The sequence below is a fragment of the Pseudomonas sp. zbq_18 genome (genome assembly GCF_043102245.1).
Classification (GTDB): domain Bacteria; phylum Pseudomonadota; class Gammaproteobacteria; order Pseudomonadales; family Pseudomonadaceae; genus Aquipseudomonas.
Map to the genome: position 1 here is coordinate 1 of NZ_JBICIT010000009.1, position 57671 is coordinate 57671.

The following is a 57671-nucleotide window of genomic DNA, read 5'->3' on the forward strand; positions in this document are numbered from 1 at the left end:
CATCGGATTTTCGGGGAGCCCGGCTTTGGACGAAATGCTTAAGTGAACAGCATTACGGCAATTGCCGGGCTTTCTCGTTAGGCAGGCCGATCAGCTCGACAGGTAGGACGAGCGCGTCAGCCCCAGGCGCAGCGCATCGAGGTACTGGGTACGCTCGGCGGCACTGAGCTTGGCGCCGGCCACCTTGTCACGGTAGTAGGTCATCAGCTCCTCGGGCGACAGGTGCACGTAGCGCAGCATGTCCTCGATGGTGTCGTGGGTCTCGATACCGGTGTGGTAGGCGGTGCCATCCGGACGCTGGTGGATGTTCACCGAGTCGGTGTCGCCGAACAGGTTGTGCATGTCGCCGAGGATTTCCTGGTAGGCGCCCACCAGGAAGACGCCCAGCACATAGTCCTCGCCCTCGCGCACTTCATGCACCGGCAGGCTGGTCTCGATCGACTGCTCGTCGACGTACTGGCGGATCTTGCCATCGGAGTCACAGGTCAGGTCCTGCAGCACGGCGCGACGCAGTGGCTCCTCTTGCAGACGGGTCAGCGGCAGGATCGGCAGGATCTGGCCGATGGCCCAGGTGTCCGGCAGGCTCTGGAACACCGAGAAGTTGCAGATGTACTTGTCCGCCATCTTGTCGTTGAGTTCGTCGAGCAGCGCGCGGTGCGAACGCTGACGCGCCTTGAGCTGGTTGTGCAGGCGGCGGCAGATGGCGAAGTAGCACTGCTCGGCCAGCGCCTTCTCGGCCAGCGACAGCTTGCCCGCCGAATACTGCGCCGCCACTTCCTCGATGTAGTGCGTCGCGCGCCAGTAACTCTCGGCGACCATTTCCGGGTCGGTGTCACCGAGCAGTTCGATCAACGCCTGCAGCACTTCAGGCTGCTCGACGGCCGGATCGATCTGCGGCACCTCATCGTTGTGCTTCTCCACATCGGTCACCTGCACCACCAGCACCGCATGGTGCGCGGTCATCGCCCGGCCGCTCTCGGAGAAGATGTGCGGGTGCGGAATGTCCTGGCGATCGCAGAACTCCTTGAGCATATCGACCACCGCGTCGGCGTAGTCCGACATGTCGTAGTTGATCGAACTGGCGCTGCGCGAGTGGGTGCCGTCGTAGTCCACGCCCAGGCCGCCGCCGACGTCGATATGGTCGACCGGCAGGCCCAGCGCACGCAGCTCGCCGTAGTAGCGGATGGCCTCGCGGAAGCCCTTGCGGTAGTCGGCGATGTTGGCGATCTGCGAGCCCATGTGGAAGTGCAGCAGACGGATGCCCTGGTCCAGGCCAGCCTTCTTGAAGCGCTCGACCACGGCGAGGATCTGCGCGGCGGAGAGGCCGAACTTGGACTTCTCGCCGCCGGTGTCGGCCCACTTGGAGGACGCCAGCGACGACAGGCGCACGCGCAGACCGATCTGCGGAGCGACCTTGAGTTCGGCCGCCACGTCGATGACGAACTGCACTTCGGATTCCTTCTCGATCACGATGAACACGTTGTGACCGAGCTTCTGCCCCATCAGCGCCAGGCGGATGAACTCACGATCCTTGTAGCCGTTGCAGACGATGGTGCCGCCCTTCGGCGCCAGCGCCAGCACCGCCATCAGCTCCGGCTTGGAGCCGGCTTCCAGGCCGATGGAGACGTCCTGGGTGGCGATGATGTTTTCCACCACCGCTTCCTGCTGGTTGACCTTGATCGGGTACAGCGCGGTGTAGCGATTGCCGTACTCCAGACGCGCGATGCTGGCATCGAAGGCGCTGGTCAGCTGGCGCACGCGGTATTGCAGGATGTCCGGGAAACGCACCAGCAGCGGCAGCGACAGGCCGCTCTCGCGCAGGCCGTCGAGCTGGCCGTAGAGGTCGATCGGCGCGCTGTCCGGGCCGTTGGGACGCACCTCGACACGACCCTCGTCATTGATCGAGAAGAAGCCGGCGCCCCAGTGGCGAATGCCGTATACGCTGCGGCTGTCCGCAACTGTCCATTGGCTGCCGTCGTCTTTGCGTGTGCGTCTTGCGGCCATCGAGGTCTCCCTGTAGCGAGGTAAAGGCTGCCGCCCATGGGGCCGCAGATGTAAGCCATGGATATGACGATTACAGGTGCATGGACTGCACCCGCTTGCGAGAAGTTTAGAAAAGCCCGGCTCAGCCGCCGGATTTCTTGGTCTTGAAGCCGCGTTTGCCGAGTTCTTCGAGGAGCAGTTCGACCATGTCGCCCTGAATCTCGATGACGCCGTCCTTCAATCCACCGCCGCAGCCACAGCGCTTCTTCAGCGCACTGGCCAGCTCTTTCAGCTCGGCTTCGGCCAGGGGCACACCGCTGATGGTGGTGACGGTCTTGCCGCCACGGCCCTTGGTTTCGCGGCGCACACGGGCGATGCCGTCGCCTTCGGGAATGAGGGTTTTCTTGCAGATGCAGGCATCCACCGGCTGGCTGCACTCGGGACAGTGCCGACCGCTGTCGGTGGAATAGACGAGACCGCCGAGGGCGGATAACGACGAAGCTTTCTTGACCACCGGCAGGTCCTCGTAGGGGTCAGGATAGCGACTGGCCGGCATGGGCCGACCGCGAAGCCCCACTCAGGCAGGGGCAGCGCTACCGGGCAGGCGCCCGGGTTCAGAGGGGGCGCAGTGTAAGGGCAAAAACCCTTCGTGCTAAGTCCAAAATTGCGCCATTGGCCGACGGATTGGCGACCCCGTGCGGCATCGCAAACAAGGCGCATGGAAATACTGCACAAAACCAGAGCCTGCGCGGGTTTGAGCCTACGTCCGATTGGCCAGATACAAACGCAAGGCCTGCAGCGAATCCGGGCAATACGGCTTTTCCAGCGCATCGACCAGCGCCTGCTGCGGCGGGATGAAACGCGCCTCCAGCACCTCCTCTGGCTGCAGCACCAGCGGCGCGTCGGAGACCGCCGAAAACACCGCGCACCACAGGCGGTTATCCGGCTGATCAAAGAAGAAGCGCCCCTGCTCGTGCAATACCACCCCGGCGACGCCCAGCTCCTCGTGCAATTCGCGAGCGGCGGAGACGGCGTAGCTCTCGCCCTCACCGACCATGCCGCCGGCCGCCACATCCCAGTAGCCGGGATAAATGGCCTTGCTCAGGGTGCGTCGATGCACGCACAGCTCGCCAGCGGAGTTGAACAAGAGAATGAAGGTGCCGCGGCCGATCAGTCCGCGCTGTCGCAGCTCGGCACGGGGCAGGCTGCCGAGCAAGCCATCCTGTTCATCGACCCAGGCAATACGCTCGGCATCGGAGGCGGCGCGGTGGGCCGCCTCGCGGGCGCTGATGGCCATCAGCCCTGGCTCAGCAGGGTGCGCAGGTCGATGATCGCGGCATTGGCGCGGGAAATGTAGTTGGCCATCACCAGCGAGTGGTTGGCCAGCACGCCATAGCCGCTGCCATTGAGCACCATCGGGCTCCACAGCGGCTCCTGGGCCGCCTCCAGCTCACGGATGATCTGCCGCACGCTGATGGTGGCGTTCTTCTTGGCCAGCACGTCGGCGAAGTCCACCTCGATGGCACGCAGCATGTGCGACAGCGCCCAGGCCTGACCACGCGCCTCGTAGAACACATTGTCGATCTGCATCCAGGGGGTCTTCACTTCCTCTTCGCGCACCGGCACGGTTTCGCCTTCCGGCACCGCGCGGTCGCCCTGCAGGTCGGTGTTCAGGCGCACCCGCCCAACACTGGCCGACAGGCGCTGCGACAGCGAGCCCAGACGCGTGGCGACATCACCCAGCCAGTTGTTGAGGTTGTCGGCGCGGGTATAGAACTGCGCATTGGGCTGGCCCGGATCGGCCAGGCGCCCCAGGTAGCGATCCAGCGACTTGATGCCCTCCTTGTATTCAGCCTCGGAGGCCGGCAGGGCCCAGCTCTTGTTGTCGAAGTTGAAGCGCGGCTCGGCCTTGGCCAGGTCCGGGTCCTCGGTGGACTGCGACTGCGAGCGGGCGAAATCCTTGCGCATGGCACGCGACAGGTCACGTACCTGCACCAGCACGCCGTATTCCCAGGCGGGCATGTTGTCCAGCCACAGACCCGGCGGGGCGACATCGTTGGACAGGTAGCCACCGGGCTTGTCCAACAGGGTCTGCGCCACCTGCTTCAGGGTTTCCACCGTGGTGTAACCGTTGACCAGCTGCCGCTGGGCCTGCTCGGCAGCCGCCTGAGAGCGTTGCTGCACGGGAAACAGATCGGGCTCCTGGCTCCACCACCAGCCCACCAGCAACGCGACCAGCAGGTAGATGCCGAGCAGGCTGCCCAGCACGCGGCCGAACCAGCGGCCACCGAAGTAGCTGCGGGCATCGTCGACTCGGTCATCGACATTGCCACGCAGCTCATCTGCACTCTTCTTCCAATCCAACATGGTCTTGTCCTTGATCAACTCGTTGATTCATCCGACCCATACAGGGCCGATAGGTGCCCAGCACTATAAGTGAAGCGCAGGAACGTCGCAGTGGCGGATTGGTACGACAGAGGGCAAAACAGCCAAATGGTGGAAATCTGGCGTCAAATGAACGAAGGTTGTAGTACAAAACATAACCAGTGGTAGCATGAGGCCATCATCGGCCCCGCAGGCCAATCCATGATCGACCACATAACTGCCATGTCCGAGCCAGAAGATCCCAGTCGCGACCGCCTCAAGCAGCACTTCGCCAAGCGCGTCATCCATCAGGCGCGCCAGGTGCTGGAAGTCTGGCAGCGTCTGCAACAGGGCGAGTGGGACACCACCGTGATGGCCGAACTGCTGGAGGCCAACGTCGGTCTGCTGCGTTATGCCGAGCGCTTCGAACAGGCGCTGCACATTCAACTGGCCCGTTCCATCGGTCACTGTCTGGAAGCCGTGGAGGCCAATCGCGGCCGCCTGACCAGCCCGCTGATCACCGAACTCAACCAGTTGATGCAGCGCCTGTCGCGTACTGGCCTGCGCCATGGCGACCACTACGAGCAGACCTTCCTGCCACCCCTGCGCAAGCCGGTATACCTGGCCCTGCAGGATCAGGAGCGCGCCCAGCGCCTGGCCCAGCAACTCGAGTTCTTTGGCCTCAGCGCACAGGCACTGGACAGCGCCAGCGCCTTCCGCGCCGCCATGGCCGAGCGCCACCCCTCAGCCATCCTGATGGAGGTCGACTTCGCCGGCCCCGGCCAGGGCATGGCGCTGGCCACTGAGGCCCAGCAGGGCCTGGAGCAGAAACTGCCGCTGTTGTTCTTCAGCCATGAGGATGTCGATACCCCGACCCGCCTGGCCGCCGTGCGCGCCGGCGGTCAGGAGTTCTTCACCGGCGCCCTGGATGCCTCGGGCCTGATCGAGCGCATCGAAGTGCTGACCAACGTGGTGCAGTACGAACCCTACAAGGTGCTGATCGTCGACGACTCGCGGGCACAGGCCACGCATACCGAGCGCGTGCTGAACAGTGCCGGCATCGTCACCCGCACCCTGATCGAGCCGATCCAGGCCATGACCGAGCTGGCCGATTTCCAGCCGGACCTGATCATCCTCGACATGTACATGCCGGACTGCAGCGGCACCGAACTGGCCAAGGTCATCCGCCACAACGACCGTTATGTCAGCGTGCCGATCATCTACCTGTCCGCCGAAGATGACCTGGACAAGCAACTGGACGCCATGAGCGAAGGCGGCGACGACTTCCTCACCAAACCGATCAAGCCGCGCCACCTGATCGCCACCGTGCGCAACCGCGCGGCGCGGGCGCGCAACCTCAAGGCACGCATGGTGCGCGACAGCCTGACCGGACTGTTCAACCACACCCACACCCTGCAGCTGCTGGAAGATGCACGCTTTCGCGCCCGTCGCGATGGCCAACCGCTGAGCTTCGCGATGATCGACATCGACCACTTCAAGAAGGTCAACGACACCTACGGCCACCCCATGGGCGACCGGGTCATCAAGAGCCTGGCGCTGTTCCTCAAGCAGCGCCTGCGCAAGACCGACCATATCGGCCGCTACGGTGGCGAGGAATTCGCCGTGGTCCTGCCGGACACCGACGCCGCCACCGCGGCCAAGGTGCTCGACGAGATCCGCCGGCGCTTCGCCGAGATCCACTACCCGGCACAACCCCAGGACCTGTCCTGCACCTTCAGCTGCGGCATTGCCGAACTGCGCGAGGGTCTGGACGGCAACGGCCTGTCGAAGAACGCCGACGAGGCGCTCTACGTCGCCAAACGCGGCGGACGCAACCGGGTGGAAATTCATCTTGGTCAAGCGTGAACCGCGTCACGCTGTCACAAAGACTTAACCAAATCGCAATAACCTGCGGGCACCGTTTTCAGCAGTTCCGGTGTCCGCAATGCGCCTCAAGCAACTCACCAACCTGTCCACCACGCTACTGGTCTGCGCCTGCCTGATGCTTGGAGGCACGCTCTGGTGGTCGGAAAAGGCGCTGGAGCAGCCCTACCTGCTGATGCAGCGCTACCTGAGCCTGTCGCAACAATTCCAGCAGCAGGTCGCCAGCAACATCCAGGCCTACCTGAGCACAGGCGATGCCCTGCGTCATCGCCAGGCCCTGGAGTCCATTGGCGCGCTCGAAAGCCAGCTCGACGAGATCCCCAGCCAACTGGCCGAGCAGCTGCGCCCGAGCCTGAACCAGCTGAGCCAGTTCGTCGCCAGTGATCTACTGGCCGCCGGCAAGCTGGCCGGCGACCCTCAGGGCCTGCTGCTGCAAGCCGAGCGGGAAATCGGCGGGGCCCTCGAGCAACTCGACAGCTACGCCGCCGACAGCGGCAACGCGCAGGCAGCCGAGTACCGTCAACCGCTGTTCCAGGCTGCACAGCACCTGACCCGCCTGGGACACGCCCGTGGCAAGCTGGTCGCCAGCGGCCGCGAGGAGCTGGCCGAGGATGTCCAACGCGAGCAACAGACACTGACTCAGCTGGCTGCACGGATCGACGCCCTGCCGCTGCTCGGCGTGGCAGAAGAAGCCTCGACCGGTGACAGCTTTGCCGCCCTGCTCGGCCTGGCCAACGACAGCGAGCGACAGCAGGCCGAAGACAAAGGCATCGCCCTCAAACGCGAGCTGGCCAGCCTGATCAAGCGCTACCCCAGCGAGCTGGAGCGCACCCGCACGCTGATCCGCCAGCGCGCCGAACTGGCAGCCAACAGCAGCGCCCGAATCGCCGACCTGCAGCAGGCTCTGGCCGCCCTGGAGCCCGCCGTGCGTGCAGAACATGGCCGCATCCAGGGCGAAGTACGCCTGCTGCAGGGTCTGGTGATCGGCCTGATCCTGCTGATCGCCCTCGGCCTGGACCGGATCCAGCGCCGGCTGAGCACGGTGCTCAGCCACCTGGCGCCATCCCTGTCGACCTGGGCTGCCGGCAACTTCGCTGCCGAGGTGAAGATCCACACCCGCACCCGGGAAATGCGTGACATCGAGGAGTCCCTCAATCATCTGCGCCGCTACCTGGTGGAGCTGGTCGGCACCATTCACCAGCACGCCGGCGAAGTGGCCGGCACGAGCCAAACCCTGGCCGAACTGAGCCAGGGCCTGCACGGTGGCGCCGAGCGCCAGCTGGCCGATACGGCGCAGATTCGCGATGCCCTGGGCGAGTTGGAGGCCACCATCGGCCAGGTCGCCGACGACGCCAGCCAGGCCGCCGAGGCCAGCCGGGCTGCCAGCCAGGCGGTGGAACAGGGCCAACGAGTTATCGAACAGAGCCTCACCGGCCTGCATGCGCTGGTTGGCGAAGTGCAGGGCAACGCTCAGTCCATCGAGCAGTTGGCCGCCGAAACCGCCACCATCGGCTCGGTGCTGACGGTCATCCGCGGCGTGGCCGAGCAAACCAACCTGCTCGCGCTCAACGCCGCCATCGAGGCCGCCCGCGCCGGCGAGATGGGCCGTGGCTTCGCCGTGGTCGCCGACGAGGTGCGCTCACTGGCGCAACGCACCAGCGGCGCCACCGACGAAATCCAGGAGCTGATCGCGCGCCTGCAGCAGGCCGCGCAGCAGTCGGTGGCGGCCATGCGCGCCCAGGTCGAACATGCCGAAGCCACCGCCAGCCAGGCCGAGCAGGCCGATGGCGCTCTGGATGAAGTGGTGGTCGCCATTCGCACCATCGCCAGCATGGCCGAACGCATTGCCGAAGCCACCGCCCAGCAGGGCGGCACGGCCAGCGAAATCCGCGACCGCAGCGAACGCATCCACCTGCTGGGTGACGATAACCTGAGCCGTATCGGCGAAGGCCGTGCCCAGGGCGAACAGCTGCTGCAACTGGGCGGGCGCCTGCACACCGCCGTACAGGCCTTCCGTCTGTAGGTTGGCGCTGAGCACAGCGAAGCCCAACACCCGCGCCCATACCGCCCAGCCCCCGGCAATATCCGCTGACACCCTGCGCCACCCGGTCGCCTGGGGTCGGCGGCGCATCTTGGGTATGATGCCCGCCTGATCCGCCATGCGAGCCTCCCATGCGCCGTCTGCTACCTCTGTTCCTGCTGCTGTTCACCCTGCCGGCCCTGGCCGGGCTGTTCGATGATCCCAAGCCACGCGGCCTGATCGACGACGCTCCGCTGAACAACAGCGGCGATTTCCTGCCGGTGCGTGAGGCCTTCAAGCTCAGCCTGGTGGAGCAGAGTCCCACCTCGATCACACTGCGTTTCGTCAATGCCGAGGGCTACTACCTCTACCGCCACCGTTTCCAGTTCCGTATCGAGCCGAGTGACCTGGCCAAGGGCGAGGCCGTGCTGCCGGCCGGCGAGCCCAAGCACGATGAATATTTCGGCGATGTCGAGGTGTACTACGGCATCACCGACGTAGAACTGCCCATCGATAACCCGATCGACCTGCCCTTCACCGTTCACGTCACCTACCAGGGCTGCGCCGACAAGGGCCTGTGCTACCCGCCGGAAAACGAGCGCATCGAGGTCGATGGCCAAGGCGCGGCGCCGACCAGCAGCGCGGCCGCGGATGCCGCGCCAGCCAGCACATCGGGCGGCTGGACCTGGAAGGAGCTGGCCCTGTTCTTCCTCGGCGGCCTGGCCCTGACCTTCACCCCCTGCGTGTTGCCGATGCTGCCGATACTCACCGGCGTGGTCCTGCGCGGTCAGCCGGGCGGCGCACGCAGCCTGGTACTGTCACTGGCCTATGTGCTGCCGATGGCGATCAGCTTCGCCATTCTCGGCGCACTGATGGGCGTATTCGGCGCCGAACTCAACCTGCAGGCGCGCCTGCAATCGCCCTGGGTACTGGCGCCCTTCGCCCTCTTCTTCGCCCTGCTCGGCGCCGCCAGCCTGGGCTTCCTCGAACTGCGCCTGCCGGCCGCCATCGACGGCCCACTGCAGAACCTCAGCCAGCGCCTGAAAGGCGGCACCGTGTTCAGCGCCGCCGCCCTGGGTGTGCTCTCCAGCCTGCTGGTGTCGCCCTGCGTATCGGCGCCGCTGGCCGGCGCCCTGCTCTATATCAGTGCCAGCGGCGATGCCCTCGGTGGCGGTCTCAAGCTACTCGCCCTGGGCATGGGCATGGGCACACCGCTGGTACTGTTCGCCGTCGGCGGCGGTGCGCTGCTGCCGAAATCCGGCAACTGGATGATCGGCGTACGCAACCTGTTCGGCGCCCTGCTGCTGGCCGTGGCCATCTGGCTGCTGGAGCGCGTGGTGCCCGGCCAGGTCAGTCTGGCGCTATGGGGCCTGTGGGCCGCCGGCATCGCCCTGTGGCTTGGCGTACTGGAGCTGACGCCCAAGACTCATCACCAGAAGCTCGCCCAACTGATCGGCCTGCCACTGCTGGTCTACGCCGTCATCGCCTGGATCGGCGCCCTGCAGGGCGCCAGCGATCCGCTGCGCCCGCTGGGTCATGCCGAGGCCGCCGTCACCGCCCAGAGCACCGCCACCGCACACAGCGACTGGCAGACCATCACCACGCCGACCGAACTGGACGCCGCCCTCGCCGAGGCAAAGAGCGCCGGCCAACCGCTGTTGCTGGACTGGTACGCCGACTGGTGCATCAGCTGCAAGGTGATCGAGCGTGAAGTGCTGACTGCCCCCGCTGTCACCGCACAGCTGGGCGGCTATCGGCTGATCCGCTTCGACATCACCGACAGCAATGAGCAACAGCGCGCCCTGCTCGACCGCTACCAGTTGTTCGGCCCGCCGGCGATTCTGTTCTTTGCTGCAAACGGTGACGAATGGGCGGATTTACGTGTCGTAGGTGAAATCAGCGCCGCCGACTTCGCCGAACGCCTGACCCGCGCCGCCACCCGCCAGAACTGACCACGTCATATTTCTGCCGCAAATTTCGTCCATCTTGCCGGCTATTTCTGGCAACTGGACAGCCCGCAGCGCTTTCGGCATAGTCCCGGCCAAACCAAGGTCAGAACAACAAGGAAGCGCCCATGGCCACTCTCCTGGTGCTGCACGGCCCCAACCTCAACCTGCTGGGCACCCGCGAGCCCGACAAATACGGCGCCACCACCCTCGCCGAAATCAATCAGAACCTGGAGCAGTGCGCCCGCGCCGCCGGCCACCACCTGATGTCCCTGCAGAGCAATGCCGAATACGAACTGATCGACCGCATTCATGCCGCAAAAGGCGAAGGTGTCGACTTTATCCTGATCAATCCCGCCGCTTTTACCCACACCAGCGTCGCATTACGTGACGCGCTGCTGGCGGTGAGCATCCCATTCATCGAAGTGCACCTGTCCAACGTGCACAAACGTGAACCTTTCCGCCATCACTCCTACTTCTCCGACGTAGCGGTAGGTGTGATCTGCGGCCTCGGCGCCAGCGGTTACCGCCTGGCTTTGGAAGCCGCCCTGGAACATTTAGAACGCCCCTGACCTCACCCTTGGGAGTTGAAAAACTATGGATATCCGCAAAGTCAAAAAACTGATCGAGCTGCTGGAAGAGTCCGGTATCGATGAACTGGAGATCCGCGAGGGCGAAGAGTCCGTGCGCATCAGCCGCCACAGCGCCAAGGCCATGGCCGCCCCGGTTTACGCCGCCGCGCCGGCGCCGGTAGCCGCCGCCCCGGTTGCCGCACCTGCCGCTGCCGCCCCGGCCGCTGAAGCCGCTCCGGCCGCCGCCAAGCTGAACGGCCACGTGGTGCGCTCGCCGATGGTCGGCACCTTCTACCGCGCCGCGTCGCCGACCTCGGCCAACTTTGCCGAAGTCGGTCAGACCGTGAAGAAAGGCGACATCCTCTGCATCGTCGAAGCGATGAAGATGATGAACCACATCGAAGCCGAAGCCAGCGGCGTGATCGAGCAGATCCTCGTTGAGAACGGTCAGCCGGTTGAGTACGACCAGCCTCTGTTCACCATCGTCTGATCACGGGGAGCCCGTAATGCAGAAGCTGGAGAAAGTCCTGATCGCCAACCGTGGCGAAATTGCCCTGCGCATCCTGCGCGCGTGCAAGGAACTGGATATCAAGACGGTCGCGGTCTACTCCACCGCCGACCGTGAACTCATGCACCTGGGCCTGGCCGACGAGACCGTCTGCATCGGCCCGGCGCCGGGCGCGCAGTCCTACCTGAGCATCCCGGCCATCATCAGCGCCGCCGAAGTGACCGGCGCCACCGCGATCCACCCCGGTTATGGCTTCCTCGCCGAGAACGCCGACTTCGCCGAACAGGTGGAAAAGTCCGGCTTCGCCTTCATCGGCCCGACCGCCGACGTGATCCGCCTGATGGGCGACAAGGTCTCCGCCAAGGACGCCATGATCAAGTCCGGCGTACCCGTAGTGCCCGGCTCCGACGGCCCGCTGCCGGAAGACGAGGAACAAGCGCTGAAAATCGCCCGCGAGGTGGGCTATCCGGTGATCATCAAGGCTGCCGGTGGCGGCGGTGGTCGCGGCATGCGCGTGGTGCACAAGGAAGAAGACCTGATCAAATCGGCCAAGCTGACCCGCACCGAAGCGGGCGCAGCGTTCGGCAATTCGATGGTCTACCTGGAGAAGTTCCTCGGTAATCCGCGCCACGTGGAAGTCCAGGTCCTGTCCGACGGCCAGGGCAACGCCATCCATCTGTACGACCGCGACTGCTCGCTGCAGCGCCGTCACCAGAAGGTCTTGGAAGAAGCCCCTGCCCCGCAGATCGACGAGAAGGCCCGCGCCGAAGTGCTCAAGCGCTGCGTCGATGCCTGCATCGAGATCGGCTACCGCGGCGCCGGCACCTTCGAGTTCCTCTATGAAGACGGTCGCTTCTACTTCATCGAGATGAACACCCGCGTGCAGGTCGAGCACCCGGTCACCGAAATGGTCACCGGCGTCGACATCGTCAAGGAGATGCTCAGCATCGCTGCTGGCAACAAACTGTCGATCAAGCAGGAAGACGTAAAGATCCTCGGTCACGCCCTGGAGTGCCGGATCAACGCCGAAGATCCGGACAACTTCATGCCCTGCCCCGGCAAGGTGAAGCATTTCCATGCTCCGGGCGGTAACGGCATCCGCGTCGACTCGCACCTGTACAGCGGCTATTCGGTACCGCCGAACTACGACTCGCTGATCGGCAAGCTGATCACCTACGGTCGCACCCGCGACGAGGCCATGGCGCGCATGCGTAATGCCCTGGAGGAGATCGTGGTCGACGGGATCAAGACCAACATCCCATTGCACCGCGACCTGACTCGCGACAAAGGCTTCCTCAAGGGTGGAATCAATATCCACTACCTGGAGAAGAAGCTGGGCATGGATAAACACTGATTGTCCTGCCATGCACAGAGGCCGCCTTCGGGCGGCCTCTGTTGTTTCAGCGCCTGCGCTGGCAGGCCGCCACCGCCTTCAAGTAAGCTGCGCGGCCAAATAGCGCCATCCCGCTGCACCGCACACGAGGTTCCGCCATGCCCTGGTTACAAGTCCGTCTCGCCATCACCCCCGAACAGGCCGAGACTTACGAAGACGCCCTGCTCGGCGTCGGCGCCGTGTCGGTAACCTTCATGGACGCCGAGGACCAGCCGATCTTCGAACCAGACCTGGGCACCACCCCGCTGTGGTCGCACACCCACCTGCTGGCGCTGTTCGAGGCCGACACCGACCCGGCCAACCTGGTCGCGCACCTGCAACTGCTCACCGGCGGCGAGTTGCCGGCCCACGAGATCGAGCACATCGCCGACCAGGACTGGGAGCGCAGTTGGATGGACAACTTCCAGCCCATGCGCTTCGGCCAGCGCCTGTGGATCGTGCCGAGCTGGCACGCCGCACCGGAGCCGGACGCCGTCAACCTGCTGCTCGACCCGGGCCTGGCCTTCGGCACCGGTACCCACCCGACCACTGCGCTGTGCCTGGAATGGCTGGACGGCCAGGCGCTAACCGACTGCGACGTGATCGACTTCGGTTGCGGCTCCGGCATCCTGGCCATCGCCGCCCTGCTGCTCGGCGCGCCGCAGGCACGCGGCACCGACATCGACCCGCAGGCTCTGGAAGCCTCGCGCGACAATGCCTCGCGCAACGGCATCGACCCGGCACGCTTCCCGGTCTACCTGCCCGCCGACCTGCCGCAACAACCGGCAGACGTGGTGGTGGCCAATATCCTGGCCGGCCCGCTGGTCTCCCTGGCGCCGCAGATCACTGCCCTGGTCAAGGCCGGAGGCCGCCTGGCGCTGTCCGGCATCCTCGCCGAGCAGGCCGCAGAAGTGCGTGAAGCCTATGCTGGCGCTTTCGACCTCGATCCGACCGCGATCAAGGACGGCTGGGTGCGTATCAGCGGGGTAAAACGCTAGCAAGCGCTTGTATTCCCAGGCCCCTGCCTGGGTAAACTAGCGCCCTGTTTCGCACGGACCGCCGCATGACCGACAGCTTTGTCACCCAATGCCCCCACTGCCGCACCAGCTTCCGCATCAGTCGCGCACAGCTGGGTGCTGCGCATGGCGCTGTGCGCTGCGGGGCTTGCATGCGCGTGTTCAATGCCGCCCAGCAGATGCTGGTTGATCAGACCCGCGCCGGTAAACCTGCCGCCGCAGCGCCATCGCCAAGCAAGCCCGCTGCATCGGCCACGGCACCGGCGCCCAGCCCAGCAGCGCCTCCGGCCAGGGCAACACCGCCCGAGAGCAAGACGACGCCGCCTGCCCCCGAGAAGAAGTCCGTCGACACCCTGTGGATCCACGATGACCTGGATCTGGATAGCCTTGACCTGGACGAAGAGCTGGCCAAGCTGGAAGAACAGGAAATGCAGCTGTCGCGCGAGTTCACGGCCATGTCCAGCACGACTCAGCCGGCCATCGCCCCATTCCAGAGCACGGAAGAAACCACCGACAAGCATGACGAGAGCTGGGCCGTTTCCCTGCTCAAGGAAGAGGCAACGCGTAAGGCAGAGCCCCCACGCCAGCCTGCGCGCCCGCAAAGCGCTGCCCCTTCGCTCCCCGAAGAGCCCGGGGAGCACGTCGCCGAAATACGTGCCGAGCCGGTCATCGATGAGCCAGATGCCCGTGGCGAGCCAGACGACGAGCCCGAAGAGATCGACGACAGCGCCTACCGTCCCCGCCATCAGGCGCCCCAAAAGCCAGAACGCAGCGAACCCGCCCTGCGCGATGACAGCCTGCTGGATCTCAGCGACGATCCACTGCAACTCGACTGGCAACAGCCGAAGAAACCCTGGGGCCGCTGGTTCGGCTGGGGCCTACTGAACCTGCTGGGCGCCGGCGCATTGGCCTTCCAATACATTGCCTACCACTTCGAGGAACTGGCTCGCCAGGATCAGTACCGTCCCTGGTTCGAAGCCGTCTGCCCGGAGATTGGCTGCAGCCTGCCGTCCAAGGTCGACATCAGCCAGATACGCAGCACCAACCTGGTGGTACGCAGCCATCCGCAGTACATGGACGCGCTGCTGGTGGACGCCATCCTCTACAACCGCGCGCCCTTTGCCCAGCCGTTCCCGGTACTGGAACTGCGCTTCGCCGACATCAATGGCCAGCTGATCGTCGGCAGCCGCTTCCGCCCCAGCGAATACCTCAGCGGCGAGCTGGCCGGCCAGGCCGAAATGCCCCCGCAGACGCCCATCCACATCTCCCTGGAGATCAAGGACCCCGGTGCCAGAGCGGTCAACTACAGCCTCAACTTCCACTCCCCCGAATAAGCTGCAAGCGCCGGAATTCCGGCACTTGCAGACGCCATACCGAGCAAAGGCAATAAGCCGACGACTGTTCATAATTTGTTCAAAACAGCCTTTATCCGGTCACCGAGAGCGGGTATCATGCCCTCCCTTTTTCGCACTCCCCCGAACGCCGTTTTACGTACAGGCGGTGCTACGCCTTTGCCAAACGACCTTCGCCAGAACAGGGATGACCCCATGTCGGTGGTACACATCGGCCCCTATACACTGCCCAACCAGCTGATCCTCGCCCCCATGGCGGGCGTCACCGATCAGCCGTTCCGGCAGCTGTGCCGGCGCCTGGGCGCCGGGATGGTGGTCTCCGAGATGGTTACCAGCGACGTACGTTTGTGGAAGAGCCGCAAGTCGCGCCTGCGCCTGATCCACCAAGGCGATCCCGAGCCACGCTCGGTACAGATTGCCGGGGGCGATCCCGAAATGCTCGCCGAAGCCGCCCGTCGCAATGTCGAACTAGGTGCACAGATCATCGACATCAACATGGGCTGCCCGGCCAAAAAGGTCTGTAACAAGGCTGCCGGTTCGGCGCTGATGAAAGATGAAGCGCTGGTCAGCGCCATCTTGGATGCCGTGGTCGGTGCCGTTGACGTGCCGGTGACCCTGAAGATCCGCACCGGCTGGGATCGCGAGAACAAAAACGGCATCACCGTGGCGAAAATCGCCGAACAGGCCGGCATCAGCGCACTGGCCGTTCACGGCCGCACCCGCGCCGACCTGTACACCGGCGAGGCCGAGTACGACACCATCGCCGCCATCAAGCAGGCAGTATCCATTCCGGTGTTCGCCAACGGCGACATCGACTCGCCACACAAGGCCAGACAAGTCCTCGACGCTACGGGCGCCGACGCCCTGCTGATCGGCCGCGCCGCCCAGGGCCGCCCCTGGATTTTCCGCGAGATCGCCCACTATCTGGCGACCGGCTCGGAAATGGCTGCCCCCAGCCTCTACGAAGTAGAACGAATCCTGCTGGAACACCTGACCGCACTGCACGCCTTCTATGGCGACCTGATGGGCGTTCGCATCGCCCGCAAGCATGTCGGCTGGTATCTGGCAACCCTGCCCGGCGCCAGGGAATTCCGCGCCGAATTCAATCGTCTGGACAGTACGGACGCGCAGTACACCAGCGTTCGGCAGTTTTTCGCCGAACGACATAACAAAGGAGAAGAGGTGGCCGCATGACGAGGATGACCGAGCCTTTTTTTGAGCAATCAGTTTTTGATGGGGCAGTACCCGTGAGCGACAACGCCAACCTGAAGCAGCACCTCAACACTCCGTCCGAGCAGGGCCAGACCCTGCGCGACAGTGTGGAGCGAGCGCTGCACAACTATTTCGCGCACCTGGAAGGCGCCGACGCCACAGACGTCTACAACCTGGTCCTGACCGAGGTAGAGGCACCACTGCTGGAGACCGTGATGAACTACGTCAAGGGCAACCAGACCAAGGCCTCCGAACTGCTCGGACTGAACCGCGGTACGCTGCGCAAGAAGCTCAAGCAATACGATCTGCTGTAAGCGAATTTCCCCGAAAAGGGCGGCCAGAAGCCGCCCTTTTTCACTGATTTTCCAGCTCCAATGGACTTTGCAATGACCGACCAGACCACCCGCCTCCCCGTTCGCCGCGCCCTGATCAGCGTCTCCGACAAGACCGGCATCCTTGAGTTCGCCCGTGAGCTCGAAGCCCTCGGCGTGGAAATCCTCTCCACCGGCGGCACCTACAAGCTGCTCAAGGACAACGGCGTCGCGGCCGTGGAAGTGGCCGACTACACCGGCTTCCCGGAAATGATGGACGGCCGGGTGAAGACCCTGCACCCGAAGATCCATGGCGGAATCCTCGGACGTCGCGCCCTCGACGGTGCGGTAATGGAAGAGCACGGCATCAAGCCGATCGACCTGGTCGCGGTCAACCTCTACCCCTTCGCCGCTACCGTGGCCAAGCCGGGCTGTGATCTGGCTGACGCCATCGAGAACATCGACATCGGCGGCCCGACCATGGTCCGCTCTGCCGCGAAGAACCATAAAGACGTGGCCATCGTGGTCAATGCCAGCGACTACGCCGGCATAGTCGAATCGCTGAAAGCCGGCGGCCTGAGCTACGCCCAGCGCTTCGACCTGGCACTCAAGGCCTTCGAGCACACCGCCGCCTACGACGGCATGATCGCCAACTACCTGGGCACCATCGACCAGAGCCGCGAGACCCTGTCGACTGAAGATCGCGGCGCCTTCCCGCGCACCTTCAACAGCCAGTTCATCAAGGCCCAGGAAATGCGCTACGGCGAGAACCCGCACCAGAGCGCGGCGTTCTATGTGGAAGCACAGAAAGGCGAAGCCAGCGTGTCCACCGCCGTGCAGCTGCAGGGCAAGGAACTGTCGTTCAACAACGTGGCCGACACCGACGCCGCGCTGGAATGCGTGAAGAGCTTCGTCAAGCCGGCCTGCGTCATCGTCAAGCATGCCAACCCGTGCGGCGTGGCCGTGGCCACCGACGAAGAAGGCGGCATCCGCAAGGCCTACGACCTGGCCTACGCCACCGACACCGAATCGGCCTTCGGCGGCATCATCGCCTTCAACCGCGAGCTGGACGGCGAAACCGCCAAAGCCATCGTCGACCGCCAGTTCGTCGAAGTGATCATCGCGCCGAAAGTCTCCCAGGCCGCCCGCGACGTAGTGGCTGCCAAGGCCAACGTGCGCCTGCTCGAGTGCGGCGAATGGCCGGCCGAACGCAGCGCCGGCTGGGACTTCAAGCGGGTCAACGGTGGCCTGCTGGTACAGAGCCGCGACATCGGCATGATCACGGCGGCCGACCTCAAGGTCGTCACCCAGCGCGCGCCGACCGAACAGGAAATCCACGACCTGGTGTTCGCCTGGAAAGTCGCCAAGTTCGTCAAGTCCAACGCCATCGTCTATGCCAAGGGCCGCCAGACCATCGGTGTCGGCGCCGGCCAGATGTCGCGGGTCAACTCCGCGCGCATCGCCGCGATCAAGGCCGAACACGCCGGCCTGCAGGTGGCCGGCGCGGTGATGGCCTCGGACGCCTTCTTCCCGTTCCGCGACGGCATCGACAACGCTGCCAAGGTCGGCATCACCGCGGTGATCCAGCCGGGTGGTTCGATGCGCGATGCCGAAGTCATCGCCGCTGCCGACGAAGCCGGCATCGCCATGGTATTCACCGGTATGCGCCACTTCCGCCACTAAGTGGCGCGGCCGCGCTGAAGCAGGCGTCTGCGTTGTTGCGGACGACTTCGCTAATGCTCATTGCCAGTCGGCAACTGCGCTTATCGAAGCCATCCGCGCCTAGCATCCACCAGCTCCATCGCGGCCCGATAAAACGTTAACGGCAAAAAGAAGACTTGTAGGTTGGGTTGAGCGCAGCGAAGCCCAACAGATTTGTAGGGTGGGTAGCTCTGGCTACCTACCGAACGGGCCACCGGCCCGCCTCCACAAGGAGAGAGACATGAACGTACTGATCATCGGCAGCGGCGGCCGCGAGCACGCCCTGGCCTGGAAAGTGGCGCAGGACAAGCGCGTCGAGAAAGTCTTCGTTGCCCCGGGCAACGCCGGCACTGCCCTTGAGCCCAAGTGCGAGAACGTCGCCATCGACGTGCTGGCCATCGAGCAGCTGGCCGACTTCGCCGAGAAGAACGTGCAGCTGACCATCGTCGGCCCGGAAGCGCCGCTGGTGAAGGGCGTGGTCGACCTGTTCCGCTCGCGCGGCCTGGATATCTTCGGCCCAACCGCCGCCGCCGCCCAGCTGGAAGGCTCCAAGGCCTTCACCAAGGACTTCCTGGCGCGCCACAACATCCCCACCGCCGACTACCAGAACTTCACGGAAGTCGAGCCGGCCCTGGCCTACCTGCGCGAGAAAGGCGCACCGATCGTGATCAAGGCCGACGGCCTAGCCGCCGGTAAAGGTGTGATCGTCGCCATGACCCTGAGCGAGGCCGAAGCCGCCGTGCGCGACATGCTCTCGGGCAACGCCTTCGGCGACGCCGGCGCGCGCGTGGTGATCGAGGAGTTCCTCGACGGTGAGGAAGCGTCGTTCATCGTCATGGTCGACGGCGAGAACGTGCTGCCGATGGCCACCAGCCAGGACCACAAGCGCGTCGGCGACGGCGACAGCGGCCCCAACACCGGCGGCATGGGCGCCTACTCGCCGGCTCCGGTGGTCACCCCGGACGTGCACCAGCGTGTGATGGACGAAGTGATCTACCCCACCGTGCGCGGCATGGCCAGCGAAGGCAACGTCTACACCGGTTTCCTCTACGCCGGGCTGATGATCGACAAGGCCGGCAAGCCGAAAGTCATCGAGTTCAACTGCCGCTTCGGCGACCCGGAAACCCAGCCGGTGATGCTGCGTCTGGAAAGCTCCCTGGTGCTGCTGGTCGAAGCCGCGCTGGCCAAGGCGCTGGACAAGGTCGAGGCGACCTGGGACCCGCGCCCGACCGTGGGCGTAGTGATCGCCGCGGGCGGCTACCCGGGCGACTATGCCAAGGGTGACGTGATCGAAGGCCTGGACGCCGCCGCCAAGCTCGACGGCAAGGTGTTCCACGCCGGTACCGCGCTCAAGGACGGCCAGATCGTCACCGCCGGCGGCCGCGTGCTGTGCGCCACCGCCATCGGCCCGAGCGTATCCAGTGCCCAGCAGCAGGCCTATCGCCTGGCCGAGCAGATCCGCTGGAACGGTAGCTTCTACCGCACGGATATCGGCTACCGCGCCATCGCCCGCGAGCAGAAGTAAGTCCTTTTCCGGTCGCCCGTTACCCATTTCGTAACGGGCGCCACGGTAAAGCTGAGGTAAAGCTCCCACTTAGGGATTAGTCATGGCTGCCTTTTGTGTATAAGCCATAGCTATAATCCGGACATTCTTCCTCGAAGGGACTCCCACTCGTGCGCCGGCTCTGGATTGCCACAGGACTCATCGTCTGCCTGTTGCTTGGCTTGCCGCTCGCGGCAACAGCCGACAGCGAAAACGTCGCCGCACATGGCAGCTGGTCGATCCTGCTCGACAAATCGGCGCAACTCTCGTTCAGCGAAGTGCAGGCACAAAGTTCACGCTTCCAGCCACTGGATCGCCTGTCCTTCACCCTTCCGGCCTCAACTCAGGCCATCTGGCTCAAGGCTGATACGCGCTCATTCAGCGATCCGCACTGGCTGTGGCTATTCGCCCCTCGGGTGCAATACCTGGACTTCTACCTGGTCAATCGGGGTGTACTGGAGCAGACCCTGAACACCGGCGAAGCCCTGACCCTGACCTCGCGCCCGCTGCCTTCACGGGCCTACCTGTTCCCCCTGCCCAACGACGAGCAACCGCGTAGCGTCTATCTACGCATGACCTCCAACCATGCCCTGATGATGTGGTTCAAGGTCATCGACCAGAGCGAGTTGGTCGCTCAGGAGAAGCCCGCCTATCTGTTCGGTGCGCTGCTCGGCGGCTTGCTGCTGCTGGCCCTGTTCAACCTGCTACGCATGGTCTACTCCCCCACGGCCAGCAACCTGTGGCTGGCCGGCATGCATGCGGCCCTAGCCCTCTGCGCCACCGCCAATATTGGTCTGCTGGCCGTATGGCTACCCCAGCAGAGCTACAACCAGTCGCTGATCGCCGACCTTTCCGCCCTGGCCGCGGCGCTGTGCATTCTCGGCTACACCCGCTTCTTCTTCCGGGGCAGCCCAGCCGAGCGCAGCCCCCTGCACCACATCCTGCATGCCGAATTCGCCCTGATCGCCGGCGCAGCGGCGATGATCGCCTTTACCGGCCTGTTCTGGCACAGCTGGCTGGTCTACGGCATGGTGGTGCTGGCCTCGCTGACCGTGCCAATCGTGGCCTTTGTGCACTGGCGCAACGGTTATCGGCCGGCGCGGCTGATCTTCGCGGGGCTGCTGCTGTTCAACCTCGGCTTCATCGTACTCGGCCCGGTGCTGTTCGGCTTCGACCAGCTCAACCCCGGCTGGCTAGTGCTCAGCCTGTTCAGCGTGGCCATGGTCGCCGGCCTGATCCTCAGCATCGCGCTGTCCGAAAGGCAGCGACAGATCGCCAGCGAAACCCTGACCCGTCGCACCAGCGAGGCCGCCACCAGTGCCGAACTGAAAACCAAAGCCGAATTCCTCGCCAAGATCAGCCATGAAATTCGCACCCCGATGAACGGCGTGCTGGGCATGACCGAGCTGCTGCTCGGCACCCCCCTCTCCGCCAAGCAACGCGACTACGTGCAGACCATTCACAGCTCCGGCAACGAACTGCTCACCCTGATCAATGAAATCCTCGACATTTCCAAGCTGGAATCCGGGCAGATCGAGCTGGACGATGTGCAGTTCGACCTCAATGCCCTGATCGACGACTGCCTGGATATCTTCCGCGCCAAGGCCGAACAGCAGAAGGTCGAGCTGATCAGCTTCACCCAGCCACAAGTCCCCAGAGTGATCAGCGGCGACCCCACACGTCTGCGTCAAACGCTGCTGAGCCTGCTGGACAACGCCTTCCGCCAGACCGATGAAGGCGAGATCCTGCTGGTCGTGGCCCTAGAGAACGAAGGCAAGGCGCCGCGCCTGCGCATCGCCGTGCAAGACAGCGGCCGCCCGCTGGAGGCCGGAGAGCGCGACGCGCTGCTCAACAGCCAGCTGCACAGCAGCGACTTCCTCAGCGCCAGCAAGCTTGGGGGCCGCCTCGGCCTGATCATCGCCCGCCAACTGGTGCGCCTGATGGAAGGCGACTTCGGAGTGCAAAGCGGTAAAGGTGCCGGCAGCACCCTGTGGCTGACCCTACCGCTCGACCCGCAGCGTCTGGAACAGCCCACGGCTGACCTCGACGGCCCGCTGCAGGGCGCACGCCTGCTGGTGGTGGACGACAACGAAACCTGCCGCAAAGTGCTGCAGCAGCAGTGTCTCGCCTGGGGCCTGCAGGTCAGCACCGCGTCCTCGGGCAAGGAGGCTCTGGCCCTGCTGCGCACCAAGGCGAACATCCGGGAATACTTCGATGCCGTGCTGCTCGACCAGGAAATGCCCGGCATGACCGGCATGCAGCTGGCCGCCAAGATCAAGGAAGACCCCAACCTCAACCACGACATCCTGCTGATCATGCTCACCGGGATCAGCAACGCGCCGAGCAAGATCATCGCGCGCAACGCCGGGATCAAGCGCATCCTGGCCAAGCCGGTGGCCGGCTATACGCTCAAGACCACCCTGGCCGACGAGCTGACCCAGCGGCGCCAGGGCGCCCCCATGCAAGCGCAAACCGACAGCAATCTGCTGCAGGTGCCCGCGGACTTCCGCATCCTGGTCGCCGAGGACAACAGCATCTCGACCAAGGTGATCCGCGGCATGCTGAGCAAGCTCAACCTGCAGCCGGACACCGCCAGCAACGGCGAGGAAGCCCTGCGCGCCATGCAGGCACAGCAATACGATCTGGTGCTGATGGACTGCGAAATGCCGGTGCTCGATGGTTTTTCTGCCACCGAGCGCCTGCGCGAGTGGGAGCAACGCGAACAGCGCGAGCGCACCCCGGTGGTGGCCCTGACCGCGCACATCCTCACCGAGCACAAGGAGCGCGCGCGTCAGGTCGGCATGGATGGTCACATGGCCAAGCCGGTGGAAATGTCGCAGCTGCGCGAATTGATCGCTCATTGGGTCGTCGAACGCCAGCGCCGACGTGACGCCCTGGCCTCCTGACTCATCGAATGCAGTCCCTTTCTCGCTGACGGTCCCACACATGTTCTCCGTGCTGTTCGCCCTGTACCTGAAGATGCTGGTTCTCTACAGCCCGTTCTTCGTGCTGTCGTGCTTTATCGGCCTTACTCCCGGCTACAGCGTCAAGGAGCGCAAGAAGCTGGCCTGGAAAGTCGCCCTGGGCACCCTCATCGCCAGCGTGCTGCTGTACCTGTTCGGCCAGACCATCTTCGAAATTTTCGGCATCACCGCCGACGCCTTCCGTATTGGCGCGGGTAGCGTGCTGTTCATCTCTGCGCTGGGCATGGCTCAGGGCAAGTCGGCTGTGCAAGCAGACAACGTGCAGCAGGACGTCACCATCGTGCCGCTGACCATTCCCCTGACCGTCGGCCCCGGCACCATCGGCGCCCTGCTGGTGATGGGCATCAGCCAGCCGCAGTGGGACGACAAGCTGCTGGCCATCCTCGCCATCGCCAGCGCCAGTGCCACGGTGGGCGTGGTGCTGTTCCTCTCCGATCAGGTCGAGCGCCTGATCGGGCAGCAGGGTCTGCAGATCGTCAGCCGACTGATGGGGCTGTTCGTCTGTGCCCTGGCCGCGCAGATCATCTTCACCGGCATCCAGGGCTACCTGCACCCCTGATGCACCAGCGCCGGGCGCTCAGCCCCCAAACAGGGCGACGCGCCTCCCGCACGGCGCCCGACTAATTAACAAACTTCTTTCATATCAATCTCTTACGGAGATGGCATAGCTTTCGCTTTACGGACATCAACTTGGATACAAGAAGGAATCTAGGACGATGTCCCATCGCGGATTTGGCTGGACCCTGGGGGAATGGCAACAGGCCTATCGCCGCCAGCAACTGCAACCCGACGTTCTCGCCGAACTGCTCGCCGGGCTGAGTGCCGAAGATCCGGCCTGGATCAGCCTGACTTCGCCCGCCGAGCTGCAGCAGCAGCTCATACAACTGGCCGAGCGCCTGGCCGCCGTCAAAGGCGACCTGAGCCAGCTGCCGCTGTACGGCGTGCCGTTCGCCATCAAGGACAACATCGACGCTGCCGGCTGGCCCACTACCGCCGCCTGCCCCGAGTTCGCTTACACGGCCGAAAAAGATGCCACGGTAGTCGCCAAGCTGCGTGCCGCCGGCGCCATCCTCATTGGCAAGACCAACCTCGACCAGTTCGCCACCGGCCTGGTCGGCACCCGCTCGCCCTATGGCGCTGTGCCCAACAGCTTCAACCCGGCTTACGTCAGCGGCGGCTCCAGCTCCGGCTCGGCCAGCGTGGTCGCCCGCGGCCTGGTGCCCTTTGCTCTGGGCACCGACACCGCCGGCTCCGGACGCGTGCCGGCGGGCTTCAACAATATCGTCGGGCTCAAGCCGACCAAGGGTTGGCTGTCGACCACCGGCCTGGTGCCCGCCTGCCGCACCCTCGACTGCATCTCGGTGTTCGCCCTCACCGTGACCGACGCCCAGGTCGTGGCCAACATCGCCGGCGGCTACGACGCGCAAGACGCCTACAGCCGCCAGAACCCCGCCAGCGCCAAGGTCGGCATGCCGGCCAAGCCGCGCCTGGCGGTGCCGGCCGCGCCCGAGTTCTGCGGTGACACACAGAATCAGGTCGTGTTCGAGCAGGCACTGCTCCAGCTGCGCGAACTGGGTGCCGAGCTGGTGGAGATCGACTTCAGCCCCTTCCAGCAGCTGGCCGAGCAGCTCTATTTCGGTTCCTGGGTCGCCGAGCGCAGCGTCGCCGTCGAAGGCGTGAACCCCGACCACATCAACCCGGTGGTACGCGGCATCGTCGCCAATGGCCACCAGTACAGTGCCTGCGATGCCTACAGGGCCGAGTACATCCGCGCCGAACTGAGCCGCGCCATCAACGATGCCCTGGCCGGCTTCGACGCCCTGTTGGTGCCAACTTCGCCGACCATTCGCACCCTGGCCGAGATGGCAGCCGAGCCGGTGCTGTTCAACAGCCAGTTCGGCACCTACACCAACTTCACCAACCTGGCCGACCTGTCCGCCCTGGCCGTACCGGCCGGGTTCCGCGACGACGGCCTGCCAGCCGGCATCACCTTGCTCGCGCCAGCCTGGCATGACCAGGCCCTGGCCGCCCTGGGCCAGCGCTGGCAGCAGGCGCTCGCCCTGCCACTGGGCGCCACCGGCAGGGCGCTGCCAGTACCAACCGCCAGCACCACACCGCCACCCGGCTGCGTGCGTGTGGCGGTGGTCGGTGCACACCTGACCGGCATGCCGTTGAACTTCCAGCTCGCCACCCGCGATGCAGTGCTGGTCGAGCAGACCACCAGCAGCGCCGACTACCGCCTCTACGCCCTGCCCGGCACCGTGCCGCCCAAACCCGGTCTGTCGCGGGTCGCGGCCGATGGCGCACCGATCATCGTCGAACTGTGGGACGTGCCGCAGGCGCGCTTCGGCGAATTCGTCGCCGAGATCCCGCCACCACTAGGCATCGGCAATCTGCAGCTGGCCGACGGGCGCTGGGTCAAGGGCTTTATCTGCGAGCCCTACGCACTGGAAGGCGCGCGCGACATCACCAGCTTCGGTGGCTGGCGCGCCTTTATCGCCAGCCAGGCGCAAGGCTGAAAACCATGCAGCTGGCCGACGCCCCACGCCCGGCAAAAGGTCGCCCGGCCGGCATGGCCGAGCGTATCTACCAGCAGCTCAAGGACGACATCTTCGAGTTCCGTCTGCTGCCCGGTGACCGCTTCAGCGAAGGCGAGGTCGCCGCGCGGGTCGAAGCCAGCCGCACGCCGGTGCGTCAGGCCCTGCACCGCCTGCAACGCGAAGGCTATCTGCAGGTGCACTTTCGCAGCGGCTGGCAGGTACGGCCGTTCGACTTCGCCCATTTCGAGGAGCTCTACGAGCTGCGCATCGTCCTCGAACTGGAAGCCGTGCGGCGCCTGTGCCAGCGCCCCATCGACGAACAACCCGCTGCCCTGCAGGAGCTGCAGCGCACCTGGATGGTGCAGCCTGACCAGCGCCTGCAGGATGGCAGGGCAGTCTCGCTGCTCGACGAACGCTTCCACTGCCTGCTGCTGGAAGCGGCCGGCAATCGGGAAATGGCCCGGGTACACGCCGAGGTCAGCGAGAAGATCCGCATTCTAAGGCGCCTGGACTTCACCCAGGCGCCCCGCGTGGCCCTCACCTACGAGGAACACGGCAGCATCCTCGGCGCGATTCTGGCGCGCCGTTGCGAAGAGGCACAGCAATTGCTGAAGGCCCATATAGAGGTCAGCAAGGCGGAAGTGCGCAAGATCACCCTGCACATGCTGCACAGTGTCCGGCAGAAGGCCGCCGGAGCGGGTGACGTGATTGACCTTTGAACCACTGCCATACCCATAAGCAATAAAAACGCAGTTCAAAACACACGTTCAGTGAATGGAGATCGCCCTATGCAACGTCGCAGCCTGATCAAGGCCTTCACCCTTTCCGCTTCCATCGCCGCCATGGGCATGACCTGGACCGTACAGGCCGCCGAGACCATCAAGGTCGGCATCCTGCACTCGCTGTCCGGCACCATGGCCATCTCGGAAACATCCCTGAAAGACATGGCGCTGATGACCATCGACGAGATCAACGCCAAGGGTGGCGTCAATGGCAAGCAGCTGGAGCCGGTAGTGGTCGATCCGGCCTCCAACTGGCCGCTGTTCGCCGAGAAGGCGCGCCAGCTGCTGACCCAGGACAAGGTCGACGTGGTGTTCGGTTGCTGGACCAGCGTGTCGCGCAAATCCGTGCTGCCGGTGTTCGAGGAGCTCAACGGCCTGCTGTTCTACCCGGTGCAGTACGAAGGCGAAGAGATGTCGCCGAACGTGTTCTACACCGGCGCCGCGCCGAACCAGCAGGCCATCCCGGCGGTGGAATACCTGATGAGCGAAGACGGCGGCGAAGCCAAGCGCTTCTTCCTGCTGGGCACCGACTACGTCTACCCGCGCACCACCAACAAGATCCTGCGCGCCTTCCTGCACAGCAAAGGTGTCGAGGACAAGGACATCGAAGAGGTCTACACCCCCTTCGGCCATAGCGACTATCAAACCATCGTCGCCAACATCAAGAAGTTCTCCGCCGGCGGCAAGACCGCGGTGATCTCCACCGTCAACGGCGACTCCAACGTGCCGTTCTACAAGGAGCTGGCCAACCAGGGCATCGACGCCACCGACATTCCGGTGGTGGCCTTCTCGGTCGGCGAGGAAGAACTGCGCGGCATCGACACCAAGCCACTGGTCGGCCAGCTGGCCGCCTGGAACTACTTCCAGTCGGTGGACAACCCGGTCAACAGCGCCTTCGTCGACAAGTGGAAGGCCTACGCCAAGGCCAAGAACCTGCCGAACTACCAGACCGCAGTGACCAACGACCCGATGGAAGCCACCTACGTCGGCATCAACATGTGGGCCCAGGCCGTCGAGAAGGCCGGCACCACCGATGTGGACAAGGTGCGCGAAGCCCTGGCCGGCCAGACCTTCGCCGCGCCGAGCGGCTACACCCTGACCATGGACAAGACCAACCACCACCTGCACAAGCCGGTGATGATCGGCGAGGTCCAGGAAGACGGTCAGTTCTCCATCGTCTGGCAGACCAAAGGCCCGCTGCGCGCCCAGCCGTGGAGCCCCTTCATCCCCGGCAACGACAAGAAGCCGGACTATGCGGTGAAGAGCAACTGATAGGCCTGCGCTCCACCTCCGGCCCTCGCCTACGCAGCTGAGGGCTGGAGGACAGGAAAACGCCGTCCGGCGACTCCGTCGTAGGTTGGGCTGAGCCCCGCGAAGCCCAACACCCGCCGAGCCAGACATATCCGGCCACGCTGCGTTGGGCTTCGTTGCACTCAGCCCAACCTACCGAGACCTCATTGCCATGCCCACTGCCCTGTACCGAATCCTGCTGTCACTGGCGCTATTGCTGCCGCTGACGGTCCACGCCGGAGATGCCGCCGACTTCGTCGCCGCCAGCCCAGCCAAGCAAGCCAAGCTCCTCGAGAGCTGGGCCGCACACCCCGACCCTGCCCGCCAGCCCCTGCTCGATGCCCTGCAGCAGGGCCGTCTGGCCAGCGACACCAACAAGATCCCGTTCATCGAAGACAACGGCCAATACCTGCCGGCCGAAGGCAGCGCCGAGCCCAGCTCGCCGCCAAAGAAACTGCGCCTGAACAACCGCTTGCGCGGTCTGCTGGCCAATGCTCAGGCGGCCCAGCAACTGCTGGCAGAAGAGCCCGCTGTGCGCCTGGCGGCCGCTCAGGAGCTGCAGAGAAAAGCCAAACCCAGCCAGCTGGCCCTGCTCAACAGCCGAGTAGACGCCGAGCAGGACCCCGCCGTGCGCGATGCGCTAGCCCTGGCCCTGGCCAACCTGCAGCTGGCTGATGCCGATCCGGCGGTGCGTCTGCAGGCCGTACGCCTGCTCGGCGAGAGCGGCGAACCACTGGCCCGAGTGCGCCTGGAGGGCCTGCTGGCTGAAGGCGCGGAAAGCGACGCCGCGGTACGCACCGCCGCCGAGACCAGCCTGGCCCAGGTCAAGCGCCGCCTGCTGGTCGGCGAACTGCTCGGCCAGGCCTTTAGCGGCTTGAGCCTCGGCAGCATCCTGCTGCTCGCCGCCCTCGGTCTGGCCATCACCTTCGGCCTGCTCGGGGTGATCAACATGGCTCACGGCGAGATGCTGATGCTCGGCGCCTACACCACCTACATGGTGCAGGTCGCCTTCAAGAACCTGGCGCCGGAATACCTCGCCCTCTACCCCTTGGCTGCCCTGCCGGTGGCCTTCTTCGTCACCGCCGCCATCGGCATGGCGCTGGAGCGCACGGTGATCCGCCACCTCTACGGCCGCCCGCTGGAAACCCTGCTGGCCACCTGGGGCATCAGCCTGATCCTGATCCAGGCCGTGCGGGTGATCTTCGGTGCGCAGAACGTCGAAGTGGCCAACCCCGCCTGGCTCTCCGGCGGCGTGCAAGTGCTGCCGAACCTGGTACTGCCCTACAGCCGCATGGTGATCATCGGTTTCGCCCTGTTCGTGGTGGCCCTGACCTGGCTGCTGCTGAACAAGACCCGCCTCGGCCTCAACGTCCGCGCCGTGACCCAGAACCGCAACATGGCTGCCTGCTGCGGCGTGCCGACCGGGCGGGTGGACATGCTCGCCTTCGGCCTCGGCTCCGGTATCGCCGGCCTCGGCGGCGTGGCCCTGAGCCAGATCGGCAACGTCGGCCCGGACCTGGGCCAGAGCTACATCATCGACTCCTTCCTGGTAGTGGTACTCGGCGGCGTCGGCCAGCTGGCCGGTAGCGTCATGGCCGCCTTTGGCCTGGGTATCGCCAACAAGCTGCTGGAGCCGCAGATCGGCGCCGTACTCGGCAAGATCCTCATCCTCGCGCTGATCATTCTGTTTATCCAGAAACGTCCGCAGGGGCTGTTCGCATTGAAAGGACGGGTGATCGACTGATGACTCAAGCACTCAACCAAACGCTGCTGGCCCGGGCCACGGCGAAACTGGGACCGAAGGCCTCGCTGACAGCACTCGGCCTGATTCTGCTCGCCCTGCTGGCCATGCCGCTGCTGCACCTGCTGCCGGCGGACAACGCCCTGCACGTCTCGGCCTACGGCCTGACCCTGGTCGGCAAGATCCTCTGCTACACCATCGTCGCATTGGCACTCGACCTGGTCTGGGGCTACGCCGGCCTGCTCTCGCTCGGTCACGGCCTGTTCTTCGCCCTCGGCGGCTACGCCATGGGCATGTACCTGATGCGCGAAAGCGCGGGAGACGGGTTGCCGGCCTTCATGAGCTTCCTCGCCTGGACCGAATTACCCTGGTACTGGTACGGCACCAGCAGCTTCCTCTGGGCGATGTGCCTGGTGGTGCTGGCCCCCGGCCTGCTGGCCCTGGTGTTCGGCTTCTTCGCCTTCCGCTCGCGGATCAAGGGCGTTTATTTCTCGATCATGACCCAGGCGCTGACCTTCGCCGGCATGCTGCTGTTCTTCCGCAACGAGACCGGCTTCGGCGGCAACAACGGCTTCACCAACTTCCGCACCATTCTCGGTTTCGATATCACCGCGCCGGGCACCCGCGCCTTCCTGTTCTTCTGCACCGTGTTGCTGCTGGTCGGCAGCCTGGCGCTGGGCTTCATGCTGGCGCGCAGCAAGTTCGGCCGGGTCCTCACCGCCCTGCGCGATGCGGAAAACCGCCTGATGTTCTGCGGTTACGATCCGCGCGGCTACAAGCTGTTCATCTGGGTGCTCTCCGCCGTGCTGTGCGGCCTGGCCGGTGCGCTGTACGTGCCGCAGGTGGGCATCATCAACCCCAGCGAGATGTCGCCGACCAACTCCATCGAGGCCGCCATCTGGGTCGCCCTGGGCGGGCGCGGCACGCTGATCGGCCCGCTGCTCGGCGCCGGGCTCGTCAACGGCATGAAGAGCTGGTTCACCGTGGCCTTCCCCGAATACTGGCTGTTCGCCCTCGGCGCGCTGTTCATCGTCATCACTCTGTTCCTGCCCAAGGGTGTGATCGGCCTCCTGAAGAAGGAGAAAGACCAATGAGAGCCACTCCAGCACCCGAGCTCATGCTCGAACCCGCCTTCGATCCGGCCGGTGCCGCGCGCGACGCCATTGGCGCCGGGCGCGCCGCCGGCCAGGGCCTGGATGTGCGCCACGGCACCATCCTCACCCTGGAAGGCATCAACGTCAGCTTCGACGGCTTCCGCGCCATCACCGACCTCAACCTGTACATCGGCGTCGGCGAACTGCGCTGCATCATCGGTCCCAACGGCGCGGGCAAGACCACCATGATGGACGTGATCACCGGCAAGACCCGCCCGGACAACGGCCACGCCTACTTCGGCGAAACCCTCGACCTGACCCAGATGAGCGAAGTGGAAATCGCCCAGGCCGGCATCGGCCGCAAGTTCCAGAAGCCCACGGTGTTCGAGGCGCTGAGCGTGTTCGAGAACCTCGAACTGGCGCTGAAGACCGACAAATCGGTGTGGGCCAGCCTGCGCGCCAAACTCTCCGGCGCGCAGAAGGATCGTATCGAGGAGGTGCTGACCACCATCCGCCTGGAAGGCTCGCGGCATCGCCCTGCCGGGCTGCTGTCGCACGGCCAGAAGCAGTTCCTCGAAATCGGCATGCTGCTGGTGCAGGACCCGCAACTGCTGCTGCTCGACGAGCCGGTGGCCGGCATGACCGACGCCGAGACCGAATTCACCGCCGAGCTGTTCAAGCGCCTGGCCGGCAAGCACTCGCTGATGGTGGTGGAGCACGACATGGGCTTCGTCGGCAGCATCGCCGACCACGTCACCGTGCTGCACCAGGGCAGCGTGTTGGCCGAAGGCTCGTTGGAAGACGTGCAGGCCAATGAGCGGGTGATCGAGGTTTATCTGGGCAGATAGAACCGTAGGTTGGGTCGAGGTCGTAGGTTGGGTTGAGGCGCAAAGCGCCGAAGCCCAACGCGTGCACGCCCCTGTTGGGCTTCGCTGCGCTCAACCCAACCTACGAGCTACTTCCGATGGCTCCCACGCTCCAGTGTGGGAACGATCAACAAACCGTGGGAGCGGCTTCAGCCGCGATGCTTTTTAACCGGCAAGGGAGATCGCGGCTAAAGCGGGTCGCCGCCCGGCCGCTCCAACATCTGAATACAGGACATCGACATGCTGCAAGTCCAACAACTCCACCAGTACTACGGCGGCAGCCACATCCTCCGCGGCCTGAGCTTCGAGGCCAAAATCGGCGAAGTCACCTGCCTGCTCGGCCGTAACGGCGTGGGCAAGACCACCCTGCTGAAATGCCTGATGGGCCTGATCCCGGCCAAGGAAGGCAGCATCAACTGGGAAGGTCACACCATCAACGGCCACAAGCCGCACCAGCGCGTGCACGCCGGCATCGCCTACGTGCCGCAGGGCCGCGAAATCTTCCCGCGCCTGACCGTGGAAGAGAACCTGCTGATGGGTCTGTCCCGTTTCGGCGCCGGCGAAGCCAAGACCGTGCCCGAGTTCATCTACGAGCTGTTCCCGGTACTGCGCGAGATGAAGCAGCGCCGTGGCGGTGACCTCTCCGGCGGCCAGCAGCAACAGCTGGCCATCGGCCGCGCCCTGGCCAGCCAGCCGCGCCTGCTGATCCTCGACGAACCCACCGAAGGCATCCAGCCCTCGGTGATCAAGGAGATCGGCGTGGTCATCAAGAAGCTCGCCGCGCGCGGCGATATGGCCATTCTGCTGGTCGAGCAGTTCTACGATTTTGCCGCCGAGCTGGCCGACCAGTACCTGGTGATGAGCCGCGGCGAGATCATCCAGCAGGGCCGTGGCGAAACCATGGAGGCAGATGGCGTGCGCGGACTGGTGGCGATCTGATAAAAGCTCAACCATGAACGCACCGATCTCCCCTACCCTGTTCACCCCCAGCTGGCATGCCGAGCTGGAGCTGGGCTATGCCCGCGCGGGCGAATACACGCGCCCGGTCATGCGCCGCCACCAGGGCCCGCTGCGTGTACAGAAACACCTGTACGCCGAAGGCCCTGAAGTGTGCCAGCACATCATCGTCCACCCGCCCGCCGGCATTGCCGGCGGTGATAGCCTGAACATCCGCGCCAGCGTGGCCGAAAATGCCTGGGCACAACTGACCAGCCCCGGTGCGACCAAGTGGTACCGCGCCAACAGCGCCGCACACCAGCAGGTCGAACTGTGCGTGGCCGCCGGCGCCACCCTGGAGTGGTTGCCGCAGGAAACCATCGTCTATTCCAGCGCCCAGGCCGAGCTGCGCACCCGTATCGAACTGGAGGGTGACGCCCGCCTGTTCTACTGGGACATCGTCGCCCTCGGCCGCCCCGCCGCCGGCGAACGTTTCACCGCCGGGCACTTTCAGGCGCACCTGGATATCCGCCGCGACGGCCAGCCGCTGTGGCACGAGCGCCAGCGTGTGGTCGGTGGCGACGGCCTGCTCGACTCGCCCATCGGCCTGGCCGGCCAGCCGGTGTTCGCCACGCTGCTGGTCAGCGGTGAAGTCGACGCCGAGTTGCTGGAGCGCTGCCGTGAACTTAAAACGCCGGTGCGCGGCGACCTCAGCCAACTGCCGGGCCTGCTGGTCGCCCGCTGCCTGGCTGGCGAAGCGCTGCAGGCACGCGCCTGGCTGATCGAACTCTGGCGCCTGCTGCGCCCTGCACTGCTTGGCCGCGAGGCCGTGCCCCCACGAATCTGGAGTACATAGGTGAGGCCTTCAGTCGTTCCGATCTGCGCGCCTATGTGCGACATGTCGATAGAGATGAATACTCCACAAAACAGGCCCTGCGGGTTGCGGCTTGGCAACTCGCCATGCAGCGTTGCGCACCTAGGAAAGGGGCAACCCTTTCCGTCGGCACGCGCCTTGCCTGACAAGCTGCCAAACCACAACGCACAGACCTGAACAACTGAAGGACTCACCATGGACCTGTCCCCCCGCGAAAAGGACAAGCTGCTGATCTTCACCGCCGGCCTGGTGGCCGAGCGGCGCCTGGCCCGTGGCGTCAAGCTGAACTACCCGGAGGCCATGGCCTACATTTCCGCCGCGCTGCTCGAAGGCGCGCGCGACGGCCAGACGGTCGCCGACCTGATGCACTTCGGCACCACCCTGCTGACGCGCGAGCAGGTGATGGAAGGCGTGCCGGAGATGATCCCGGAGATTCAGATCGAAGCCACCTTCCCCGACGGCACCAAGCTGGTGACCGTGCACCAGCCAATTGCCTGAGGTGCGCAATGAATATCCAGATCAGTGATGCCAGCGAAGTCCATCTGCCGGAGATCCTGGAGATCTACAACGACGCCGTACTCAACAGCACGGCGATCTGGAACGAAACCCAGGTGGATCTGGACAACCGCCGCGCCTGGCTGCTCGAACGTCGCATCGCAGGCTTCCCGGTGCTGGTCGCCCGCGGGCCGCAAGACCAGGTGCTGGGCTACGCCAGCTATGGCCCCTGGCGCGCCATCGAAGGGTTTCGCCATACAGTCGAACACTCGATCTATGTACGCAGCGACCGCCAAGGCCTGGGCATCGGCCCGCAACTGATGGAAGCGCTGCTCGAACGCGCCCGCGCCGCGGGCCTGCACGTCATGGTCGCCGCCATCGAGAGCGAGAACCGCCACTCGATCCGCCTGCACAAGCGCATGGGCTTCGAGGTGACCGGGCAGATGCCCCAGGTCGGCCGCAAGTTCGACCGCTGGCTGGACCTGACCTTCATGCAACTGATTCTGTCCCCGGAAAGGAGCGACTCATGATTCCCGGCGAATACCAGATCCAGGACGGCGAGATCGAACTCAACGTCGGCCGCCGTACCCTCAGCGTCACCGTGGCCAACAGCGGTGACCGACCGATCCAGGTCGGCTCGCACTTCCACTTTTTCGAGACCAATGACGCGCTGACCTTTGATAGACCGAGTACGCGAGGTATGCGCCTGAACATTCCGGCCGGCACCGCCGTGCGCTTCGAGCCGGGGCAGAGCCGCGAGGTGGAGCTGGTCGAGCTGGCCGGTGCACGCCGCGTGTTCGGCTTCGCCGGCCGGGTGATGGGCAATCTTTAGAGTCCCTCACCCCGGCTCTCTCCCAGAGGGAGAGGGAGAAAAGCACCCCGCCGCGGCGGGAATGAACCAGCACGCCGATCAGCCCCCTCTCCCTCCGGGAGAGGGCTGGGGTGAGGGCGATATTGAGCACGGATCTATTCAGGAGTCCCGATGAAAATCAGCCGCCAAGCCTACGCCGACATGTTCGGCCCCACCGTCGGCGACAAGGTGCGCCTGGCCGACACCAGCCTGTGGATCGAGGTGGAGAAGGACTTCACCACCTACGGCGACGAAGTGAAATTCGGCGGCGGCAAGGTCATCCGCGACGGCATGGGGCAGAGCCAGCTGTGCGCCAAGGACGTGGTCGACACGGTGATCACCAACGCGCTGATCATCGACCACTGGGGCATCGTCAAGGCCGACGTCGGCCTCAAGGACGGGCGCATCGCCGCTATCGGCAAAGCCGGCAACCCGGATATCCAGCCCGATGTGACCATCGCCGTCGGTGGCGCCACCGAAGTGATCGCCGGCGAGGGCATGATCCTCACCGCCGGCGGCATCGACAGCCATATTCACTTCATCTGCCCACAGCAGATCGAAGAAGCGCTAATGAGCGGAACCACCACCATGATCGGCGGTGGCACGGGACCTGCCACCGGCACGTTCGCCACCACCGTCACGCCGGGCCCCTGGCACATGGCCAATATGCTCAAGGCCGCCGACGCCTTCCCGATGAACATCGGCTTCACCGGCAAGGGCAACGTGTCCCTGCCCGAACCTTTGATCGAGCAGGTCAAGGCCGGTGCCATCGGTCTGAAGCTGCACGAGGACTGGGGCACCACGCCGGCGGCCATCGACAACTGCCTGGCCGTGGCCGACCAGTACGACATCCAGGTGGCGATCCACACCGACACCCTCAACGAGTCCGGCTTCGTCGAAACCACCCTCGGCGCGTTCAAGGGCCGCACCATCCACACCTACCACACCGAAGGCGCCGGCGGCGGCCACGCCCCGGACATCATCAAGGCCTGCGGCTTTCCCAACGTGCTGCCCAGCTCGACCAACCCGACCCGGCCGTTCACCAAGAACACCATCGACGAACACCTGGACATGCTCATGGTCTGCCACCACCTCGACCCGAGCATCGCCGAAGACGTGGCCTTCGCCGAGAGCCGTATCCGCCGCGAAACCATCGCCGCCGAAGACATCCTCCACGACCTCGGTGCCTTCTCCATGATCAGCTCCGACAGCCAGGCCATGGGCCGCGTCGGCGAAGTGATCACCCGCACCTGGCAGACCGCCGACAAGATGAAGCAGCAGCGCGGCGCCTTGCCCGAGGACGCGCCCGGCAACGACAACTTCCGGGTCAAGCGCTACATCGCCAAGTACACCATCAACCCGGCGATCACCCACGGCATCAGCCATGAAGTCGGCTCGATCGAAGTGGGCAAATGGGCCGACCTGGTGCTGTGGCGCCCGGCCTTCTTCGGGGTCAAGCCAACGCTGATCCTCAAGGGCGGCGCCATCGCCGCCAGCCTGATGGGCGACGCCAACGCCTCGATCCCGACGCCGCAGCCGGTGCACTACCGGCCGATGTTCGGCAGCTACGCCGGCATGCGCCACGCCACCAGCCTGACCTTCATCAGCCAGGCCGCCATGGACGCCGGCGTGCCGGAAAAGCTCGGGCTGCAGAAACAGATCGGCGTGGTCAAAGGCTGCCGCACGGTGCAGAAGAGCGACCTGATCCACAACGGCTACCTGCCCACCATCGAGGTCGACCCGCAGAACTATCAGGTCAAGGCCGACGGCCAGCTGCTCTGGTGCGAACCGGCCGAGGTGCTGTCGATGGCGCAGCGGTATTTCCTGTTCTGAATAAGCCGGCGTTTTTCCGGGCAATGTTGGGCTTCGCTACGCTCAACCCAACCTACGAGACCCGAGCCAGCGTAAATTGCCGGGTCGGTAACCCGTAGGTTGGGTTGAGGCGCCGTGCGCCGAAGCCCAACATGGCCCAACACCAAACAAACACCGCTACACGCACTACACTCGACGCACCTCACTCACCAAGGATGGTGACCATGCGTTATCGACGTGCCCTGGTGCCCGGCGGCACCTATTTCTTCACGGCCTGCCTGGCCGACCGCTCACAAAACCTGCTCACCCGCCATATCGATATCCTGCGCCAAACCATGCGCCAGGTTCGCGCCGATCATCCCTTCGACATCCTGGCCATGGTGGTGCTGCCGGATCATCTGCACTGCCTCTGGCAGCTACCGGAAGGCGACCGCGACTACCCGACCCGCTGGGCGCTGATCAAATCGGGCTTTAGCCGGCAGCTTCCCTGCGCAGAAACGATCAGCCTGTCGCGCCACCTCAAGCGCGAACACGGTATCTGGCAGCGGCGCTTCTGGGAGCATTGCATCGGCGACGAAGAAGACTTGCAGCGGCACGTCGATTACATCCACTACAACCCGGTCAAACACGGGCATGCGGTACGACCGAGCGAGTGGCCGTTTTCCTCGATTCACCGCGCGATTCGGTTGGGGCTGGTGCCAGCGGATTGGGGCGGGCCAGAGGAAGATCGATGAGCGAAATCATGTTGGGCTTCGGCGCCAAGGCGCCTCAACCCAACCTACGACACAGTGTCGACCTGGTAGGTTGGGTCGGGCCGCGTAGGTTGAGCGCAGCGAAGCCCAACATTGCCACCGCCCATAACATCCCCAACACATCACCGTGAGCGCTGCTGGCTCCACACCAGCGCCGCGCCGCTGAGGATGATCACCAGCATGCCGAGTACCGCCCAGGCGTCCGGCAGGTGGTCGAATAACAGCGCACTGATCAGCGTGGCGGTCAGGATCTGTCCGTAGGTGAACGGCGCCAGCGCGGCCGGGCTGGCAAAGCGGTAGGCGTGGGTCAGCAGCATGTGCCCGGTCATGGCGATGCCGCCCAGCGCGGCCATCAGCAACATGTCCATCAATGCCGGCGTTTGCCAGACCCAGGGCAGCAGCAGTGAAGTGCCCAGGCTACCGACCAGGGCGGTGAGGAAGTTGCTGGTCGCCGGGTTGTCGGTGCTGCCCAGGCGCTGGGTAATCAACTGGTAGAAGCCGAAGCAGAACGCCGCCGCCAGCGGCAGCAGACTGGCCGGGGTAAACAGCGCACCGCCCGGCCGCACGATCAGCAGCACACCCAGCAGGCCGCCACCGGCCGCCAGCCAGACGCCCAGGCTGACTTTCTCCTTGAGCCAGAACACGGCGAGCAGCACCACCACCAGCGGTGCCAGGAAGATCACCGCCGTCGCTTCGCCCAGCGGCATGTAGCGCAGGCCGCTGTAGAACAGCAGCGTCACCGCCACCAGGCTGATGCCCCGCGCCAGCTGCAGCATGGGTCGCCGAGTGCGTACCAGATCCAGGCCCATGCGCGGGGCGAACAGCACCAGCATCAGCGCGCTTTGTGCCCAGTAGCGCAGGCAGGCCACCAGCAACACCGGATAGGCGGAGGCCAGCACCTTGGCCAGCGCGTCCTGGCTCGAGAGCAGCAGGCCGGCACAGAGGATCAACACAATGCCCAGGCCTGGGCGGGAATGGTCGGACACGGGAAATACCAGAGAGGAACGTTAGGACGCCTGGCCGAAGCCGTGGGCAAACAGGACGCCGAGCACCAGCGGCATCACCAGCACGCTGCCGAGATTGCCGATCAGCACCAGCGAAGCCACCTTGTGCGGCTCCTGGCGGTACTGCTCGGCCACCATGTAGTTGAGCACTGCTGGCGGTAGCGCGGCGAACACCCACAGGCAGGCCAGTTGCACCTGGGACAGGTCGAGCCACAGCGCCAGCGGCCAGGCCAGCAGCAGGCCACTGGCCGGACAGGCGATGGCGCCGAGCAGGCCCAGACGCCAGGCCGAAAAGTCCACGTCGAGCATGCGCACGCCGAGGGCGAACAGCATCAGCGGTACGCAGATCTCACCGAGCATGCGGCAGGCCTCCAGCAGCCAGCCCGGCAGGTCGATACCGCTCACATTAAGGGCCAGGCCGGCGATGCTGGCGATCACCACCGGCACCCGCAGCAGGCGCCACAGCGGTGCATGGCGGTCGAGCATGTGCAGGCCGACCGAGAAGTGCAGCAGCATCTCGACCACGAACAGCACCACCGCCGCCGGCAGCGCCTGCTCGCCAAAGGCCAGCACCATCAGCGGCAGACCCATGTTGCCGGCGTTGCTGAACATCATCGGCGGCAGGAAGGTGCGCAGGTCCAGCTTCAGCCAGCGCGCCAGCGGCCACAGCAGCAGCCCCGAGCCGAGTACGATCACCGCACCCGCCAGGGCCAGGTGGGCGTAATCCTGCAGCGGCGCCTGGCGTTCGGCGAGCACGACGAACACCAGCAGCGGTACGAACAACTCCATGTTCAGGGTGTTCAGCTGGCGGATATCGGGGCTGCGAAAACGGCCATAGAGCGCCCCACAACCGGCAATCAGGAAGACCGGCAGCAGCGTGGCAAGGATGTGCGCGAACATGGAGGCTCCGACTTCGAGCAGCCGAGAAAATAGTTCGTTAGCTTCGCAAGTATTCAAGCCGAAAGGCAATACGCCTTTGGTGGGTCACGATCAGCGGCCGCCGTGCGCTCAATACAGACAAGACTTGCTTCGAGGAACGCGCTGCGGTTGACTGCCGGCTGTCCCGCCACGAGAAGCACCATGTCCCAAGCCCTGCGCGAACAGCTGAAAGCTCGCCTGCAGCCCTTGCTGGAGTCCCGCGGCTTTATCGCCGACCACCCTCAGAGCGCGCTGTTCTGGACGTATCGACGCCTGAGCGGAGACCAGTCGCATATCCTCGAAGTGCAATGGGACAAGTACCAGCGCCCGCGCTTCATCATCAACTACGGCACCTGCCCGGCCAGCGGCCTGCAACTACCGGATGGGCTGCATCCTGCCGCCAGCGTCGCCGCGCACTGGACGCAAGATGCCGGGCGCCTGCAGGACGGCACCACAGCCGGCGAGCACTGGTTTCGCCAGAACCGGCCCTGGTGGCGTCGCCTGCTGGGCAAGCCCGCCCAGGTGGACGCCCAGGAACCGGTACAGCGCCTGATGGCCTGCCTGGGGGAAGTGGAAATCTACTGGCAAAGCGGCCTGCTCGGCCCGCATATGTGGCCGCTGGCCAAACACCGTCAACGCAGCTGACTGTCCTTGCTGGCACGCCGGTTGTAGCCGCTGTTCACCGGCTGTTCCTTGTCATGCACGCCCTGACACGCCACGCACAGGCGTACGCCCGGCACGGCCTGGCGCCGCGCCTCGGGAATCGGCGCAGCGCACGCCTCGCAATGCAGCAGGCTCTCGCCGCGCGGCAACTGGCTGCGGGCGCGGGCAATGGCGTCCTCGATGCTGCTGTCGATCTGCTCCTGTACCGCACCGTCACTGATCCAACCGCCGGCCATGACCTGCCCTCCTCTGTCGTCTTCACGACACAGGTATGCGCCGCGCAGACGCAACTGACAAGGCTCAGGCGCGCAACAGCTCGCTGTGCTCACGCAAGACACGGAGCATGAGGGCATCCTGATTGAGGTCATGGATGGTCTTGAGCAACTGCTGGCGCAGCAACTCGTCGGCGGTGGACTCGGCGGCGCGCATCAGCACCAGGGCCGCGTCTTCGTTGCGCTCGGCGATCATGTCCAGGTTCTTGCGGATATTGCGGGAAATACGCACGGGATAGGCTTTCTGCTGAATCGGGCCGTCACTCTAACCAGCCCCTGTGACGGCCTTGTTGCAGCCTTCCCGTGCGCAACACCTTGTTGCAGTCAGCCAAGACTCAGTCCAGCTGGCCGGTTTCACGCAGCCAGGCCTCGGAACGACGCAGGCCTTCTTCCAGGCTCATCTGCGGGTTGTAGCCTAGCAGCTGGCGCGCCTTGTCGATGGAGATTTCCCCTGTGCGGGCGAATATGCGCATCACGTCCGGCGCAGTTTCGTTGGGCTTGTTCAGCAGACGGCAGACGCGCCAGATCAGGCCTGTCAGGCCCAGTGCCAGCCACAGCGGCAGCGTGCGCGGCGAACCGCTACGCCCGGCCCAGCGCCAGTGGTGGGCGAAAAATTCGCCCACGCTGACCGATTCGGCAGAGCTGATGTGGAAGATCTGGCCACGGCCTTGCGGCAGACCAGCGGCCAGCATCACGCCATCGAGCAGGTCATCGATGTACACCGGCGTCCAGCGCCCACGGCCGCCAGCGGGCAGAATCAGTTGCCCCGCCTTGGCCATCTTCAGCGGCTCGCTGAGCCAGGCACGCGAGCCCGGCCCGTAGACATCGCCCGGCCGCACGATGGTGCAGTCGATCTCGCCAGCGGCATGCGCGGCCAGCACCATGTGCTCGCTGGCGCCCTTGGCCACGCCATAGCGGTAGACATCGCCGATCACCACTTCATTGCGCTCGTCGGCCACGCCCTTGCAGCGCCAGCCCAGCGCGGCGATGGAGGAGAAGTGCACGAAACGACGGGTGCCCGAGGCGATGGCTACATCCAGGCAGTTGCGCACGCCACGCGCGGAGACCTCGCTGTACTGCTGCCAGGAAGCCGCCAGCGACACCACCGCAGCGGTGTTGATGAACAGCTCGCAGCCCCCGGCGTGCTCGGCCCAGGACTCAGGACGGGTCAGGTCGCCCGCCACCACGTTGTTGGCCGGGTCGGCGTGCAGGTCCATACCACGCACCTCGGCCCCCAGCTCTCGATAGCGCTGGGCCAGGGCACGGCCGATGAAGCCGCTGGCGCCGGTGATGAAGACGGAACGCGGCACGGCAGGCGTCTGCCCGCCCACGCCGACAGGCATGTAGGCTTGGGTCATGGTGTTTACTCGCGTAGAGGAAAAGCCCGCCGCAAGCGACGGGCTGACACAGACTTGGCTAAACGTTCAGGCGCTTATTCGACGCTGTAGCCGGCGTGGCCCGGGCGGATGTACTTGGCTGGCTGCAGACCGCGCTCCCTGACCAGGCGATCGATCATCTGCGTGATGTCGCTGGCATCCATGGTGTTGACGTAGTTGCCCTCGGCATCGAAGTTGATGTTGGCGCCATACACCACCATGAAGGTATCAGTGACCTCGGTGTTGTCGGCCGGCACGCTGAAGGTATGGATCGAGCCACCCGGCTCGAACAGATAGCAACCCGCAGTCTGCGGCTGATCCGGATACTCCACGTAGTTCCACTTGCCACTCATGGTGAACAGGTGCACCACGCCAGTGTGGTAGTGGCACGGCAAGGTCACTCCGGGATGAAAGCGCACGCGCAGGCACCACACACCGACATTCGGGTCGAGATACAACGGCTGCACATCGACACCCGGGAAGTGCGGCCCCATGGCGTCCTCGTAGATCGGCAACTCATTGGTGTTGAGGGTCAGCAGCTCTTTGTGGTCAAAGACCGGAATCGGCATGGGCATCTTGTTGTTCTCCAGATCAGGCTATGGGCGATCCCTCGGGATCTGCTGTCATGCTGCGCCAGGAACACCCCACAGACTTGATAAAGTGCGCCACGGCCTGTTCATTTCATGCCAGCCGCCACCTGCAGAGAGTTTGACAAAGCACGCCAGGACACCCAGCATCTGACAACGCAAAAGCCACAAGAACAATGATCACGGCTGCCCCATGAACTACTTCACCCGCGCCTCCTCCCTGGCCGAATTCCAGCCTTTCGCCAGCACTCAAGGGCTCAATGCACAGGACATCCTGCGCGACGCCGAACTGCCCGCGGCCTGCCTGGAAAGGCCAGAAGACCTGATCCCCTACTCACGTTTCGGCCGGGTGCTGGAACTGTGCGCCGAGCGCAGCGGCAACCCGTTGTTCGGCCTGCAGTTCGGCCTGCACCAAGGGGTCAGCATCTTCGGTTCGCTGCTCTATTTGATCCGCAACGCCGACAACGTCGGTGAGGCCTTGCGCGACCTCAGCCAGTACTTTCATGTGCACGACACCGCCGCCGACGTGGTGATCGAACGCCAGGGCGAACATGCGCTGCTGTGCTATCGCCCGGCCAGCCTGGAGACGCCCGGCCTGCGCCAGATCAGCGAACTGGCCATGGGCGTCGGCCACCAGTTGATGCGCACCCTGCTGGGCAGCCGCTGGCAGATCGCGGCGGTGCTGCTGCAACACGCCCCGCAAGTGGCCACCAGCCAATACCGGCGCCTGCTCGGCGTGGCACCGCGCTTCAACAGCACGCAGGACGCGCTGATGTTCGACGCCGCCCTGCTCGCCATTCCCTTGCGCGATGCCGACAAGGCGCTGCACAAGCTGGTGCAGCAGCACCTGGCTGCGATGGCCCACCTCAAGCGCAACGAGCTGACCAGCTATGTCCAGCGCCTGCTGCGCAACTTCCTGCCCAATGGCCGGGTGACCATCGACTACATCGCCGACTTCATGCAGCTCAGCCCACGCTCGCTGCAGCGGCACCTGAACGAGGCCGGCACTTCGTTCCAGCAACTGCTGGACCAGACCCGTCAGGCCATGACCCAGCACTACCTCAAGGAGTCGCAGATCAGCCTGGGGCAGCTTGCCGAATTGCTCGGCTATTCCGACCAGAGCGCCTTCTCCCGTGCCTTCCAGCGCTGGTACGGCATGAGCCCGAGCCAGTGGAGCAAGACCCACATCAGCACAGCCGCTTCGGCTCCTCCGCCGCACTGAAGGCCCATACGAAAACGGGCACCCCAGGTGCCCGTTGTTCGCCGTGCCCGCCGTTACTGCTTCTGATACTTCATGAACTGCTCCATCATCTGGTCGACGGTGAAGCTGGCCGGGCGCTGGCGTGGCGGATATTTCTCGAACGTCATCAGGAACTGACGCACACGCACCATGGCCGGCAGGCCGGCGGCATGGATCTTCTTGTCCCACCAGTTGTTGTAGTTGTTCGAGTCGGTATCGGCCCGCTCGTAGGGGTCGCGGCGCAGGTTGAAGACTTTCGGTGCGCGCAGCTTCACGAACGGATCACGCCATACATCAAAACGGCTAGCCCGCTGCTCTGCATACACCAGTTTCCAGTCACCATCGCGCGAGGCCAGCAGTTCGCCATCGTCGCTGAAGTAGTAGAAGTCGGTACGCGGCCCCTTCTTCTCCTTGCCCTGCAGGTAGGGTGCGAAGTCATAGCCGTCGAGGTGTACGTTGAATTTCTTGGTGCCTGCCTGGTAGCCGGACAGCAGCTGCTCCTTGACCTGCGGCACGCCGGCAATGTGCATCAGCGTCGGCACCCAATCCAGGTGCGACATGATCTCGTTGGAAATGCTGCCCGCCTTGATCTGGCCAGGCCAGCGCACCAGTGCCGGCACACGGAAGCCACCTTCCCAGTTGGTGTTCTTCTCGCCGCGGAACGGGGTGATGCCGGCATCCGGCCACTGGTTGAAATGCACGCCGTTGTCGGTGGTGTAGAGCACCAGGGTGTTGTCGGCCACGCCCAGCTCATCGAGCTGCTTGAGCAGTTCACCGACCTGCTCGTCATGCTCGACCATGGCGTCGTTGTAGAAGTCCTGGCCCGACTTGCCACGGGTCTTCTCGTTGATGTGGGTGTAGTAGTGCATGCGGCTGGCGTTGAACCAGACGAAGAACGGCTTGTCGGCCTTCACCGACTGGTCGATGAAACGCTTCGAGGCCTGCAGGAACTCATCATCGATGGTTTCCATGCGCTTCTTGTTCAGCGGGCCGAGGTCCTCGACCTTGCCGTCTGCGGTGCTGTGAATGACACCACGCGGGCGCAACAGCTTGTCCAGCTGCGGGTTCTTGGTCCAGTCCATGTCCTCCGGCATTTCCTCGGCATTGAGGTGGTAGAGGTTGCCGAAGAACTCGTCGAAACCATGCTGGGTCGGCAGGAATTCGTCGCGGTCACCCAGGTGGTTCTTGCCGAACTGGCCGGTGGCATAGCCCTGCGGCTTGAGCAGCTCGGCCAGGGTCGGGTCTTCCTTCTGAATGCCCAGCGGCGCGCCCGGCAGGCCGACCTTGGTCAGGCCGGTGCGTACCGGACTCTGCCCGGTGATAAAGGCCGAGCGGCCGGCGGTGCAGCTCTGCTCGCCGTAATAGTCGGTGAACATCATGCCTTCGTTGGCCAGCCGGTCGATGTTGGGCGTCTGGTAGCCCATCATGCCGTGGCTGTACTTGCTGATGTTGGTGATGCCGATGTCGTCGCCGAAGATCACCAGGATATTCGGCTTGTCGGCGGCCTGTGCCAGCGGCAGGGCGAGCACGGAGGCCGCCACGACGGCCCGCGCCCAGGGCAACAGGGCGGACGAGAGAATACGCATAATCGCAGTCCTTATTGTTATTAAGGCCCGCCACGCGACAGGCCGAGGCAATGCACTGGCAAATGCTAGTCCAGAGCCTTGCACTATGCGGCGGGATGCGCTGTCGCTTTATACCTATCGCGCCAAACCTTTATCAAATGACGCCAGATCACTCCTTGACGTTCATGTACTCGCGCGCCCAGACGATGTAATCCTCCGGTTGGGTGTACTTGTGCGTCAGTTCGGTGGCATTGAGGTCGCTGGCGGCGATGCCGCGCTGCTCGCGCAGGCAGTCGTAAGTGGCCTTGATCGCCGCAAAGTAGGCGGCGTGGCCGTCCACCACGATGCGCACACCGAGCTGGGCCAAACGGGCATCGTCACGCAGTTCCGGGTTGCCATAGCTGACCAGCATCAGCGGCACGCTGAGGTGGGAGGCGATCTGCTCCAGATGGTCGAAGTCCCGAATACCGACCATACAGATACCGTCGGCACCGGCGGATTCGTAGGCCAGGGTGCGACTCACCACCTCATCCACGTCCAACACTGCAGCGTTGGTGCGCGCAATGATCGCCAACTGCGGGTCGAAGCGCGCTTCCAGCGCCGCACGGATCTTGCCGACACCCTCGTCCACACTGATCAGGTCGGTGGACTTGCGACCAAACTGGGCCGGCAGCAGGGTGTCCTCGATGGTCAGTGCGGACACCCCGGCGCGCTCCAGTTCCATCACGGTGCGCATCACGTTGAGGGCATTGCCATAGCCATGGTCGGCATCGGCGATAAACGGCAGGCGAGCCACCCGCCCTATGCGCGTAGCCTGTTCGGCAAATTCGCTGAGGGTGATCAGGGCGAAGTCCGGTGCCGCCAAGACTTGTAGTGAAGCTACAGAACCACCCAGGATTCCCACTTCAAAACCAAGGTCGGCGGCGATACGCGCAGACATGGGGTCGAATACAGAAGCCGTGTGATAGCAGGCATTCGAGTTGAGAAGGGCACGAAATCGCACGCGCAGGTCGTGATGCGAGGCTTTGGACATGATGGGCACTATCGCTGATTCTTGGTCTCTGGGAGCGGACGATTATGTAGTAAAACTACAGATCCAGCCAAATTTCCGATCCCAAGCCTGGCAGAACCGCCTTGCGCCTCGCTTTCAAAGACGGCAGATATGGAGACCCGCCAAGCCTCTGGCTGCATGGATTTTTTTGTCGCTATTTTGTTATGTTATTTCATCTATATAAGGAAATAGCATGAAAAATACGCTTCACCTCCAAACTATCGGAATCTTCTCTCTGCTCCTGCACAGCAGTGCCTGGGCACAAGGCAGCCTGGTACTGGAAAGCACGTCCATTAGCGACAGCCGCCTGGAAAGCGCCAGCGGCCCGGTCGAAGGCTACCGCGCCACCCGCTCCGCCACCGCCACCCGCACCGACACGGATATCCGCGACACCCCGCAGACCATCGAAGTGATCCCCAGCCAGGTACTGAAAGACCTCGGCACTACGCGTATCGACCGCGCCCTGGACTTCGCCGGCGGCGTATCGCGGCAGAACAACTTCGGCGGCCTGACCTTCTACAACTACAGCGTGCGTGGCTTCACCACCGACCAGCTGTATCGCAACGGCTTCGCCATCAACCGCGGCAGCTACAGCTCGCCGGATACCGGCGCCATCGAGCGCATCGAGGTACTCAAGGGCCCTTCCGCCAGCCTGTATGGCCGTGGCGACCCCGGCGGGCTGGTCAATATCGTCAGCAAGCGCCCACAGGCCGAAGCCTTCACTCACCTGGACCTCAGCGCCGGCACCTGGGACCGCTACCGCACCAGCCTGGACGCCAACACACCGCTGAGCGACGACGGCAGCCTGCTGTCGCGCATCAATCTGGCGGTCGAGGACAACGGCAGCTTCCGCGACCATGTGGACAACCGCCGCCAGGTGGTCACCCCTTCGCTGACCTGGCAGCTCGACCCGGACACCACGCTGCAGCTGGACGCCGAGTTCTCCCGCACCGAGTCGGTGTTCGACCGCGGCATCCCGGCGGTGAACGGCGAGATGGGCGCCGTGCAGCGCTCCACCTTCCTCGGCGAGCCGAACGACGGCCATATCCGCAACGACAACCAGACCCTCGACCTGGCGCTGGAGCGCTACCTGAGCGAGGACTGGAAACTGCGCCTGGCCAACCACTACACCCAGGGCCATATGCAGGGCGACTCCAGCGAGCCGGGCGCACTGGTGGGCGATACCGTCACCCGGCGCTTCCGCCAACGCGACTTCGAGTGGAACGACAGCATCACCCAGGCCGAACTGCACGGCCTGGTGGAGGGCTTCGGCTGGCAGCACCAGTTGCTTGCCGGCCTGGAGTACGAGAACTACCGCAACAGCCAGAAGTACCCGCAGAGCGGCCTGTCGCTCGGCTACGGACAGAACATCTACGACCCGGTGTACGGCGCGCCCAAGCCGGCGATCACCAGCCCCAACGACTTCTTCGAGCAGACCGAGAGTTACGCCCTCAACCTGCAGGACCAGATCACCTTCAGCGAACGCCTGCGCGGCCTGCTCGGCGTTCGCCTGGAACGGGTCGAGCAGCATGCGCTGAACCGCGCCACCGGTGAGGAAAACTCGCAGTACAAGGACGTCGCCACCCCGCGCATCGGCGCGCTCTACCAGCTCACCCCGCAGGTCGGCGTGTTCGCCAACGCCTCGTCCTCGTTCAAGCCCAACGCCCTCGGCACCCAGGGCCAGGTGTACAAACCGGAAAAAGGCATCGGCTACGAGAGCGGGCTGAAGCTGGACCTGCTCGACGGCCGCCTGGGCGGCACCATCGCCCTGTTCCACATCGACAAGGAAAACGTCATCACCACCGACGCCCTGGGCGAAAGCGTGGCGGCCGGCGAGGCGCGCAGTCAGGGCCTGGACATGCAGTTCAGCGGCCAGCTCAGCGACGCGGTGCGGGTGATCGGCGCCTACGCCTACATCGACGCCGAAGTGACCCAGGGCGATGCCGCCATCCCCACCGGCAGCGACCTGCTCGGCGTGGCACAGCACAGCGGCAGCCTGATGGCAGTGTACGAGTTCCAGGGCGGCGCCCTGCAGGGTTCGGATATCGGCGCGGCGGTGAACTATGTCGGCGACCGTTCCGGCCAGGCCGGCAGCGACTTTCGCCTGGACGCCTACGAGACGCTGGACCTGCTCGCCCACTACAAGGTCAGCCCGGACGTCACCCTGGGCGTGAACCTCAACAACCTCTTCGACCGCAAGTACTACGAGCGCAGCTACAACAGCGTCTGGGTACTGCCGGGCGAGCCGCGCAACCTCAACTTCAGCCTGAGCCTGGCGCTCTAAGGATTTTTCACCATGCGTATCTCCCTTTCCCTGATGTTCGCCGGCCTGCTCGTCTGCGGCCAGGCCGCCGCCCACGGCCTATGGACTGAACAGCGCCGCGGCAACCATGAAGTCATCTACGGCCATGGCGCCGAGGACGACGCCTTCAAGGCCGAGAAGATCAGCGGTGCCTGGGCTTACGACGGCGCCGGCAAGATGATCCCGGTGAGCGTGCAGCGCCTGGACGACCACGCCCGCCTGCAGCCGCTGCGCGCGCCGGCGGTGCTGGCCGTAGCGCTGGACAACGGCGCCTGGTCGCAGACCCCGGACAAGCAGTGGATCAACCAGGGTCGCAGCCAGGTACCGAACTCCACCCACTCGCTGCACACCTACAAGTACAGCCTGGCGGTGCTCGCGTCCGGTGCCCAGCTGCCGGACCTGAGCAAGCTGCGCCTGGCCATCGTGCCGCAAACCGACCCGCTTGCGGTCGGCCCGGGCAAGCCGCTGCGCGTGCAGGTACTGGCAGATGGCAAACCAGCCAAGGACGTCAAGCTGATCGGTGACTATCGCGGCATGCCGCACGAAGTCAGCGCGACCACGGATGCACAAGGCTTTGCCGAAGTCGTGGTGCGCAACCAGGGCCTGAATATCATCGCCGCCGAGCTGTACCAGCCAGTCAAGGACGACAAGGATATCGAGGAAGAGGGGCTGTTCGCCTCGCTGACCTTCCTCGGTGAAGAGCACCGCGAATAAGCGCCCCCGGCCGGGGGCACTGGCCCTCGGCCCCTGCAGTGCCAACCGACCTGCGGCAGACATTTGCCCATGCAGGGAGCGCCGCGCTCGCATAGAATGCGCGGCCGTTTTTCCGGAGCGCAGCATGAATTCCTCCCCCTCCGCCAATGCCCTGGGCATCGACTTCGGCACCTCCAACTCCACCGTCGGCTGGTGGCGCTCCGGCATGGAACCCTTGCTGGAGCTGGAAGACGGCAAGATCACCCTGCCCTCGGTGATCTTCTTCAATACCGAGGAGCGTCGCCCGGTGTACGGCCGCCAGGCCCTGAGCGAATACCTGGATGGCTACGAGGGGCGCCTGATGCGCTCGCTCAAGAGCCTGCTTGGCTCCAAGCTGCTGAAAAGCGAAACCACCGTGCTGGGCAGCGCCCTGCCGTTCCGCGACCTGCTCGGCTTCTTTATCGGCGAGCTGAAAAAACGCGCCGAGCAGCAGGCCGACCGCGAGTTCGAGCAGGTGGTCTTGGGCCGCCCGGTGTTCTTTGTCGACGACGACGAAGCCGCCGATTGCGAAGCAGCCAACACGCTGGAGGCGGTAGCGCGCAAGCTAGGCTTCAAGGAAGTGTCCTTCCAGTACGAACCGATTGCCGCAGCCTTCGACTATGAGCGCAGCATCCAGCGCGAGGAACTGGTGCTGATCGTCGACATCGGCGGCGGTACCTCGGACTTCTCCCTGGTGCGCCTGGCGCCGGAGCGCCGCGAACTGAACGAGCGCCAGGACGACATCCTCGCCACCGGCGGCGTGCACATCGGCGGCACCGATTTCGACAAGCAGCTCAGCCTGGAAGGCGTCATGCCTCTGTTCGGCTATGGCAGCCGGATGAAGAGCGACGCGCTGATGCCGACCAGCCACCACCTCAACCTGGCCACCTGGCACACCATCAACGCGGTGTACGCACAGAAGGCTCAGCTGGCGCTGAAGAGCATGCGCTACGACATCGTCGACCCGACCGGCATCGACCGCCTGCTCAGCCTCACCGAACAGCGCGCCGGACACTGGCTGGCGATGCAGGTGGAGGACAGCAAAATTGCCCTGACCGAACAGGACAGCCGCGTCATCGACCTGTCACGGATCGAGGACGGCCTCAGCGCCCTGCTCGACCGCCCGCTGTTCGACCGCGCCATCGACGGCCTGCTCGAACGCATCCGCGCGGGCGTCAACGAGCTGCTGCTCAAGGCCGGGATCAGCCACGGCGAGATCGACACCATCTTCTTCACCGGTGGCTCCAGCGCCATTCCGGCCCTGCGCCAGAGCGTAGCCGCACTGCTGCCCAACGCCCGTGCCACCGAAGGCAACAGCTTCGGCAGCATCGGCAGCGGCCTGGCCATCGAGGCCCGTCGTCGCTACGGCTGACCGCTCGGCCCGCCGGCAGCTGCGGATTCGCTGCGGGCAGGTTAGGGTTGGCCATCGTCACATTCTGGAGCCCCTCATGCGCCCCATCATCACCCTGCTTTGCCTGCTCTCCCTCACCGCCTGCGACGGCGGTGCGGCCACCGCCACCACGGCCAAACTGCAGGCTGACCAGGCCAAGCAGGCACAGCAGCAGATGCAGCAGCTCAAGCAGCAGATCGACCAAGCCAACGCGAAAAACCAGCAGCGCCTGGAGCAGCTGGAACAACAAGGGCAGCAGTGAAACGAAAAAGGCCGGGCAAATGCCCGGCCTTTTCTTTGCCCGCCCGAATCAGGCTGCGCGCCTGAGCAGTAATACGCCGGCCAGGGCGCAAATGGTCGCCGGCACCGCCACCGCCAGCAGCGGCGAGAAGCCGAACACCAGGCTGGACGGGCCGAGCAGGTCCTGGGCAATGCGGAACACGAAGCCCACCAGCACGCCGGTGAATACGCGCTGACCGAGAGTCACCGAGCGCAGCGGGCCGAAGATGAAGGAGATCGCCATCAGCACCAGCGCGGCGGTCACCAGTGGCTGCAACACCTTGGTCCAGAACGCCAGCCAATAGGTGCCGTTGTTCAGCCCCTGCTCGCCGAGATAGTGGATGTAGCGCCACAGGCCGCTCACCGACAGCGCCTCGGGCTCCAGCACCACAGTGCCCAACAGCTCAGGCTTAAGCTCGACGTCCCAGCGCTCGCTGGCAGCCGTTTTCAGCTCGGTATGGCGCTCATGGAACAGCGTGGTTTTGACATCCTCCAGCTGCCAGTAATCGCCCTGGTACTGGGCGCGACGGGCAAAGCTGGACGACAGCAGTTTGCGCTGATCATCGAACTGGTAACGGGTCACACCGATCAGCTTGCCACCCGGCTGCACGGCGTTGATATGCACGTATTCCTGGCCCTGACGGTGCCACAGGCCGTGCTTGGAACTCTGCGCCTCGCCACCACCCTGGGCCAGCGAGCGCTGGGCCTGGGCCTGGTTCTCGCTCCAGGGCGCCAGATACTCGCCGATCAGCACGCCGACCAGCATCAGCACCAGCATGGGTTTCATCACCGCCCAGACGATACGCCCGACCGACACGCCGGCGGCGCGCATGATGGTCAGCTCGCTGTTGCTGGCCAGGCTGCCGAGACCGATCAGGCAGCCGATCAGCGCCGCCATCGGCAGCATCTCGTAGGTGCGCCGCGGCAGGGTCAACAACACATAGATGAGCACATCCAGGGTGCCGTAAGTGTCGCTCAGGTCGCCCAGCTCATCGATGAAGGCGAACAACAGGGCCAGGCCAACGATGATGCCGAGCACCGCCAGGATGGCGAAGAAAACGCTGCTACCGATGTAACGATCAAGCTTACGCATGGGCCGCCTCCTTCATAACGCGGCGACTTGCCAGCTTGAGTTGCAGCGGCTGCCAGAGGAACAGGCCCGCACCGATCAGCAGGAACAGGCCATGCACCCACCACAGGCCGAGCTGCATGGGGATCTTGCCCTTGTCCAGCTGGCCGCGCGCGGCGATCAGCAGACCGAGGTAGGTCATGTACAGCAAGATCGCCGGCAACAGCTTGAGGAAGCGCCCCTGACGCGGGTTGACCCGAGCCAGCGGCACCGCCAGCAGGGTCACCACGAACACCAGCATGGGGATGGACAGGCGCCACTGTAGCTCGGCCTGCTCACGCGGTTTGTCGCTGCCGAACAGTTCGCGGGTGGGAATCGCCTCACGCTCGCCGATCTCGTTGCTGACACTGGGCTTGGGCAGCAGCACGCCATAGGTGTCGTACTTGATCACCCGATAGTCGGCCTGCCCCGGGTTGCCATCGTAGCGATAGCCATTTTCCAGAATCAGATAGCGGCTACCGTCGCCCTGAATGACCTGGCGCCCTTTCTCGGCCACCAGCACACTGATGTCGGCATTCCTGGACTTGTCCTTGGCGGTCGCAGCTTTCTTCTCGGTGATGAACACGCCGCTGAGCTGGCCACGGTCCTCGGACAGCGCCTCGGTATAGGTCACTCGCGAGCCATCCTTCATCGACTGAAAGCGCCCGGGCACCAGGGTATCGAATTCGGTCAGGGCATCCTGCTGGTTGAGGATGCGCGCCACCTCGGCCACGCCCTGCGGCGCCAGGCCCAGGCTCAGCCAGGCGACCAGCGCAGCCACCAGCGCGGCCGGGGCCATGGTGTAGGACAGCAGGCGGCGGTTGCTCATGCCGGTGGCGGACAGCACGGTCATCTCGCTGTCCAGGTACAGACGGCCGTAGGCCAGCAGGATGCCGAGGAACAGGCCCAGCGGCAGGATCAGCTGGAGGAAGCCGGGCATGCGGTAGCCCATGATCAGGAACAATACGCCCGGATCCAGCACTCCCTGTGCAGCCTGGGCGAGATACTTGATGAAACGTCCGCTCATGATGATCACCAGCAGCACGGCACTCACCGCGCTGAGGGTCACCAGCACTTCACGGGACAGGTAACGGAAGACGATCAAACCAGACGCTCCAGGGTTGTCAGGCTCAGGCGGCAACGCTCACACTAGCCGCACTCGGATGGCCGGCCCGCCTCGGCGGACCCTTGAAAAAATAGCCGGCATTATCCTGCAAACCCGACTCTTTGTCTTGGGGACAGCTCACCATGGAATTTCTCGTCAAAAGCACCCGCCCGGAAACCCTGAAGACCGCCACCCTGGTGGTCGCCCTTGGCGAAGGTCGCAAGCTAGGTCTCGCGGCCAAGGCCGTGGATGACGCCAGCGGCGGCGCCATCAGCGCCCTGCTCAAGCGCGGAGACATCGCCGGCAAGCAGGGCCAGACCCTGCTCCTGCACAGCCTGCCCGGCCTCAAGGCCGAGCGCGTGCTGCTGGTGGGCTGCGGCAAGGGCGAACTGGAAGTGCGTCAGTTCCGCAAACTGGTAGCCGCCGCCCACGGCGTGCTGAAAAACCTCGGCGGCAGTGATGCCGTGCTGGCCCTGGGCGAGCTCAAGGTCAAGGGCCGCGATGCCTACGGCAAGGCGCGCCTACTGGTCGAGACCCTGGCCGATGGCGACTACGTTTTCGATCAGTTCAAGAGCAAGAAGGCCGAACCCAAGGCACTGAAGAAGATCACCCTGATCGCGGACAAGGCCGAGCAGGCCGAAGTCGAGCGCGGCAGCCTGCATGCCCAGGCCATTGCCAGCGGCATGGCCTTCACCAAGGATCTCGGCAACCTGCCGCCAAACCTCTGCCACCCCAGCTACCTGGCCGAAGAGGCCAAGGCCCTGGGCAAGGCGCACAAGAACCTCAAGGTCGAGATCCTCGACGAGAAGAAGCTCAAGGAGCTGGGCGCCGGCGCCTTCCTCGCCGTGGCCCAGGGCAGCGAGCAACCGCCGCGGATGATCGTGATGCACTACCAGGGCGGCAAGAAGGACGACAAACCCTTCGCCCTGGTCGGCAAGGGCATCACCTTCGACACCGGCGGCATCAGCATCAAGCCGGCTGCCGGCATGGACGAGATGAAGTACGACATGTGCGGCGCCGCCAGCGTGTTCGGCACCCTCAAGGCGGTGCTCGAGCTGCAGTTGCCGATCAACCTGGTGTGCCTGCTGGCCTGCGCCGAGAACATGCCCAGCGGCCGCGCCACCCGCCCCGGCGACATCGTCACCACCATGAGCGGACAGACCGTGGAAATCCTCAACACCGACGCCGAAGGCCGCCTGGTGCTGTGCGACACCCTGACCTACGCCGAGCGCTTCAAGCCGCAGGCGGTAATCGACATCGCCACCCTCACCGGCGCCTGCATCGTCGCCCTGGGCAGCAATGTCTCCGGCCTGATGGGCAACAACGACGCCCTGGTGAAGCAGATCATGAAGGCCGGCGACAGCGCCGCCGACCGCGCCTGGCAGCTTCCACTGCACGACGAGTACCAGGAGCAGCTGGACAGCCCGTTCGCCGACATCGCCAACATCGGCGGGCCGAAGGCCGGCACCATCACCGCCGGCTGCTTCCTGTCGCGTTTCGCCAAGAACTTCCACTGGGCGCACCTGGATATCGCCGGCACCGCCTGGATCAGCGGCGGCAAGGACAAGGGCGCGACTGGCCGGCCGGTGCCGCTGCTGACCCAGTACCTGCTGGATCGCGCCTCGGCCTAACCTGACGTAGCGCGGATGCCATCAGGGGACAACACGTCCCGGATGGCATCCGCGCTAGCGACCTCATCACCGCGAGCCTGTCATGCGCGTCGAGTTCTACGTTCTGTCCTCCGCCACCACCGAAGGCCGCCTGCGTGCAGCCTGCCAGCTGGCGACCAAGGCCTGGAAAGCCGGCCTGCCGGTATTCCTGCGCGGCGCCGACCAGGCGCAGTGCGAGGAACTGGACCACCTGCTGTGGCGCTTTCGCGCGGAATCCTTCGTCCCCCACGCCCTGTACGACGAAGACGCCAGCGCGCCCGTCGTCATCGGTCTCGATCAACAACCGGCGCAGGCTGGCGGCGTGCTGCTCAACCTGCACCCACAACTGTCGCCGCATCTGGCACAGTTCAGCCGGGTCATCGAGATCGTCAATCAGGAACCCCAGCTCCTGGCGCAATGCCGCGACAGCTTCCGCCAATACCGCCAGCTGGGGCATGACCCGCAACGCGTGGAACTCTGACGCCTGCCGAGGTCGAAATAGGCCTGTACTCGGCGTAGAATCCGCCGCCTCGGCCCTCTCACCCTTGCCCGTCACCCCTTATGGACAGCTCGCAACCACCCAAGTCCACCCCCCTGCTGGACGATCTCGAAGCCATCCGCCAGTTGCTGGAAAAGGAGCAGCTGGAGCCGCCGCTGCTGACCGAAACCCTGGATGACGACCTAGAGATCCCACTGCTGTCGGAGATCATCGAACCCGGCCCGCTGGCGCCACCCATCGCCCAACCGACAACACCACCCAGCACCGCCCTGCCCTATCCGGTGCAGCCTGCTGTTGCGCCAGCGCAGCAGACCCCGACTGCCCAGGCCATCGGCAGCGCCGTGCAACAAAGCCTGGCCGCGCACAGCCGCCTCGACGCCGAGCTGCGCGCCGCCGCCCAGCTGATCCTGCAGGATGTGATCGACGACTTCGTGCCGCAGATCGAGGCCGAGCTCAAGCGCCGCCTCGACGCCCGCCTGGACCGCCTGCTCAAGCCCAAGGCCTGAGTCCTCCTCGCCAGCAAAATCGGCACCTGGCCGGCGGCCGGTGGCCCGTAGCGACCGGCAGCCGTTATACTTGCCGGCTTTCCCGATCAGTTGCCAATACGGTCCCGCCGCACCCATGGACAAGACCTACCAGCCCCACGCCATCGAAACCGCCCTATACCAGAACTGGGAGGCGAACAACTACTTCGCCCCGCAAGGTTCCGGCGAGCCCTACACCATCATGATCCCGCCGCCGAACGTCACCGGCAGCCTGCACATGGGCCATGGCTTCAACAACTCGATCATGGACTGCCTGGTGCGCTTCCGCCGCATGCAGGGCCGCAACACCCTGTGGCAGCCGGGCACCGACCACGCGGGCATCGCCACCCAGATGGTGGTCGAGCGCCAGCTGGCCGCCGAGGGCATCGGCCGCCACGACCTGGGCCGCGAGAAGTTCCTGGAGAAAGTCTGGGAGTGGAAGGAGCAGTCCGGTGGCACCATCACCCGGCAGATCCGCCGCCTGGGCAGCTCGGTGGACTGGTCGCGCGAGCGTTTCACCATGGACGAAGGCCTGTCCGAGGCCGTTAAAGAAGCCTTCGTGCGCCTGCATAACGATGGCCTGATCTACCGCGGCAAGCGCCTGGTCAACTGGGACACCAAGTTCCACACCGCCATCTCCGACCTCGAAGTGGAAAACCACGACGAGAAGGGCCACCTGTGGAACCTGCGCTATCCGCTGGCCGACGGCAAGAAGACCGCCGAGGGCCTGGACTACCTGATCGTCGCCACCACCCGCCCGGAAACCATGCTCGGCGACTCCGCCGTGGCCGTGCACCCGGAAGACGAGCGCTACAAGGCGCTGATCGGCAGCTACATCGAGCTGCCGCTGGTGGGCCGGCGTATCCCGATCATCGCCGACGACTACTGCGACCCCGAGTTCGGCACCGGCTGCGTGAAGATCACCCCGGCTCACGACTTCAACGACTACGAAGTCGGCAAGCGCCACAACCTGCCGCTGATCAACATCTTCGACAAGGACGCCCAGGTGCTCGCCAAGGCCCAGGTGTTCAATATCGACGGCAGCGTCAATGCCGAGATCGACGGCAGCCTGCCAGCCGAATACGCCGGCCTCGACCGTTTCGTCGCGCGCAAGCAGATCGTCGCCGCCTTCGAAGCCGCCGGCCTGCTGGAGAAGATCGAAGACCACGCGCTGAAAGTACCGAAGGGCGACCGTTCCGGCACCGTGATCGAGCCGTGGCTGACCGACCAGTGGTACGTCTCCACCAAGCCGCTGGCCGAGAAGGCCATCGCCGTGGTCGAGAGCGGCGAGATCCAGTTCGTGCCCAAGCAGTACGAGAACATGTACTTCAGCTGGATGCGCGACATTCAGGACTGGTGCATCAGCCGTCAGCTGTGGTGGGGCCACCGCATCCCGGCCTGGTACGACGAGGCCGGCAACGTCTACGTCGGCCGCGACGAGGCGGAAGTGCGCGCCCAGCACAACCTGGGTGACATCGCCCTGCGCCAGGACGAAGACGTGCTGGACACCTGGTTCAGCTCCGGCCTGTGGACCTTCTCCACCCTCGGCTGGCCACAGCAGACCGATTTCCTCAAGACCTTCCACCCGACCGACGTACTGGTCACCGGCTTCGACATCATCTTCTTCTGGGTTGCCCGGATGATCATGCTGTCCACCCACCTGACCGGGCAGATCCCGTTCAAGACCGTGTACGTGCACGGCCTGGTGCGCGACGGCCAGGGCCAGAAGATGTCCAAGTCCAAGGGCAACGTGCTCGACCCGCTGGACATCGTCGACGGCATCGACCTCGAAGCCCTGGTGGCCAAGCGCACCAGCGGCATGATGCAGCCCAAGCTGGCCGAGAAGATCGCCAAGCAGACCCGCGCCGAGTTCCCCGAAGGCATCGCCGCCTACGGCACCGACGCCCTGCGCTTCACCAACCTGGCGCTGGCTTCCACCGGTCGTGACATCAAGTTCGACATGGGCCGCGTCGAGGGCTACCGCAACTTTTGCAACAAGCTGTGGAACGCCGCCAACTTCGTCATCGAGAACACCGACAACCAGGACACCGGCATCAACGGTGAGGCCGTCGACCTGTCGCCGGTCGACCGCTGGATCATCTCCGCCCTGCAGCGCTGCGAGCAGGATGTGACCCGCCACCTCGACGCCTTCCGCTTCGACATGGCCGCCCAGGCCCTGTACGAGTTCATCTGGGACGAGTACTGCGCCTGGTACCTGGAGCTGGTGAAACCCGTGCTGTGGGACGAGAACGCCCCGATCGAGCGCCAGCGCGGCACCCGCCGCACCCTGGTGCGCGTGCTGGAAGTGATCCTGCGCCTGGCCCACCCGTTCATGCCCTTCATCACCGAAGAAATCTGGCAGCGCATCAAGGGCCAGGCAGGCAAGGATGGCGCCACCCTGATGCTGCAGCCCTGGCCGGTAGCCGCCGAGGAGCGTATCGACGCCGCTGCCGAAGGCGACATCGAGTGGGTCAAACAGCTGATGCTGGGCGTGCGGCAGATCCGTGGCGAGATGAAGATCTCCATGGCCAAGCGCATCGACATCATCGTGCAGAACGCCAGCGCAGAAGACCTGCGCCGCCTGGCCGACTTCGAGCCACTGCTGAG

Annotated in this window: 50 protein-coding genes and 1 pseudogene (1 of these 51 running past the window's edge); 37 read left to right on the plus strand and 14 right to left on the minus strand. The window is 64.8% G+C overall.

The window, feature by feature from the left end; all coding sequences use genetic code 11:
- Positions 1-90 precede the first annotated feature (90 nt).
- The 4 genes from speA to ACF8C6_RS07460 all read right to left on the minus strand — a co-directional run bounded on the left by speA (position 91) and on the right by ACF8C6_RS07460 (position 4350).
- Positions 91-2004, minus strand: a complete 1914-nt coding sequence (speA, locus tag ACF8C6_RS07445) for an arginine decarboxylase (RefSeq protein ID WP_392498701.1) — start codon at positions 2002-2004, stop codon at positions 91-93.
- Between the two features lie 121 nt (positions 2005-2125).
- Entirely contained in the window at positions 2126-2497 is a 372-nt protein-coding gene (locus tag ACF8C6_RS07450) for a translation initiation factor Sui1 (RefSeq protein ID WP_392498902.1), read from the minus strand.
- 246 nt (positions 2498-2743) lie between these two features.
- Positions 2744-3280, minus strand: coding sequence for an NUDIX hydrolase (locus ACF8C6_RS07455; RefSeq protein WP_277688495.1), 537 nt, complete (start codon positions 3278-3280; stop codon positions 2744-2746).
- Positions 3280-4350, minus strand: a complete 1071-nt coding sequence (locus ACF8C6_RS07460; protein ID WP_277688494.1) for a DUF2333 family protein — start codon at positions 4348-4350, stop codon at positions 3280-3282. Before ACF8C6_RS07460 ends, ACF8C6_RS07455 begins: the two co-directional genes overlap by 1 nt.
- 240 nt (positions 4351-4590) lie before the next feature.
- On the opposite strand from ACF8C6_RS07460, the gene ACF8C6_RS07465 reads away from it, so the two are divergent.
- The 27 genes and pseudogenes from ACF8C6_RS07465 to ACF8C6_RS07595 all read left to right on the plus strand — a co-directional run bounded on the left by ACF8C6_RS07465 (position 4591) and on the right by ACF8C6_RS07595 (position 36782).
- Positions 4591-6213, plus strand: coding sequence for a diguanylate cyclase (locus ACF8C6_RS07465; protein WP_392498903.1), 1623 nt, complete (start codon positions 4591-4593; stop codon positions 6211-6213).
- A gap of 1531 nt (positions 6214-7744) precedes the next feature.
- A pseudogene (locus ACF8C6_RS07470) lies at positions 7745-8254 on the plus strand (methyl-accepting chemotaxis protein); the annotation flags it as partial.
- 149 nt (positions 8255-8403) lie between these two features.
- Complete coding sequence (locus tag ACF8C6_RS07475; protein ID WP_392498703.1) at positions 8404-10203, plus strand: protein-disulfide reductase DsbD; 1800 nt, start codon at positions 8404-8406, stop codon at positions 10201-10203.
- Between the two features lie 122 nt (positions 10204-10325).
- On the plus strand, positions 10326-10769 hold the full coding sequence (gene aroQ / locus ACF8C6_RS07480; protein ID WP_392498704.1) for a type II 3-dehydroquinate dehydratase: 444 nt from the start codon (positions 10326-10328) through the stop codon (positions 10767-10769).
- 25 nt (positions 10770-10794) lie between these two features.
- Entirely contained in the window at positions 10795-11259 is a 465-nt protein-coding gene (gene accB, locus ACF8C6_RS07485; RefSeq protein WP_392498705.1) for an acetyl-CoA carboxylase biotin carboxyl carrier protein, read from the plus strand.
- 16 nt (positions 11260-11275) lie between these two features.
- Complete coding sequence (gene accC, locus ACF8C6_RS07490; protein ID WP_392498707.1) at positions 11276-12631, plus strand: acetyl-CoA carboxylase biotin carboxylase subunit; 1356 nt, start codon at positions 11276-11278, stop codon at positions 12629-12631.
- Between the two features lie 137 nt (positions 12632-12768).
- Positions 12769-13647 carry a 50S ribosomal protein L11 methyltransferase gene (prmA, locus tag ACF8C6_RS07495; RefSeq protein ID WP_392498708.1) on the plus strand — a complete coding sequence of 293 codons (879 nt, stop codon included), beginning with the start codon at positions 12769-12771 and terminating at the stop codon, positions 13645-13647.
- A gap of 65 nt (positions 13648-13712) precedes the next feature.
- The gene (locus ACF8C6_RS07500) at positions 13713-14999 is read left to right on the plus strand and encodes a DUF3426 domain-containing protein (protein ID WP_392498709.1); all 1287 of its coding nucleotides are present in this window, start codon (positions 13713-13715) and stop codon (positions 14997-14999) included.
- Between the two features lie 213 nt (positions 15000-15212).
- Positions 15213-16211: a tRNA dihydrouridine synthase DusB gene (gene dusB, locus ACF8C6_RS07505; protein ID WP_392498710.1), complete on the plus strand. Its 999-nt coding sequence runs from the start codon at positions 15213-15215 to the stop codon at positions 16209-16211.
- Complete coding sequence (gene fis, locus ACF8C6_RS07510; protein ID WP_392498711.1) at positions 16208-16543, plus strand: DNA-binding transcriptional regulator Fis; 336 nt, start codon at positions 16208-16210, stop codon at positions 16541-16543. Before dusB ends, fis begins: the two co-directional genes overlap by 4 nt.
- 72 nt (positions 16544-16615) lie before the next feature.
- Positions 16616-18223, plus strand: a complete 1608-nt coding sequence (purH, locus tag ACF8C6_RS07515) for a bifunctional phosphoribosylaminoimidazolecarboxamide formyltransferase/IMP cyclohydrolase (protein ID WP_392498712.1) — start codon at positions 16616-16618, stop codon at positions 18221-18223.
- 259 nt (positions 18224-18482) lie between these two features.
- Positions 18483-19766, plus strand: coding sequence for a phosphoribosylamine--glycine ligase (purD, locus tag ACF8C6_RS07520; RefSeq protein ID WP_392498713.1), 1284 nt, complete (start codon positions 18483-18485; stop codon positions 19764-19766).
- Positions 19767-19915: 149 nt separating this feature from the next.
- Positions 19916-22690: a response regulator gene (locus ACF8C6_RS07525; protein ID WP_392498714.1), complete on the plus strand. Its 2775-nt coding sequence runs from the start codon at positions 19916-19918 to the stop codon at positions 22688-22690.
- Positions 22691-22730: 40 nt separating this feature from the next.
- Positions 22731-23327: a MarC family protein gene (locus ACF8C6_RS07530; RefSeq protein WP_277688481.1), complete on the plus strand. Its 597-nt coding sequence runs from the start codon at positions 22731-22733 to the stop codon at positions 23325-23327.
- Between the two features lie 157 nt (positions 23328-23484).
- Entirely contained in the window at positions 23485-25287 is a 1803-nt protein-coding gene (atzF, locus tag ACF8C6_RS07535) for an allophanate hydrolase (RefSeq protein WP_392498715.1), read from the plus strand.
- Between the two features lie 5 nt (positions 25288-25292).
- The gene (locus ACF8C6_RS07540) at positions 25293-26027 is read left to right on the plus strand and encodes a GntR family transcriptional regulator (protein ID WP_392498716.1); all 735 of its coding nucleotides are present in this window, start codon (positions 25293-25295) and stop codon (positions 26025-26027) included.
- 69 nt (positions 26028-26096) lie between these two features.
- Positions 26097-27362 (plus strand): urea ABC transporter substrate-binding protein, encoded by a 1266-nt coding sequence (urtA, locus tag ACF8C6_RS07545; protein WP_392498717.1) that lies wholly within the window; start codon positions 26097-26099, stop codon positions 27360-27362.
- Positions 27363-27552: 190 nt separating this feature from the next.
- The gene (gene urtB / locus ACF8C6_RS07550; protein ID WP_392498718.1) at positions 27553-29124 is read left to right on the plus strand and encodes an urea ABC transporter permease subunit UrtB; all 1572 of its coding nucleotides are present in this window, start codon (positions 27553-27555) and stop codon (positions 29122-29124) included.
- Positions 29124-30215 carry an urea ABC transporter permease subunit UrtC gene (gene urtC / locus ACF8C6_RS07555; protein ID WP_392498719.1) on the plus strand — a complete coding sequence of 364 codons (1092 nt, stop codon included), beginning with the start codon at positions 29124-29126 and terminating at the stop codon, positions 30213-30215. Before urtB ends, urtC begins: the two co-directional genes overlap by 1 nt.
- A complete protein-coding gene (gene urtD, locus ACF8C6_RS07560; RefSeq protein ID WP_392498720.1) occupies positions 30212-31063 on the plus strand; it encodes an urea ABC transporter ATP-binding protein UrtD in 852 nt (283 codons plus the stop codon). Before urtC ends, urtD begins: the two co-directional genes overlap by 4 nt.
- A 258-nt stretch (positions 31064-31321) precedes the next feature.
- Positions 31322-32020, plus strand: a complete 699-nt coding sequence (gene urtE, locus ACF8C6_RS07565) for an urea ABC transporter ATP-binding subunit UrtE (RefSeq protein WP_392498721.1) — start codon at positions 31322-31324, stop codon at positions 32018-32020.
- 13 nt (positions 32021-32033) lie between these two features.
- On the plus strand, positions 32034-32873 hold the full coding sequence (locus ACF8C6_RS07570) for an urease accessory protein UreD (RefSeq protein ID WP_392498722.1): 840 nt from the start codon (positions 32034-32036) through the stop codon (positions 32871-32873).
- 213 nt (positions 32874-33086) lie between these two features.
- A complete protein-coding gene (gene ureA, locus ACF8C6_RS07575; RefSeq protein ID WP_277688472.1) occupies positions 33087-33389 on the plus strand; it encodes an urease subunit gamma in 303 nt (100 codons plus the stop codon).
- Between the two features lie 8 nt (positions 33390-33397).
- Entirely contained in the window at positions 33398-33916 is a 519-nt protein-coding gene (locus ACF8C6_RS07580; RefSeq protein ID WP_392498723.1) for a GNAT family N-acetyltransferase, read from the plus strand.
- The gene (locus ACF8C6_RS07585; protein ID WP_392498724.1) at positions 33913-34218 is read left to right on the plus strand and encodes an urease subunit beta; all 306 of its coding nucleotides are present in this window, start codon (positions 33913-33915) and stop codon (positions 34216-34218) included. Before ACF8C6_RS07580 ends, ACF8C6_RS07585 begins: the two co-directional genes overlap by 4 nt.
- A gap of 150 nt (positions 34219-34368) precedes the next feature.
- Positions 34369-36069, plus strand: coding sequence for an urease subunit alpha (gene ureC / locus ACF8C6_RS07590; protein ID WP_392498725.1), 1701 nt, complete (start codon positions 34369-34371; stop codon positions 36067-36069).
- Between the two features lie 203 nt (positions 36070-36272).
- Positions 36273-36782, plus strand: a complete 510-nt coding sequence (locus ACF8C6_RS07595; RefSeq protein ID WP_392498726.1) for a transposase — start codon at positions 36273-36275, stop codon at positions 36780-36782.
- A gap of 140 nt (positions 36783-36922) precedes the next feature.
- On the opposite strand, the gene ACF8C6_RS07600 is transcribed toward ACF8C6_RS07595, so the two are convergent.
- Together ACF8C6_RS07600 and ACF8C6_RS07605 are read right to left on the minus strand one after the other, a co-directional pair.
- Positions 36923-37786, minus strand: coding sequence for a DMT family transporter (locus ACF8C6_RS07600; RefSeq protein ID WP_392498727.1), 864 nt, complete (start codon positions 37784-37786; stop codon positions 36923-36925).
- Between the two features lie 21 nt (positions 37787-37807).
- Positions 37808-38704, minus strand: coding sequence for an AEC family transporter (locus ACF8C6_RS07605; RefSeq protein ID WP_392498728.1), 897 nt, complete (start codon positions 38702-38704; stop codon positions 37808-37810).
- A gap of 180 nt (positions 38705-38884) precedes the next feature.
- Between ACF8C6_RS07605 and ACF8C6_RS07610 the strand changes: the two genes are divergently transcribed.
- Positions 38885-39367: a hypothetical protein gene (locus tag ACF8C6_RS07610; protein WP_392498729.1), complete on the plus strand. Its 483-nt coding sequence runs from the start codon at positions 38885-38887 to the stop codon at positions 39365-39367.
- Here ACF8C6_RS07610 and ACF8C6_RS07615 read toward each other — a convergent pair.
- The 4 genes from ACF8C6_RS07615 to ACF8C6_RS07630 all read right to left on the minus strand — a co-directional run bounded on the left by ACF8C6_RS07615 (position 39355) and on the right by ACF8C6_RS07630 (position 41608).
- Complete coding sequence (locus ACF8C6_RS07615) at positions 39355-39621, minus strand: DksA/TraR family C4-type zinc finger protein (protein WP_392498730.1); 267 nt, start codon at positions 39619-39621, stop codon at positions 39355-39357. The genes ACF8C6_RS07610 and ACF8C6_RS07615 overlap by 13 nt on opposite strands.
- 64 nt (positions 39622-39685) lie before the next feature.
- Positions 39686-39889: a hypothetical protein gene (locus ACF8C6_RS07620; RefSeq protein ID WP_392498731.1), complete on the minus strand. Its 204-nt coding sequence runs from the start codon at positions 39887-39889 to the stop codon at positions 39686-39688.
- 103 nt (positions 39890-39992) lie between these two features.
- Positions 39993-41015: an NAD-dependent epimerase/dehydratase family protein gene (locus tag ACF8C6_RS07625; RefSeq protein ID WP_392498732.1), complete on the minus strand. Its 1023-nt coding sequence runs from the start codon at positions 41013-41015 to the stop codon at positions 39993-39995.
- Positions 41016-41089: 74 nt separating this feature from the next.
- Entirely contained in the window at positions 41090-41608 is a 519-nt protein-coding gene (locus ACF8C6_RS07630) for a 2,4'-dihydroxyacetophenone dioxygenase family protein (RefSeq protein WP_392498733.1), read from the minus strand.
- A 205-nt stretch (positions 41609-41813) separates the two neighbouring features.
- Between ACF8C6_RS07630 and ACF8C6_RS07635 the strand changes: the two genes are divergently transcribed.
- Positions 41814-42842, plus strand: a complete 1029-nt coding sequence (locus tag ACF8C6_RS07635) for an AraC family transcriptional regulator (protein ID WP_392498734.1) — start codon at positions 41814-41816, stop codon at positions 42840-42842.
- A 53-nt stretch (positions 42843-42895) separates the two neighbouring features.
- Here the strand turns inward: ACF8C6_RS07635 and ACF8C6_RS07640 are convergent, their stop codons facing one another.
- Entirely contained in the window at positions 42896-44446 is a 1551-nt protein-coding gene (locus ACF8C6_RS07640; RefSeq protein ID WP_392498735.1) for an arylsulfatase, read from the minus strand.
- 148 nt (positions 44447-44594) lie between these two features.
- Positions 44595-45458, minus strand: coding sequence for an oxaloacetate decarboxylase (locus ACF8C6_RS07645; RefSeq protein WP_392498736.1), 864 nt, complete (start codon positions 45456-45458; stop codon positions 44595-44597).
- Positions 45459-45669: 211 nt separating this feature from the next.
- Between ACF8C6_RS07645 and ACF8C6_RS07650 the strand changes: the two genes are divergently transcribed.
- The 4 genes from ACF8C6_RS07650 (at position 45670) to ACF8C6_RS07665 (ending at position 50162) form a co-directional block, all read left to right on the plus strand.
- A complete protein-coding gene (locus ACF8C6_RS07650) occupies positions 45670-47760 on the plus strand; it encodes a TonB-dependent siderophore receptor (RefSeq protein WP_392498737.1) in 2091 nt (696 codons plus the stop codon).
- A 12-nt stretch (positions 47761-47772) separates the two neighbouring features.
- On the plus strand, positions 47773-48492 hold the full coding sequence (locus ACF8C6_RS07655; RefSeq protein WP_392498738.1) for a DUF4198 domain-containing protein: 720 nt from the start codon (positions 47773-47775) through the stop codon (positions 48490-48492).
- A 124-nt stretch (positions 48493-48616) separates the two neighbouring features.
- Positions 48617-49882, plus strand: coding sequence for an Hsp70 family protein (locus ACF8C6_RS07660; protein ID WP_392498739.1), 1266 nt, complete (start codon positions 48617-48619; stop codon positions 49880-49882).
- Between the two features lie 76 nt (positions 49883-49958).
- On the plus strand, positions 49959-50162 hold the full coding sequence (locus tag ACF8C6_RS07665) for a hypothetical protein (RefSeq protein ID WP_392498740.1): 204 nt from the start codon (positions 49959-49961) through the stop codon (positions 50160-50162).
- A 48-nt stretch (positions 50163-50210) separates the two neighbouring features.
- Here ACF8C6_RS07665 and lptG read toward each other — a convergent pair whose 3' ends face one another.
- Together lptG and lptF are read right to left on the minus strand one after the other, a co-directional pair.
- Positions 50211-51272 (minus strand): LPS export ABC transporter permease LptG, encoded by a 1062-nt coding sequence (gene lptG, locus ACF8C6_RS07670; RefSeq protein WP_392498742.1) that lies wholly within the window; start codon positions 51270-51272, stop codon positions 50211-50213.
- Positions 51265-52392 (minus strand): LPS export ABC transporter permease LptF, encoded by a 1128-nt coding sequence (lptF, locus tag ACF8C6_RS07675; RefSeq protein ID WP_392498743.1) that lies wholly within the window; start codon positions 52390-52392, stop codon positions 51265-51267. The genes lptG and lptF overlap by 8 nt, the downstream gene beginning before the upstream one ends.
- A gap of 143 nt (positions 52393-52535) precedes the next feature.
- Between lptF and ACF8C6_RS07680 the strand changes: the two genes are divergently transcribed.
- From ACF8C6_RS07680 to ACF8C6_RS07695, 4 genes are all read left to right on the plus strand, one after another.
- The gene (locus ACF8C6_RS07680; protein WP_392498744.1) at positions 52536-54023 is read left to right on the plus strand and encodes a leucyl aminopeptidase; all 1488 of its coding nucleotides are present in this window, start codon (positions 52536-52538) and stop codon (positions 54021-54023) included.
- Between the two features lie 82 nt (positions 54024-54105).
- A complete protein-coding gene (locus tag ACF8C6_RS07685) occupies positions 54106-54522 on the plus strand; it encodes a DNA polymerase III subunit chi (protein ID WP_392498745.1) in 417 nt (138 codons plus the stop codon).
- An 80-nt stretch (positions 54523-54602) separates the two neighbouring features.
- On the plus strand, positions 54603-55046 hold the full coding sequence (locus ACF8C6_RS07690) for a DNA polymerase III subunit chi (protein ID WP_392498746.1): 444 nt from the start codon (positions 54603-54605) through the stop codon (positions 55044-55046).
- A 115-nt stretch (positions 55047-55161) separates the two neighbouring features.
- A protein-coding gene (locus tag ACF8C6_RS07695; RefSeq protein WP_392498747.1) for a valine--tRNA ligase crosses the window boundary here: on the plus strand, positions 55162-57671 show its 5' portion. Its footprint extends 322 nt past the window's final position; the window shows 2510 of its 2832 coding nt (coding positions 1-2510); its start codon is at positions 55162-55164; the stop codon falls past the right edge of the window.

Coding starts and splice junctions, on each gene's coding strand:
- speA (WP_392498701.1), bottom strand. CDS start 2,004: ATGGCCGCAAGACGCACACGCAAAGACGACGGCAGCCAATGGACAGTT.
- ACF8C6_RS07455 (WP_277688495.1), bottom strand. CDS start 3,280: ATGGCCATCAGCGCCCGCGAGGCGGCCCACCGCGCCGCCTCCGATGCC.
- ACF8C6_RS07460 (WP_277688494.1), bottom strand. CDS start 4,350: ATGTTGGATTGGAAGAAGAGTGCAGATGAGCTGCGTGGCAATGTCGAT.
- ACF8C6_RS07465 (WP_392498903.1), top strand. CDS start 4,591: ATGTCCGAGCCAGAAGATCCCAGTCGCGACCGCCTCAAGCAGCACTTC.
- ACF8C6_RS07475 (WP_392498703.1), top strand. CDS start 8,404: ATGCGCCGTCTGCTACCTCTGTTCCTGCTGCTGTTCACCCTGCCGGCC.
- aroQ (WP_392498704.1), top strand. CDS start 10,326: ATGGCCACTCTCCTGGTGCTGCACGGCCCCAACCTCAACCTGCTGGGC.
- accB (WP_392498705.1), top strand. CDS start 10,795: ATGGATATCCGCAAAGTCAAAAAACTGATCGAGCTGCTGGAAGAGTCC.
- accC (WP_392498707.1), top strand. CDS start 11,276: ATGCAGAAGCTGGAGAAAGTCCTGATCGCCAACCGTGGCGAAATTGCC.
- prmA (WP_392498708.1), top strand. CDS start 12,769: ATGCCCTGGTTACAAGTCCGTCTCGCCATCACCCCCGAACAGGCCGAG.
- ACF8C6_RS07500 (WP_392498709.1), top strand. CDS start 13,713: ATGACCGACAGCTTTGTCACCCAATGCCCCCACTGCCGCACCAGCTTC.
- dusB (WP_392498710.1), top strand. CDS start 15,213: ATGTCGGTGGTACACATCGGCCCCTATACACTGCCCAACCAGCTGATC.
- fis (WP_392498711.1), top strand. CDS start 16,208: ATGACGAGGATGACCGAGCCTTTTTTTGAGCAATCAGTTTTTGATGGG.
- purH (WP_392498712.1), top strand. CDS start 16,616: ATGACCGACCAGACCACCCGCCTCCCCGTTCGCCGCGCCCTGATCAGC.
- purD (WP_392498713.1), top strand. CDS start 18,483: ATGAACGTACTGATCATCGGCAGCGGCGGCCGCGAGCACGCCCTGGCC.
- ACF8C6_RS07530 (WP_277688481.1), top strand. CDS start 22,731: ATGTTCTCCGTGCTGTTCGCCCTGTACCTGAAGATGCTGGTTCTCTAC.
- atzF (WP_392498715.1), top strand. CDS start 23,485: ATGTCCCATCGCGGATTTGGCTGGACCCTGGGGGAATGGCAACAGGCC.
- ACF8C6_RS07540 (WP_392498716.1), top strand. CDS start 25,293: ATGCAGCTGGCCGACGCCCCACGCCCGGCAAAAGGTCGCCCGGCCGGC.
- urtA (WP_392498717.1), top strand. CDS start 26,097: ATGCAACGTCGCAGCCTGATCAAGGCCTTCACCCTTTCCGCTTCCATC.
- urtB (WP_392498718.1), top strand. CDS start 27,553: ATGCCCACTGCCCTGTACCGAATCCTGCTGTCACTGGCGCTATTGCTG.
- urtC (WP_392498719.1), top strand. CDS start 29,124: ATGACTCAAGCACTCAACCAAACGCTGCTGGCCCGGGCCACGGCGAAA.
- urtD (WP_392498720.1), top strand. CDS start 30,212: ATGAGAGCCACTCCAGCACCCGAGCTCATGCTCGAACCCGCCTTCGAT.
- urtE (WP_392498721.1), top strand. CDS start 31,322: ATGCTGCAAGTCCAACAACTCCACCAGTACTACGGCGGCAGCCACATC.
- ACF8C6_RS07570 (WP_392498722.1), top strand. CDS start 32,034: ATGAACGCACCGATCTCCCCTACCCTGTTCACCCCCAGCTGGCATGCC.
- ureA (WP_277688472.1), top strand. CDS start 33,087: ATGGACCTGTCCCCCCGCGAAAAGGACAAGCTGCTGATCTTCACCGCC.
- ACF8C6_RS07580 (WP_392498723.1), top strand. CDS start 33,398: ATGAATATCCAGATCAGTGATGCCAGCGAAGTCCATCTGCCGGAGATC.
- ACF8C6_RS07585 (WP_392498724.1), top strand. CDS start 33,913: ATGATTCCCGGCGAATACCAGATCCAGGACGGCGAGATCGAACTCAAC.
- ureC (WP_392498725.1), top strand. CDS start 34,369: ATGAAAATCAGCCGCCAAGCCTACGCCGACATGTTCGGCCCCACCGTC.
- ACF8C6_RS07595 (WP_392498726.1), top strand. CDS start 36,273: ATGCGTTATCGACGTGCCCTGGTGCCCGGCGGCACCTATTTCTTCACG.
- ACF8C6_RS07605 (WP_392498728.1), bottom strand. CDS start 38,704: ATGTTCGCGCACATCCTTGCCACGCTGCTGCCGGTCTTCCTGATTGCC.
- ACF8C6_RS07610 (WP_392498729.1), top strand. CDS start 38,885: ATGTCCCAAGCCCTGCGCGAACAGCTGAAAGCTCGCCTGCAGCCCTTG.
- ACF8C6_RS07615 (WP_392498730.1), bottom strand. CDS start 39,621: ATGGCCGGCGGTTGGATCAGTGACGGTGCGGTACAGGAGCAGATCGAC.
- ACF8C6_RS07625 (WP_392498732.1), bottom strand. CDS start 41,015: ATGACCCAAGCCTACATGCCTGTCGGCGTGGGCGGGCAGACGCCTGCC.
- ACF8C6_RS07630 (WP_392498733.1), bottom strand. CDS start 41,608: ATGCCCATGCCGATTCCGGTCTTTGACCACAAAGAGCTGCTGACCCTC.
- ACF8C6_RS07635 (WP_392498734.1), top strand. CDS start 41,814: ATGAACTACTTCACCCGCGCCTCCTCCCTGGCCGAATTCCAGCCTTTC.
- ACF8C6_RS07640 (WP_392498735.1), bottom strand. CDS start 44,446: ATGCGTATTCTCTCGTCCGCCCTGTTGCCCTGGGCGCGGGCCGTCGTG.
- ACF8C6_RS07645 (WP_392498736.1), bottom strand. CDS start 45,458: ATGTCCAAAGCCTCGCATCACGACCTGCGCGTGCGATTTCGTGCCCTT.
- ACF8C6_RS07650 (WP_392498737.1), top strand. CDS start 45,670: ATGAAAAATACGCTTCACCTCCAAACTATCGGAATCTTCTCTCTGCTC.
- ACF8C6_RS07655 (WP_392498738.1), top strand. CDS start 47,773: ATGCGTATCTCCCTTTCCCTGATGTTCGCCGGCCTGCTCGTCTGCGGC.
- ACF8C6_RS07660 (WP_392498739.1), top strand. CDS start 48,617: ATGAATTCCTCCCCCTCCGCCAATGCCCTGGGCATCGACTTCGGCACC.
- ACF8C6_RS07665 (WP_392498740.1), top strand. CDS start 49,959: ATGCGCCCCATCATCACCCTGCTTTGCCTGCTCTCCCTCACCGCCTGC.
- lptG (WP_392498742.1), bottom strand. CDS start 51,272: ATGCGTAAGCTTGATCGTTACATCGGTAGCAGCGTTTTCTTCGCCATC.
- ACF8C6_RS07680 (WP_392498744.1), top strand. CDS start 52,536: ATGGAATTTCTCGTCAAAAGCACCCGCCCGGAAACCCTGAAGACCGCC.
- ACF8C6_RS07685 (WP_392498745.1), top strand. CDS start 54,106: ATGCGCGTCGAGTTCTACGTTCTGTCCTCCGCCACCACCGAAGGCCGC.
- ACF8C6_RS07690 (WP_392498746.1), top strand. CDS start 54,603: ATGGACAGCTCGCAACCACCCAAGTCCACCCCCCTGCTGGACGATCTC.